The organism is Kitasatospora sp. DSM 101779 (assembly GCF_025655475.1).
Lineage (GTDB): Bacteria > Actinomycetota > Actinomycetes > Streptomycetales > Streptomycetaceae > Kitasatospora.
The window spans coordinates 5553978-5611171 of sequence record NZ_JAHTIK010000001.1 but is presented as its reverse complement, the minus strand read 5'-3'; the positions used below and the strand labels follow the sequence as shown (position 1 = coordinate 5611171).

Annotated in this window: 48 protein-coding genes and 1 tRNA gene (1 of these 49 only partly in view); 17 read left to right on the top strand and 32 right to left on the bottom strand. The window is 72.6% G+C overall.

Features of this window, described 5'->3' with window-relative positions:
- Positions 1–1267, bottom strand: partial view of a 2-isopropylmalate synthase gene (leuA, locus tag KSNIM_RS25520; protein ID WP_263105463.1) — the 5' portion only. The gene continues 515 nt to the left of window position 1, outside the view; only the first 1267 of its 1782 coding nucleotides appear in the window; its start codon is at positions 1265–1267; its stop codon lies off the left edge, out of view.
- Positions 1268–1575: 308 nt separating this feature from the next.
- Between leuA and KSNIM_RS25515 the strand changes: the two genes are divergently transcribed.
- Together KSNIM_RS25515 and KSNIM_RS25510 are read left to right on the top strand one after the other, a co-directional pair.
- Positions 1576–2607: a M4 family metallopeptidase gene (locus tag KSNIM_RS25515; RefSeq protein WP_263105462.1), complete on the top strand. Its 1032-nt coding sequence runs from the start codon at positions 1576–1578 to the stop codon at positions 2605–2607.
- A gap of 63 nt (positions 2608–2670) precedes the next feature.
- Complete coding sequence (locus KSNIM_RS25510) at positions 2671–2937, top strand: protealysin inhibitor emfourin (protein WP_263105461.1); 267 nt, start codon at positions 2671–2673, stop codon at positions 2935–2937.
- Between the two features lie 260 nt (positions 2938–3197).
- Here the strand turns inward: KSNIM_RS25510 and KSNIM_RS25505 are convergent, their stop codons facing one another.
- Both KSNIM_RS25505 and KSNIM_RS39465 read right to left on the bottom strand, forming a co-directional pair.
- A complete protein-coding gene (locus KSNIM_RS25505; protein WP_263105460.1) occupies positions 3198–3431 on the bottom strand; it encodes a hypothetical protein in 234 nt (77 codons plus the stop codon).
- A gap of 165 nt (positions 3432–3596) precedes the next feature.
- Positions 3597–4349: a hypothetical protein gene (locus tag KSNIM_RS39465; RefSeq protein ID WP_411543886.1), complete on the bottom strand. Its 753-nt coding sequence runs from the start codon at positions 4347–4349 to the stop codon at positions 3597–3599.
- Here KSNIM_RS39465 and KSNIM_RS39460 point away from each other — a divergent pair.
- Positions 4237–4527 (top strand): hypothetical protein, encoded by a 291-nt coding sequence (locus tag KSNIM_RS39460; RefSeq protein ID WP_411543773.1) that lies wholly within the window; start codon positions 4237–4239, stop codon positions 4525–4527. The two genes, KSNIM_RS39465 and KSNIM_RS39460, sit on opposite strands and share 113 nt — an antisense overlap.
- Positions 4528–4711: 184 nt before the next feature.
- Here KSNIM_RS39460 and era read toward each other — a convergent pair whose 3' ends face one another.
- From era to hrcA, 15 genes are all read right to left on the bottom strand, one after another.
- Positions 4712–5641, bottom strand: a complete 930-nt coding sequence (gene era, locus KSNIM_RS25490) for a GTPase Era (RefSeq protein WP_263105459.1) — start codon at positions 5639–5641, stop codon at positions 4712–4714.
- 57 nt (positions 5642–5698) lie between these two features.
- Positions 5699–5854 carry a hypothetical protein gene (locus KSNIM_RS25485; RefSeq protein WP_159400980.1) on the bottom strand — a complete coding sequence of 52 codons (156 nt, stop codon included), beginning with the start codon at positions 5852–5854 and terminating at the stop codon, positions 5699–5701.
- A 139-nt stretch (positions 5855–5993) separates the two neighbouring features.
- A complete protein-coding gene (locus KSNIM_RS25480; RefSeq protein WP_263105458.1) occupies positions 5994–6347 on the bottom strand; it encodes a cytidine deaminase in 354 nt (117 codons plus the stop codon).
- A gap of 66 nt (positions 6348–6413) precedes the next feature.
- Positions 6414–7412: an aldo/keto reductase gene (locus KSNIM_RS25475; RefSeq protein ID WP_263105457.1), complete on the bottom strand. Its 999-nt coding sequence runs from the start codon at positions 7410–7412 to the stop codon at positions 6414–6416.
- 143 nt (positions 7413–7555) lie between these two features.
- The gene (locus KSNIM_RS25470; protein ID WP_263105456.1) at positions 7556–8092 is read right to left on the bottom strand and encodes a DUF4383 domain-containing protein; all 537 of its coding nucleotides are present in this window, start codon (positions 8090–8092) and stop codon (positions 7556–7558) included.
- 19 nt (positions 8093–8111) lie between these two features.
- Positions 8112–8348: a hypothetical protein gene (locus KSNIM_RS25465; protein ID WP_263105455.1), complete on the bottom strand. Its 237-nt coding sequence runs from the start codon at positions 8346–8348 to the stop codon at positions 8112–8114.
- A 115-nt stretch (positions 8349–8463) separates the two neighbouring features.
- The gene (locus KSNIM_RS25460) at positions 8464–9798 is read right to left on the bottom strand and encodes a hemolysin family protein (protein WP_263105454.1); all 1335 of its coding nucleotides are present in this window, start codon (positions 9796–9798) and stop codon (positions 8464–8466) included.
- A 13-nt stretch (positions 9799–9811) separates the two neighbouring features.
- Positions 9812–10306, bottom strand: coding sequence for an rRNA maturation RNase YbeY (gene ybeY / locus KSNIM_RS25455; protein ID WP_263105453.1), 495 nt, complete (start codon positions 10304–10306; stop codon positions 9812–9814).
- A 14-nt stretch (positions 10307–10320) separates the two neighbouring features.
- Positions 10321–11436, bottom strand: coding sequence for a PhoH family protein (locus tag KSNIM_RS25450; protein WP_411543772.1), 1116 nt, complete (start codon positions 11434–11436; stop codon positions 10321–10323).
- Positions 11437–11823: 387 nt separating this feature from the next.
- Entirely contained in the window at positions 11824–12744 is a 921-nt protein-coding gene (locus KSNIM_RS25445) for a ribonuclease Z (RefSeq protein ID WP_263105452.1), read from the bottom strand.
- A 1-nt stretch (position 12745) separates the two neighbouring features.
- A complete protein-coding gene (locus tag KSNIM_RS25440; RefSeq protein WP_263105451.1) occupies positions 12746–13105 on the bottom strand; it encodes a histidine triad nucleotide-binding protein in 360 nt (119 codons plus the stop codon).
- A gap of 128 nt (positions 13106–13233) precedes the next feature.
- Positions 13234–16476: a S41 family peptidase gene (locus KSNIM_RS25435; protein ID WP_263105450.1), complete on the bottom strand. Its 3243-nt coding sequence runs from the start codon at positions 16474–16476 to the stop codon at positions 13234–13236.
- Between the two features lie 134 nt (positions 16477–16610).
- Positions 16611–17360, bottom strand: a complete 750-nt coding sequence (locus tag KSNIM_RS25430) for a 16S rRNA (uracil(1498)-N(3))-methyltransferase (RefSeq protein WP_263105449.1) — start codon at positions 17358–17360, stop codon at positions 16611–16613.
- Between the two features lie 178 nt (positions 17361–17538).
- Positions 17539–18681 carry a molecular chaperone DnaJ gene (gene dnaJ, locus KSNIM_RS25425; protein ID WP_263105448.1) on the bottom strand — a complete coding sequence of 381 codons (1143 nt, stop codon included), beginning with the start codon at positions 18679–18681 and terminating at the stop codon, positions 17539–17541.
- 72 nt (positions 18682–18753) lie between these two features.
- Positions 18754–19776: a heat-inducible transcriptional repressor HrcA gene (gene hrcA, locus KSNIM_RS25420; protein WP_263108109.1), complete on the bottom strand. Its 1023-nt coding sequence runs from the start codon at positions 19774–19776 to the stop codon at positions 18754–18756.
- Positions 19777–20048: 272 nt separating this feature from the next.
- Between hrcA and htpX the strand changes: the two genes are divergently transcribed.
- From htpX to KSNIM_RS25405, 3 genes are all read left to right on the top strand, one after another.
- Positions 20049–20969, top strand: coding sequence for a zinc metalloprotease HtpX (gene htpX, locus KSNIM_RS25415; protein ID WP_263105447.1), 921 nt, complete (start codon positions 20049–20051; stop codon positions 20967–20969).
- Between the two features lie 19 nt (positions 20970–20988).
- Positions 20989–21579, top strand: coding sequence for a PspA-associated protein PspAB (gene pspAB, locus KSNIM_RS25410; RefSeq protein ID WP_263105446.1), 591 nt, complete (start codon positions 20989–20991; stop codon positions 21577–21579).
- Between the two features lie 137 nt (positions 21580–21716).
- Positions 21717–22544, top strand: a complete 828-nt coding sequence (locus KSNIM_RS25405) for a DUF3097 domain-containing protein (protein ID WP_263105445.1) — start codon at positions 21717–21719, stop codon at positions 22542–22544.
- Between the two features lie 64 nt (positions 22545–22608).
- On the opposite strand, the gene hemW is transcribed toward KSNIM_RS25405, so the two are convergent.
- Both hemW and KSNIM_RS25395 read right to left on the bottom strand, forming a co-directional pair.
- A complete protein-coding gene (hemW, locus tag KSNIM_RS25400) occupies positions 22609–23838 on the bottom strand; it encodes a radical SAM family heme chaperone HemW (RefSeq protein WP_263105444.1) in 1230 nt (409 codons plus the stop codon).
- Between the two features lie 57 nt (positions 23839–23895).
- Positions 23896–25794, bottom strand: coding sequence for an AMP-dependent synthetase/ligase (locus tag KSNIM_RS25395; RefSeq protein WP_263105443.1), 1899 nt, complete (start codon positions 25792–25794; stop codon positions 23896–23898).
- A gap of 281 nt (positions 25795–26075) precedes the next feature.
- Between KSNIM_RS25395 and KSNIM_RS25390 the strand changes: the two genes are divergently transcribed.
- From KSNIM_RS25390 to KSNIM_RS25380, 3 genes are all read left to right on the top strand, one after another.
- A complete protein-coding gene (locus KSNIM_RS25390; RefSeq protein ID WP_263105442.1) occupies positions 26076–27809 on the top strand; it encodes an ABC transporter ATP-binding protein in 1734 nt (577 codons plus the stop codon).
- Positions 27810–27886: 77 nt separating this feature from the next.
- Entirely contained in the window at positions 27887–29785 is a 1899-nt protein-coding gene (locus KSNIM_RS25385) for an ABC transporter ATP-binding protein (RefSeq protein ID WP_263108108.1), read from the top strand.
- Between the two features lie 223 nt (positions 29786–30008).
- Positions 30009–30887, top strand: coding sequence for a sigma-70 family RNA polymerase sigma factor (locus KSNIM_RS25380; RefSeq protein WP_263105441.1), 879 nt, complete (start codon positions 30009–30011; stop codon positions 30885–30887).
- A gap of 102 nt (positions 30888–30989) precedes the next feature.
- On the opposite strand, the gene lepA is transcribed toward KSNIM_RS25380, so the two are convergent.
- Positions 30990–32858 carry a translation elongation factor 4 gene (lepA, locus tag KSNIM_RS25375; RefSeq protein WP_263105440.1) on the bottom strand — a complete coding sequence of 623 codons (1869 nt, stop codon included), beginning with the start codon at positions 32856–32858 and terminating at the stop codon, positions 30990–30992.
- A 291-nt stretch (positions 32859–33149) separates the two neighbouring features.
- Between lepA and KSNIM_RS25370 the strand changes: the two genes are divergently transcribed.
- The 3 genes from KSNIM_RS25370 (at position 33150) to KSNIM_RS25360 (ending at position 35399) form a co-directional block, all read left to right on the top strand.
- Positions 33150–33491, top strand: a complete 342-nt coding sequence (locus KSNIM_RS25370; RefSeq protein ID WP_263105439.1) for an antibiotic biosynthesis monooxygenase family protein — start codon at positions 33150–33152, stop codon at positions 33489–33491.
- Positions 33492–33832: 341 nt separating this feature from the next.
- Positions 33833–34093, top strand: a complete 261-nt coding sequence (gene rpsT, locus KSNIM_RS25365) for a 30S ribosomal protein S20 (protein WP_030270581.1) — start codon at positions 33833–33835, stop codon at positions 34091–34093.
- 754 nt (positions 34094–34847) lie between these two features.
- Positions 34848–35399 (top strand): hypothetical protein, encoded by a 552-nt coding sequence (locus tag KSNIM_RS25360; protein ID WP_263105438.1) that lies wholly within the window; start codon positions 34848–34850, stop codon positions 35397–35399.
- 191 nt (positions 35400–35590) lie between these two features.
- Here KSNIM_RS25360 and holA read toward each other — a convergent pair whose 3' ends face one another.
- On the bottom strand, positions 35591–36586 hold the full coding sequence (gene holA, locus KSNIM_RS25355; protein ID WP_263105437.1) for a DNA polymerase III subunit delta: 996 nt from the start codon (positions 36584–36586) through the stop codon (positions 35591–35593).
- Between the two features lie 73 nt (positions 36587–36659).
- On the opposite strand from holA, the gene KSNIM_RS25350 reads away from it, so the two are divergent.
- Both KSNIM_RS25350 and KSNIM_RS25345 read left to right on the top strand, forming a co-directional pair.
- Positions 36660–36920, top strand: a complete 261-nt coding sequence (locus tag KSNIM_RS25350) for a hypothetical protein (protein ID WP_263105436.1) — start codon at positions 36660–36662, stop codon at positions 36918–36920.
- A gap of 272 nt (positions 36921–37192) precedes the next feature.
- Positions 37193–38077 (top strand): helix-turn-helix transcriptional regulator, encoded by an 885-nt coding sequence (locus tag KSNIM_RS25345; RefSeq protein WP_263105435.1) that lies wholly within the window; start codon positions 37193–37195, stop codon positions 38075–38077.
- Between the two features lie 144 nt (positions 38078–38221).
- Here KSNIM_RS25345 and KSNIM_RS25340 read toward each other — a convergent pair whose 3' ends face one another.
- From KSNIM_RS25340 to KSNIM_RS25325, 4 genes are all read right to left on the bottom strand, one after another.
- Positions 38222–40279, bottom strand: a complete 2058-nt coding sequence (locus KSNIM_RS25340) for a ComEC/Rec2 family competence protein (RefSeq protein ID WP_263105434.1) — start codon at positions 40277–40279, stop codon at positions 38222–38224.
- Positions 40280–41133: 854 nt separating this feature from the next.
- Positions 41134–41736 (bottom strand): ComEA family DNA-binding protein, encoded by a 603-nt coding sequence (locus KSNIM_RS25335; RefSeq protein WP_263105433.1) that lies wholly within the window; start codon positions 41734–41736, stop codon positions 41134–41136.
- A gap of 862 nt (positions 41737–42598) precedes the next feature.
- On the bottom strand, positions 42599–43444 hold the full coding sequence (locus tag KSNIM_RS25330; RefSeq protein ID WP_263105432.1) for a DegV family protein: 846 nt from the start codon (positions 43442–43444) through the stop codon (positions 42599–42601).
- A gap of 122 nt (positions 43445–43566) precedes the next feature.
- Positions 43567–44391, bottom strand: a complete 825-nt coding sequence (locus tag KSNIM_RS25325; RefSeq protein ID WP_263105431.1) for a hypothetical protein — start codon at positions 44389–44391, stop codon at positions 43567–43569.
- A 236-nt stretch (positions 44392–44627) separates the two neighbouring features.
- On the opposite strand from KSNIM_RS25325, the gene KSNIM_RS25320 reads away from it, so the two are divergent.
- Positions 44628–45596 (top strand): helix-turn-helix transcriptional regulator, encoded by a 969-nt coding sequence (locus KSNIM_RS25320; protein WP_263105430.1) that lies wholly within the window; start codon positions 44628–44630, stop codon positions 45594–45596.
- Positions 45597–45889: 293 nt separating this feature from the next.
- On the opposite strand, the gene leuS is transcribed toward KSNIM_RS25320, so the two are convergent.
- The 5 genes from leuS to KSNIM_RS25295 all read right to left on the bottom strand — a co-directional run bounded on the left by leuS (position 45890) and on the right by KSNIM_RS25295 (position 53730).
- A complete protein-coding gene (gene leuS, locus KSNIM_RS25315) occupies positions 45890–48775 on the bottom strand; it encodes a leucine--tRNA ligase (protein ID WP_263105429.1) in 2886 nt (961 codons plus the stop codon).
- Positions 48776–49259: 484 nt separating this feature from the next.
- Positions 49260–50564 carry a hypothetical protein gene (locus KSNIM_RS25310; protein WP_263105428.1) on the bottom strand — a complete coding sequence of 435 codons (1305 nt, stop codon included), beginning with the start codon at positions 50562–50564 and terminating at the stop codon, positions 49260–49262.
- Between the two features lie 103 nt (positions 50565–50667).
- Positions 50668–50740, bottom strand: a tRNA-Ala gene (locus tag KSNIM_RS25305).
- 335 nt (positions 50741–51075) lie between these two features.
- Entirely contained in the window at positions 51076–52794 is a 1719-nt protein-coding gene (locus KSNIM_RS25300) for an insulinase family protein (RefSeq protein ID WP_263105427.1), read from the bottom strand.
- A 3-nt stretch (positions 52795–52797) separates the two neighbouring features.
- Entirely contained in the window at positions 52798–53730 is a 933-nt protein-coding gene (locus KSNIM_RS25295) for a hypothetical protein (protein ID WP_263105426.1), read from the bottom strand.
- A 191-nt stretch (positions 53731–53921) separates the two neighbouring features.
- On the opposite strand from KSNIM_RS25295, the gene KSNIM_RS25290 reads away from it, so the two are divergent.
- Positions 53922–54362 carry a hypothetical protein gene (locus tag KSNIM_RS25290; protein WP_263105425.1) on the top strand — a complete coding sequence of 147 codons (441 nt, stop codon included), beginning with the start codon at positions 53922–53924 and terminating at the stop codon, positions 54360–54362.
- A 167-nt stretch (positions 54363–54529) separates the two neighbouring features.
- Here KSNIM_RS25290 and KSNIM_RS25285 read toward each other — a convergent pair whose 3' ends face one another.
- Positions 54530–55993: an MFS transporter gene (locus KSNIM_RS25285; protein ID WP_411543885.1), complete on the bottom strand. Its 1464-nt coding sequence runs from the start codon at positions 55991–55993 to the stop codon at positions 54530–54532.
- 263 nt (positions 55994–56256) lie between these two features.
- On the opposite strand from KSNIM_RS25285, the gene KSNIM_RS25280 reads away from it, so the two are divergent.
- On the top strand, positions 56257–57189 hold the full coding sequence (locus KSNIM_RS25280; RefSeq protein ID WP_263105423.1) for a helix-turn-helix transcriptional regulator: 933 nt from the start codon (positions 56257–56259) through the stop codon (positions 57187–57189).
- Positions 57190–57194 lie beyond the last annotated feature (5 nt).

Here is a 57194-nt window from a genome sequence, read left to right as displayed (position 1 = left end):
CGCCCTTGCCGGACTGGCTGTTGACCCGGATCACGGCCTCGTAGGAGCGGCCGACGTCCTTCGGGTCGATCGGCAGGTACGGGACGCCCCAGGTGAAGTCGGCGACCGGGACGCCGGCGGCGGCCGCGTCGGCCTCCAGGGCGTCGAAGCCCTTCTTGATGGCGTCCTGGTGGGAGCCGGAGAAGGAGGTGTAGACCAGGTCGCCGGCGTAGGGGTGGCGCTCGGCGACGCCCATCTGGTTGCAGTACTCGGCGGTACGACGGATCTCGTCGATGTCCGAGAAGTCGATCATCGGGTCGACGCCCTGCGAGAACAGGTTCATGCCGACGTTGACCAGGTCCAGGTTGCCGGTGCGCTCACCCTGGCCGAACAGGCAGCCCTCGACGCGGTCGGCGCCGGCCATCACGGCCAGCTCCGCCGAGGCGACGCCGGTGCCGCGGTCGTTGTGCGGGTGGGTGGACAGGCAGACGAACTCGCGGCGGGACAGGTTCCGCGACATCCACTCGATCTTGTCGGCGTAGACGTTCGGGGTGGACCGCTCGACGGTGGTCGGCAGGTTCAGGATGATCTCGCGACCCTCGCCCGGCTGCCAGACGTCCATGACCGCCTCGCAGACCTCCAGGGCGAAGTCCAGCTCGGTGTCGATGAAGATCTCCGGCGAGTACTCGTAGCCCAGGACGGTCTCGTCGCCCAGGATCTTCTCGGCGTACTCCATCACCAGGCGGGTGCCGTCGACGGCGATCGCCTTGATGTCGTCCTTGCTGCCCTTGAAGACCACCCGGCGGAACAGCGGCGAGGTGGCGTTGTACAGGTGGACGGTGGCCCGGGGGGCGCCCTTCAGGGACTGCACGGTGCGCTCGATCAGGTCCTCACGGGCCTGGGTCAGCACCGAGATGGTGACGTCCTCGGGGATCGCGTTCTCCTCGATCAGGGAACGCACGAAGGCGAAGTCGGTGGCACCGGAGGACGGGAATCCGACCTCGATCTCCTTGTAGCCCATGCGCACCAGCAGGTCGAACATCTTGCGCTTGCGGGCCGGGGACATCGGGTCGATCAGGGCCTGGTTGCCGTCCCGCAGGTCGGTGGACAGCCAGCGCGGGGCCTGCGTGATCACCTTGCTCGGCCAGGTGCGGTCGGGCAGGTCGACGGTGCCGAAGGGTACGTACCGGTGGAACGGCATGCCCGAGGGCTTCTGCTGCACCGTGTGTGCCGTGATCGGGGTGGGGCGGTCGATGAACGCGCGGGCGACGGACGACTGCTCGGTCATGGGGTGACTCTCGGCTTCCATGTCGATTGCGGGCTGATCGGGGCTTGGACACCCGAACTCGGCCGACTGGTGTGCCGCATCCAGAAGGGCGCAACACGACTCCCCGCGGCGAGGGAGCCGGCCTCCGATGGACTAAAGGCCCTCGCCGCGGCAGCTAAGAAGAAGCAGCCCGTAACGCATGATGTTCCCCAGCGTAACCCAGCTCATCGGGCACACGAAGTGAAGCCCGCCACGATTCCACCCACTGAGACGGTTCGTTTTCCGCAAGGGTGGTGACAAGTCGTCATGGATGCGTCACCCTGGGCGACATGGCTGCGACTTCCGCGTACCCGTGCTGCGCCATCGTCCCGCCCCACGTCCTCGACCGACTGGCCGAACTGGGCCACGCCCCGGCCCGGCGCTCCGTGGCCATCGACACCGCGCTGCGCGCGCAGCGACTGCTCGCCGGCCCCTCCGCCGGCGCCGCGCCCGAGCGGTTGTCCCGCACCGTCGCCGATGCCGGCCACGGCGAGAGCCTGCCGGGCCGCACCGTCCGCGCCGAGGGCGACGGTCCCGTCCCCGACGAGTCCGCCAACCGCGCCTACGACGGCCTCGGCGCCACCTTCGCGCTCTACCGCGAGGTGTACGGGCGGGCCTCGATCGACGACGCCTGGCTGCCGCTGGACGCCACCGTCCACTACGGCGACCGCTACGACAACGCGTTCTGGAACGGCAGCCGGATGGTCTTCGGCGACGGGGACGGCGAGATCTTCGTCGACTTCACCGCCTGCCTGGACGTCATAGGCCACGAACTCACGCACGGCGTCACGCAGTTCACCGCCGACCTGGAGTACCGGGACCAGCCCGGGGCGCTCAACGAGTCGCTCTCGGACGTCTTCGGCTCGCTGGTCAAGCAGTACGCGCTCGGCCAGCGGGCCGAGGAGGCGGACTGGCTGATAGGCGCCGGACTGCTCGCCCCCGGGGTGCGCGGGGTCGCCCTGCGCTCCATGAAAGCGCCCGGCACCGCCTACGACGACGAGCGGCTCGGCACCGACCCGCAGCCCGGGCACATGGACGGCTACGTCCGCACCCGTCGCGACTCCGGCGGGGTGCACATCAACTCCGGCATCCCCAACCGCGCCTTCTACCTGGCCGCGGTCGCGATCGGCGGCCACGCCTGGGAGGGCGCCGGGCGGATCTGGTACGACACCCTCACCAGCGGCCGGCTCTCCCCCACCACCGGCTTCGCCGCCTTCGCCCGGGCCACCGTCGCCACCGCCGCCTCGCACTACCCGCGGGTGAGCGGTGTCGCGGACGCGGTGGCCCGTGCGTGGTCACAGGTGGGAATCAGCACAACCTGAGGTACGGGTGGACTCTGTGAAAGACCTCGGCAAAGCCCAGCCCTGCGTAGCACACTGACAACCATGCGTATCCAGGTCACCAGGACCGGCGGCTTCGCCGGCCACGCCAAGCACGCCGAGCTGGACACCGCCGCGCGCCACGACGCACCGCACGTGCACGCACTGGCCCGCGAGGCGATGGCCGGCGGGCTGCGCGCGCCCTCGTACGGCGTCCCGGACGGCTTCCACTACGAGATCACGGTGGACGGCCGCACCGTGTACTGCGCCGACCCCAAGCTGACCGACTCCCAGCGCGAACTGGTCGGCCTGGTCCTGCGCGAGGGCGCCTGACCGCCCGTGGCGCGTCCCCCGGGCACGTACGCCCCGGGGGGAGGTGCCTCGGCCGAAGCGGCCGTTGACGTAGTCCCCGCCATCAGGGTGGAGGCGGTGTAGATCAACGGCGGGTTGAGCGGGTCGTCCGGGTCTACGCCGTCCACCCTCAGCAGCGGGATCCAGCCGAGGTTGGCGGCCAGCCACCTGGCGGTGGGGGTGAGCTCGCACTGCAGCAGGACGAAGCCCCCACGCCGTAGACGACGCCGGGCGCGCGGCCATCAGGCCGACCAGGCCGACCAGGGTGCGGCGCAGTCGGCGGGGCGCGTACTCGCGATGTAGAGGGCACCGCCGAGGGCGAGGGGCAGTGCCGGGCCGACAGCGATGCCGCCGATGAACACGGTGCCGAGCAGCACGGCGGCGATGCCGAACTGGCCACGGCCGCCGTCGGGGTTCCAGTTCTCGACGGTGAGGATGCTGAGGCCGGCGGTGCGCAGCGCGTCGGTGGCGCGCACGGCGAGGTGGCCGCCGGCGGAGAGATCACCACCAGGACGAAGGCGCCGCTGCCGCGGGCGGCCCAGGCGGGAAGAGGCGGTCGGCGAGGCCGGCGTCGGCGTGCAGGGTCCGCGGGGCGTCCGGTGCGGGGGCGGCTGCCGACGCCGCGGCCGGGTCGGCGGCGCTCACGCGGTGCTGCGCGGGCGGAGGGCGGACGCGGTGTGGGCGAGCAGCGCGGGCTCGGCGCTGCTGGCGCCGGCGAGGAAGCGGGCCAGGCTGTCCTGGCACTCGCGCTGCCGCCGGTAGGCGCGGGTGGAGCAGGCGACGGTGCGGCCGTCGAGGTCGAGCCGCCAGCGCCAGAGCTGGCCGTGGTCGACGGGGGCGATCGAGGGGCGGCCGCGGTCGAGGCCGAGGCGCAGGCTGTCGATGGCGGTGAGGCAGCCGGGTACGTCGCGGAACGGCTCGCCGCCCTGCCCGAGGTGGCGGTTGTTCGCCCCGAGCAGCCGCCATACGGCGTCACCGCCGACGGTGCCTGGTCGGGCGGGTCTGCTGACGATCAGGAACCTCGGCTGTCCCATGCCGTTCTTCGCCTTCCGGAGCGCTGTTGCCGGAAGAGACCGTCTCGGTCCCCGAGGGACGAGCAGATTCGCCCACATGAAGGACGGACACCGGTCGCGTGAACGGACGGTGGGCGCAGCCTCCACGACTCGCACACCGTACGTGCGCATCCGATGGCTCGTCAGTCGGAGTCCGGCCCTGGAGGGCCCCGGTCGGCGGGCGGTCGGCGGCGCTGCGGCCGGCCTCCACGGTGTGACACCGGGCCGGGTGCACCACGCCCGGGCGGCGGCCTCCCAGGTCTGCACGGCGCACGGCGGGACGGTCACCCGGGCGGTCGCCACCTCGCCGGGCGCCGCCTCCACCACGGCGGATCCGGCCAGGTGGCGGTCGGGTCGGCTGCGGTCGGAGCCGTCCGGGGCGAGGTACAGCTGGACGGTCTCGCGGCCTGGCCGGGCGCCGGTGCTGCGGGCGCTGCAGGACGCCGGCTCGGACGTCCCCGGTGACGCCGCCCTGGTCGGCGCCGACGACCTGATGCCGGCCCGGCTGCTGCGCCCCTGACCGCGGTGCGGATGGGCCTGCTGCCCGGCGACGGTTCGCCGCGCCGGTCGTTCGCGGGTCCGCCTGGCCCTGCCGCACTGGTCTGCCGGGCGCGCGCCCGGCAGACCAGTGCGGCAGGGCCAGGAAACGGCGACGGCCCGCCGGCGCGGTGCCGGTGGGCCGTACGGGGCTGCGGGGCGGCGGCTCAGAAGCCCAGCTTGCGCAGCTGCTTCGGGTCGCGCTGCCAGTCCTTGGCGACCTTGACGTGCAGGTCGAGGTAGACGGGTGTGCCGAGCAGCGCCTCGATGTGCTTGCGGGCGGTGGTGCCGACGTGCTTCAGCCGGGAGCCCTTGGCGCCGATGACGATCGCCTTCTGGCTCTGCCGCTCGATGTACACGTTGGCGTGGATGTCGAGCAGCGGGCGGTCGGCCGGCCTGCCCTCGCGCGGGAGCATCTCCTCGACGACCACGGCGAGCGAGTGCGGGAGCTCGTCGCGGACGCCCTCCAGGGCGGCCTCGCGGATCAGCTCGGCGACCATGATCTGCTCGGGCTCGTCGGTCAGGTCGCCGTCCGGGTAGAGCGGCTGGCCCTCGGGGAGCAGCTTGGTGATCAGGTCGCCCACCAGTGCGACCTGCTGGTCGCCGACGGCGGAGACGGGAATGATCTCGGCCCACTCGATGCCGAGCTCGGCGCCGAGCTGGTGGATGGCGATCAGCTGCTCGGCCAGCCGCTTGGAGTCGACCAGGTCGGTCTTGGTGACGATCGCGACCTTGGGGGTCTTGCGGACCTCGGCGAGCTCCTTGGCGATGAACCGGTCGCCGGGGCCGAGCTTCTGGTCGGCGGGCAGGCAGAAGCCGATCACGTCGACCTCCGCCCAGGTGGAGCGGACGAGGTCGTTGAGCCGCTCGCCGAGCAGCGTGCGCGGCTTGTGCAGGCCCGGGGTGTCGACCAGGACGAGCTGTGCGTCCGGGCGGTGCACGATGCCGCGCACGGTGTGCCGGGTGGTCTGCGGTCGGTCGGAGGTGATCGCGACCTTCGTCCCGACCAGGGCGTTGGTCAGGGTCGACTTGCCCGCGTTGGGACGGCCGACGAAGCACGCGAACCCGGAGCGGTACGGGGAGGAAGGGGCATTCATGGGCACCATTCTCCCTGATCACCGACGGCCGGACGGACGCTGCGCCGGGGCCGCGGCTCAGCCGGTCTTCTTGCCACCGGTCAGCGCTCCGACCAGGACGAGAACGAGCAGCACGAGCGAGCCGATCAGCCAGTAGGGCGAGCCGGTCTCCCGCCAGCGGCCGAAGCCCATGACGGTGAGCAGCAGCCCCGCGAAGAACGCCAGTACGCCCATGTCCCCTCCCCCTGCCCCCGAACCACCCCGCCCGATCAGACTATCGGCCCCGGGGGGCGGTCCCTCAGGGGCGCGTGGGGGCACCCGACGGCCGAGGGGCCGGGCGGTGCCCCCACGCGCCCCTGCCTGGGCGACCGGGTCAGCGCGCCCCGGTACGGCTCCGCAGGGTGCCGTCGGGGCCGGCCAGCAGCAGCGGGGTGCCGGCGCCGCCGAGGTCGCGCACGGCGGCGAGGTCGGCCTCGGCCGGGGTGTCGGCCTCGGTGACCACCGCGGCGGCCTCCAGGCCCTTGGCCCCGCTGGCCACGGCCATGGCCACCGCGGTCTGCAGCGCGCTGAGGCGCAGCGACTCCAGGGCGACGCTGCCGGCCGTGTAGGTGCGGCCGGTCTCGTCGCGCACCGCGGCCCCCTCCGCCACGCCGTTGCGGGCGCGGACGGAGCGGGCCAGGGTGATGATCTTCTTGTCCTCGGGGTCCAGTTCGGTGATCTCACTCATGGGCCCTGAGCATAGGCGGGCGCCCCCGCGCCGTTCGCGCCGGACCGCGGGGCGGACGCCGCCCGTTCAGCCGTCGGCCTCCGCCAGCAGGGCGCCCCGGCCGGCCGGGGCGAACAGCGCGAGGGCCTCGTCGATGCGGCGCAGCACGGCGGCGTCCAGGGTCACCCCGGCCGCCGCGGTGTTCTCGGCGATGTGGGCGGGGGTGCGGCTGCCGGGGATCGGCACCACGTGTTCGTCCTGGTGCAGCAGCCAGGCCAGCGCCAGTTGCCCGGGGGTGAGGCCGAGGTCGGCGGCGATGCCGCGCAGCGGGGCGTAGCGGTCGTTGTTGGTCCGCAGGTTGGCCTCGTCGAAGCGGGGGATGTGCCGGCGGAAGTCGTCCTCGCCGAGCTGCTGGACGGTGCCGGTGAGGAAGCCGCCGCCGAGCGGGCTCCAGGCGACCAGGCCGGTGCCGAGTTCGCGGGCGGCGGCCAGCAGCTCCGGGTCGACCGGCTGCCACATCGACCACTGGGTCTGCACGGCGGCCACCGGGTGGACGGCGTGCGCGGCGCGCAGCTGTTCGGCGGTCACGTTGGAGAGGCCGAGGTGGCGCACCAGTCCGGCGGCGACGAGGTCGGCGACGGCGCCGACGGTGTCCTCGAGTGGCACCTGCGGGTCGGGGAAGTGCGGGTAGTACAGGTCGATGACGTCGGTGCCGAGGTTGCGCAGCGACTGCTCGGCGTAGCCGCGCACGTACTTCGGCTCGGCGTTGACGGCCAGCTCGCCGAAGGCGTAGCCGACCGGGAAGGCATGCGGTTCGGCGCCCTCGGGGATCCGGAAGCCGAACTTGGTGGCGATCACCACCTCGTCGCGGCGGCCGGCGACGGCCCGGCCGACGAGGGCCTCGTTGTGGCCGTCGGCGCCGTAGCCGTCGGCGGTGTCGATCATCGTGGCGCCGGCGTCCAGCGCGGCGTGCAGGGCGGCGACGCCCCGGTCGTCGTCGGTCCGCCCGTACATGCCGGGCGAGAGCACCATGGCTCCGAAGCCGACGGGTGCGGTCCTCAGCCCTCCGAGTGAGCGCTGGCTCATCCGTCCCCCTCCGTGGTGGTGTGCGGTCGGCGCCCACCCTCCCCCGGAATCCGACGGTCCGTCAAAGTCTTTGCCGGGCACGCCGAGAGGCCGGGACGGCTGGCATCCCGGCCTCCCGCTGCACTCGGTGGCCGACGGCCGGATCAGTGGCCGATCGGGTTGGGCGGCCCGGGCTTGAGCACCTTGACGAGGGTCTGCGGGCCGCTGGGCGCGGTCTCCGGGCCGCTGTGGCGCTCGCGCCAGTACGGGTTGTCATGCGGCAGGTGGCTGCTCACTCTGCCGTACATGCCGAAGGTGACCACCGCGAAGCCGAAGGCGAAGCTGAACACCACGTTGGGGATCTGGAAGGCCAGCCGGTTGGCGCTGCTGTCGAGCACCATGAGGCCGACGAAGCCGGCGAGGATGAACAGCACCCCGACGATCATGTTCAGGGTGGACGCGAAGTTGCCGCCGATCACCGCACCGATCATGAGGATGGCGCCGACCACGATCGACAGCACGCTGAGGGCGCCGTTGCTGGACAGGCCGAGGGTCTCCTTGCCGTCGGTGTCGAAGAACCCGACCTGGTCGACGAGGCCGAGGATGCCGAAGACCACCAGGAACACTCCGCCGAGGCCCGCCGTCCAGCGGTAGATCTGGGCGAGCCTGTGGTCCACGGGAAGTTCGTCTTGCAGTTTCATCTGCTGCCTCCGCCGTACGTCAGCCGTGGCCGTGGTAGTCGCGGTGGAAGGGAATCTCGTGGAGGTAGAGCGAACCGCACTGCTGGCAGGTCCGCAGCCCCGTCCCCCAGTCCGTCTCCGGCCTGGTCTCGGCATCGGGTTCGATCGTGGCGCCGCACATGCCCTCGGCGGGGTTGGCGGTCCGGACGATGTGCCACCTTCTCACTTCGCCGGACCGGCCCGCCGGGCCGTACTCCGCGCGCAGTTGGTGCGTCATACCCTCCATGGTGCAAACGCCCGGGCCCCGGCGGCAAACGCGGCGGGGTCCGTGGTCGCACGAACGGCCGGTCCCCCGGATGCGGGGGACCGGCCGTCGGCGCGGTGGGCTGGGGTCAGCTCTGCTGGTCGGCGAGCTCGTCCTCCGGGTCCTCGACGGCCCGGACGGGCGCGGCGACGACGGTGTCGATGCGGTTGCGGCGGCCGGCCGAGCTCTCGGCGCTCAGCCGGATCGCCACCAGGTCGGTGGCCGTCTCGTCCGGGACGGGGATGTCGCAGGAGGAGCCGGGGATCGGCACCCGCCCGAGGTGCTTGGCGAGCAGGCCGCCGACGGTCTCGACGTCCTCGTCCTCCAGCTCCAGCCCGAACAGCTCGCCGAGGTCCTCGACCAGCAGCCGCGCGGTGATCCGGTACGAGCCGTCGCCGAGGTCCTCGACCGGCGCGATCTCCCGGTCGTACTCGTCGGTGATCTCGCCGACGATCTCCTCCAGGATGTCCTCGATGGTGACCAGACCGGCCGTGCCGCCGTACTCGTCGATCACGATCGCCACGTGCGAGCGCATCTGCTGCATCTCGCGCAGCAGGTCGCCGGCCGGCTTGGAGTCCGGGACGAAGACGGCGGGCCGCATGACCGTGCCGACCTGCTCGGACTCGGCGTCCCGGTTGACGTGGGTGCGCCGGATCAGGTCCTTGAGGTAGACGATGCCGACCACGTCGTCCTCGTTGTCGCCGACCACCGGGATCCGCGAGAAGCCGGAGCGCAGCGCCAGGGTGAGCGCCTGCCGGATGCTCTTGTGGCGCTCGATCATCACCAGGTCGGTGCGCGGCACCATCACCTCGCGGACGATGGTGTCGCCGAGCTCGAAGACGGAGTGCACCATGCGGCGCTCCTCGTCCTCGATCAGGTCGTCCTTCTCGGCGAGGTCGACCAGGGCGCGCAGCTCGGCCTCGGAGGCGAACGGACCCTCCTTGTAGCCCTTGCCCGGGGTCAGTGCGTTGCCGACCAGGATCAGCAGCCGCGGGATCGGCCCGAGGATCCGGGCCAGCGGCAGCAGCACGAAGGAGGCGGCGGTCGACGTGGTCAGCGGGTGCTGGCGGCCGATGGTGCGCGGCGAGACACCGACCGCGACGAAGGACACCAGCACCATCACGGCGATCGCGGAGAGCACCGCCTGCCAGGTCTTGTCGACGTTCCGGACGAAGACCACCGTGACCAGGACGGCCGCCGCCATCTCGCAGGCCACCCGGATCAGGGTGGCCAGGTTGAGGTAGCGGATCGGGTCGGTGGCCACCGTCAGCAGCCGGGCCGAACCCTTGCGGCCCGCCCGGACGGCCTCCTCGGCGCGGAACCGGGAGACCCGGGAGATGCCGGCCTCGGCGCACGCGGCGAGCCAGCCGACCACGACCAGCAGCAGAGCCCCGACGAGGAAGCTCGTACTATCACCACTCACAAGCGGCCGGCCTTCAGTGGACGGTCGGCGCCGGGGAGATCCCGGACAGGCCGCGGCCGGAGCGCCAGTCGTCCAGGATGCGCTTCTGCAGCCCGAACATCTCCTTCTCCTCGTCCGGCTCCTCGTGGTCGTAGCCGAGCACGTGGAGCACCCCGTGGACGGTGAGCAGCTGCAGCTCCTCGTCCATCGAGTGCTGCGAGGGGGCGGCCTTGCCCTGCTGCTGGGCGACCTCGGGGCAGAGCACGATGTCGCCGAGGAGGCCCTGCGGCAGCTCCTGGCCCTCCTTGCCGGGACGCAGCTCGTCCATCGGGAAGGACATCACGTCGGTGGGCCCGGGCAGGTCCATCCACTGGACGTGCAGCTCCGCCATCGCGTCGCTGTCGACGAGGATCACGGAGAGCTCGGACTGCGGGTGGATCCGCATCTTGTCGAGGGCGAAGCGGGCGACGTCGAGGATGGCTTCCTCGTCGACGTCCCACCCGGACTCGTTGGCGATGTCGATCGACATGGAGGGCTTGTGACTCAGCTTTCGGTGCGGTGGGACTGGCGTTGGGACTGACGCGGGGCACGGGCGCCCCGGCGCTGGACGGGCTTGCGGTCGGTGCCGGTCTGGTCGGCCTCCTGCTGGGCGTCCCAGCGCTCGTAGGCGTCCACGATCCGGCCGACCAGCTTGTGCCGCACCACGTCGGTGCTGGTCAGCACCGAGAAGTGGATGTCCGGCACGTCGGCGAGGATCTCCTGGACGACCTTGAGGCCGCTGCGGGTGCCGCCGGGCAGGTCGATCTGGCTGGTGTCACCGGTGACCACCACGCGCGAGTTGAAGCCGAGCCGGGTCAGGAACATCTTCATCTGCTCGGGCGAGGTGTTCTGGGCCTCGTCGAGGATGATGAAGGCGTCGTTGAGGGTCCGGCCGCGCATGTAGGCGAGCGGGGCGACCTCGATGGTGCCCGCGGCCATCAGCCGGGGGATCGAGTCCGGGTCCATCATGTCGTGCAGCGCGTCGTAGAGCGGGCGCAGGTACGGGTCGATCTTCTCGTAGAGCGTGCCGGGCAGGAAGCCCAGCCGCTCCCCCGCCTCGACGGCGGGCCGGGTCAGGATGATCCGGTTGACCTCCTTGGCCTGCAGGGCCTGCACGGCCTTGGCCATCGCCAGGTAGGTCTTGCCGGTGCCGGCCGGGCCGAGGCCGAAGACGATCGTGTGCTTGTCGATCGCGTCGACATAACGCTGCTGGTTGAGCGTCTTGGGGCGGATCGTACGGCCCCGGTTGGACAGGATGTTCGCCGTGAACACCTCGGAGGGCGCCGGGTGGTTCGGGTCCTCGGCGGCGCTCCTGAGCATGGCGATGGAGCGCTCCACGGCGTCCTCCGTCAGGGGTTGGCCGGTGCGCAGCACCAGCATCATCTCGTTGAAGAGCTGCTCGACCAGCCTGACCTCGGAGCGGTCGCCGGTGGCCGTCACCTCGTTGCCGCGCACGTGGATGTCGGTCTGCGGGAACCCCTGCTCGATCACTCGCAGCAGCGAGTCGGCCGCACCCAGCAGCGTCACCATCGGGTGCTTCTCGGGGATCACGATCCGGGTGCTGGCCGGCGCCTCACGGCGCGGCTGTCCGTTGGTGTGGGTCTGCGGTGTGTCACTCATGGGTCGGCGCTGCGGCCTGCCTCATCCCAATCCGTCATCTCGGGGTGCAGCTCGGGGTGTCCGAGGTCACCAGGGTACGCCGCACGGGCCCTCTCCCGGAGGGCAGGGGCGGCACGTCTCCGCCCGCGGCGGCCGGTTTCGATGGTGGGCCACACGTCCGGACCGCGCGAATGGTTTTCCCGTCCCGGCCGTGCCCGCGGGCGGCCTCCGGGACGTCACCGGGGTCCGGCGCGTTTGGGTGGTCGCCTCAGGGGCGCGGGGACCTGCGCAATCCGGGGTGGGTGTCACGACAGCACGGGCCGAGCCGTGATCTGTACCGTGACCCGCATCCGCACCGCGCGGTTCCCCGCGCCCTTGTGGCGCACCCATGTCGTGTGAAGACACACCCTAGGCGCGGCGGCGGGGGACCGGGACGCGGGCCAGGTCCTCGGCGATCACGATCTCCCCGTCGAAGTGCTTGCGAGCCTCGGCGAGGTGCTGGTCGAGGACGGGGTAGCGCTGCGAGAAGTGCGTGAGGACAAGGGTGCGCACACCGGCCTCGGCCGCGACCCGGGCGGCCTGCGCCGCGGTGAGGTGGCCGTGCTCGGACGCCAGGTGCTCGTCGGCGTCCACGAAGGTCGCCTCGATCACCAGCATGTCGGCGCCCTCGGCGAGCTCGCCGACGCCGTCGCACAGACGGGTGTCCATCACGAAGGCGAAACGCTGGCCGGGCCGCGTCTCGCTGACCTCGTCCAGGGTGACGGTGCGGCCGTCCAGCTCGACCCGGCCGTGCTGCTGGAGCGCGCCGACCGCGGGCCCGCGCAGGCCGAGGGCGGCGAGCCGCTCGGGCAGCATCCGGCGGCTGTCCGGCTCGGTGAGCCGGTAGCCGAAGGACTCCACCGGGTGCGACAGCCGGGCCGCGGCCAGCTCGAACGGCGCGCCCGGGGCCTCCAGCGGCCCGGGGTCGAGGATCGGCCGCTGCCGCAGCTCCGCCGTCTCGTGGAAGGCCGAGGCGTACCGCAGCCGGTCGAAGAAGACCTGGCCGGAGGCCGGGTAGTAGGCGTCCACCGGATGCGGCACGCGGTCCAGGTTGATCCGCTGGACGACGCCGGCCAGGCCCAGGCAGTGGTCGCCGTGGAAGTGGGTGACGGCGATCCGGGTGATCTGGGTGGCGGATACGCCGGCGTGCAGCATCTGCCGCTGGGTGCCCTCGCCGGGGTCGAAGAGCAGGCCCTCGCCGTCCCACCGCAGCAGGTAGCCGTTGTGGTTGCGGTGTCGCGTGGGGACCTGGCTGGCGGTGCCGAGGACGACGAGTTCGCGCTGGGACACTTCAGACCAGGCCCTCGCGCAGCTGCACCCCGCCGAGCACGTGGAGGTGGGCGTGGAAGACCGTCTGGCCGGCGCCGGAGCCGGTGTTGAAGATCATCCGGTAGCCGTGGCCGTCGATCTCCTCGTCCTCGGCGACCCGGGCGGCCTCGGTGAGCAGCTGGGCGGTGATCTCCGGCTCGGCGGCGGCGAGCGCGGCCGCGTTCGGGTAGTGCACCTTCGGAATCACCAGGACGTGCGTCGGCGCCTGCGGGTTGATGTCCCGGAAGGCGACGGTGCGCTCGGTCTCCCGGACGACGGTCGCCGGGATCTCCCCCGCCACGATCTTGCAGAACAGGCAGTCGGGCTGGGCCTCGCCGGCCATGGCGGTCTCCTTGCGGGTGCACGTTCCTGACGGTCCGCAGCCTAGCCGAGCTGCGCACTCCGCCGCGGCGGCCGCGGGTCCGGCGCGGGGGCGGGCGGCCGGTGCCGCACTCCCCCGCGCCGTTCGCGCTACAGCTCGGGCAGCGGCGGCGGGGTCTTCGCCGGCCGCTCGGCGAGCGCCTCCAGCGCCAGCCGGACGCCCTCGGCGAGCTGGGGGTCGCGGCCGGCCGCCCAGTCCTGCGGGGCGCAGTCCACCACCACGTCCGGGTCGACGCCGTGGTTCTCCACGCCCCAGCCGTAGCCCTCCAGCCAGAAGGCGTACTTGGGCTGGGTGATCGAGGTGCCGTCGACCAGGGAGTACTTGCTGTCGATGCCGATCACGCCGCCCCAGGTGCGGGTGCCGACCACCGGGCCGATGCCGAGCGCCTGGATCGCGGCGTTGACGATGTCGCCGTCGGAGCCGGAGAACTCGTTGGCGAGCGCCACCACCGGGCCGCGCGGGGCGTCCCCGGGGTACGGCTCGGGGTTGGCCAGGTCGCGGCCGCGGTCCCACCCGACGATCCGCCGGTTCAGCTTCTCGACGATCAGCTGGGAGGTGTGGCCGCCGCGGTTCTCCCGCAGGTCGACGACCACGCCCTCGCGGGCGAGCTCGACCCGCAGGTCGCGGTGGAGCTGCGCCCAGCCGGAGCTGACCATGTCGGGCACGTGCAGGTAGCCGAGCCGGCCGCCGGAGCGCTCGCGGACCTCGGCGCGGCGGCCGGCCACCCAGTCGTGGTAGCGCAGCGCCTCGTCGTCGGCGAGCGGCACGACCACCGGGTGCCGCGGGACGCCGTCCTTGCCGGCCACGGTCAGCTCGACCGGCTGGCCGGCGGTGCCCGCCAGCAGCGGGGCCGGGCCGGCGACCGGGTCGACCGGGCGGCCGTCGACGGCGAGCACGGCGTCGCCGGGCCGGACGGCGACGCCGGGCGCGGCGAGCGGCGCACGGGCCCGCGGGTCGGAGGACTCGCCGGGCAGGATCCGCTCGACCCGCCAGACGTCGCCGTCGCGGACGAGGTCGGCGCCGAGCAGGCCCTGCCGGCGGGCGGCCTCGGTGCCGCGGCCGGGCGGGGTGACGTAGGCGTGCGAGGTGCCGAGCTCGCCGACCGTCTCCCACAGCAGGTCGACCAGGTCGTCGTGGCTGCCGAGGCGGTCCACCAGCGGGCGGTAGCGGTCGAGGACGCCCGCCCAGTCGACGCCGTTCATGTCCGCGCGCCAGAAGTTGTCGCGCATGACGCGGCCGTTCTCGTCGAACATCTGCCGCCACTCGGCGGACGGGTCGACGGTGACCCGCAGCCGGGCGAGGTCGACGTCCACCTCGTCGTCCTCGCCGGCCTTCTGGTCGGCGGGGACGATCCGCAGCCGGGCGTCGTCCAGCACGGCGAGCCTGCTGCCGTCGCCGCTGACCGCGAACGCGTCCAGGGCGTGCACGAGCTCCTCGGCGCGGCGCCGCTTGAAGTCGAAGCGCTCCAGCACGGGCCGCGGGTGGTCGTCCTCCAGCGAGGCGGCGGTGTCGCCGAGTTCGCCGAGCAGCGGCATCCGCGTCCAGACCACGCCCTCCTTGGTGGCCCGCAGGCTGCCGAAGGAGCCGCCCTCCACCGGGAAGGCGAGGATCCGGTCGGCGATCCCCTCCAGGTCGACCCGCGTCCGTACGGTCGTCTCCTCGCCGTCGGCGGCGTCCTTCGCGTCCTTCGCGGCCTTGCCGGCCCCGCTGTCGTCGTCCTCGGCACCGACCGGTCGGCCGGCCCGCTGCGGTCCGAACGGCGACGGGGTGTCGGCGGCCAGGGTGATCAGGTAGGGGCGGCAGCCGGTCGGGAAGGACAGGTCGAAGGAGTGCGAGTCGTACACCGGGTCGAAGTTGCGGACCGAGAGGAAGGCCAGGTGCTTGCCGTCCGCGGTGAACGCCGGCGCGTAGTCGACGAAGCGCTGCGGGGTGGCCTCACTGACCGTGCGGCTGGTCAGGTCGGCCAGCATGATCTGGCGCAGCGACCAGGCACCGAGCGCCGGGCTCGACCAGGCCAGCCAGCTGGAGTCCGGGCTGAACGCCAGGCCGGTGACCTCGCCGTTCTCGCTGCGGGCGAGCTCGTGCACGGTCCCGTCGGAGAGCGCGACCAGCAGCACCCGGCCGTCGTGCGAGGCGACCGCGAGCTGCTTGCCGTCGGGCGAGACGGCCAGGTCGAGGACGCGGCCGAGCCGGCCGGCCGCCAGCCGGCGGCGCTCGGCGCCGAGTACGACGGGCGCGAACTCGATCGCGTCGTCGCCCTCGGCGTCGGTCACCCAGACGACGCCCTGGCCGCCGTCGGCGCCGGGCACCACCCGGGCCAGCCGGGCGCGCACCCCGGGGGTGGCGTCCAGGACCCGGGCCGGGCCCTCACGGTGGGTCAGCCAGTGCACGGTGCCGCGGACGACGACCGCGCCGGCCCGGCCGGTGCGGTCCGGCGCGACCGACTCCAGCCGGCCCGCGGCGGAGACCGGGTGCGGCTGGCGGCGGGTGCGCGGGCCGGCCGGCCGGATCTCCAGTCGGCGGGGCTCGGCGCCGTCCAGGTCGTCGAGCAGCCAGAGGTCGCCGCCGCTGTGCCAGACGACCCGGGTGCCGTCGGTGGTGGCATTGCGGGCGTAGAACCCGCCGTCGGTGTGCCGCCGCAGGTCGGAGCCGTCGGGGAGGCTGGAGTACAGCTGCCCGGTGCCCTCGTGGTCCGACAGGAAGGCGATCCTGGAGTGCTGGGGCCCGCCCACCCACAGCGGCGAGTCGATGTTGCCGTCGAGACCGGTGTGCAGCCGCTCGAAGTCCCGCTCGCCGATCCACAGCTTGCCGGCGGTGCCGCCGCGGTAGCGCTTCCAGTGCGCGGGCTCCCGGCTGAACGCCGACAGCAGGAGCACGCGCTCGCCGCCCGGCTCGAACGCGAGCCCGCCGACCGGCCCGTACGGCAGGCGGGCCGGCTCGCCGCCGTCCAGCGGCAGCGCGAAGGCCCAGGTGCGGCGCAGGGTGGCCTGGCCGGCGGTGGTCACGGCGACCGGACGGCCGTCGGGCGTCCAGCCGCGCAGCGCGGTACGGGCGCTGCCCCAGTGGGTGAGGCGCCGGGACGGGCCGCCGTCGGTGGGTGCGACGTGGACCTCGGGCGCGCCGTCCCGGGTGGACGTCCAGGCGACGTGCCGGCCGTCCGGGGAGAAACGCGGGTGGCTGACCGGGGTCTGGTCCGCCGTCAGCCGCCAGGCCCGGCCGCCGTCCAGCGGTGCGAGCCAGACGTCGTCCTCGGCGACGAAGGCGACGAGGTCGCCGTGCAGGTGGGGGTGGCGCAGGTAGGCGCCCTCGAAGGTGCTCTGCGGTTCGGTCACACCAGCACCCTAGGCACCGCCCGCCGGCGCCGCAGGAGGTTTCTTCTTGAGCGTACGAGCCGGCCGGCCACCGGTGTCCGGACGGGCCCGCGGGCGGCCGTCCGCACCGGCCGGGGTCGGGGCAGGCCGGCGGGTCAGGACCAGCGGCCGGTGCGGCCCAGCAGCAGGGCGCCGGCCGCGACACCGGCCGTGGAGGTGCGCAGCACCGACGGACCGAGCCGGTACGGCGCCGCTCCGGCCGCGGCGAACGCGGCCAGCTCGTCCGGCGAGACGCCGCCCTCCGGGCCGACCACCAGCACGATGTCGCCCTCGTGCGGCAGCGCCGCGGTGGCCAGCGGCTCGGCGCCGTCCTCGTGCAGCACGGCGGCGAAGGCCGCGGCGGCCAGCACCGGGGCGAGCTGACGGGTGGTCATGAGCTCCCCCACCTCGGGGAAGCGGAGCCGGCGGGACTGCTTGCCGGCCTCCCGGGCGGTGGCCCGCCACTTGGCGAGCGCCTTGGCCCCCCGGTCGCCCTTCCACTGCGTGATGCAGCGGGAGGCCGCCCACGGGATCACCGCGTCGACGCCGACCTCGGTCATCGTCTCGACCGCCAGCTCCCCGCGGTCGCCCTTGGGCAGCGCCTGGACGACGACGATCCGCGGGCCGGGCGCGGGCTCGGTGCGGACGGCGTCGACGGTGAGGTCCAGCGCGTCCTTGCCGTGCACGGCGGCCACCGTGCCGTCGACCCCGAGACCGGCCCCGTCGGCCAGCGTGATCGCCTCGCCGACCTCCAGCCGCTTCACCGCGACGGCGTGCCGCCCCTCCGGCCCGTCCAACCGCACCACCGCACCCGGCACGGCCCCGGCCAGCGCCGCACTCTCGACGACGAACACCGGCGCGGTCATGAGGGGTCTTCCTTACGAGTGTGGAGTAGGACAGGGGCGCGGGGAACTGCGCAATTCGGATCGGGCTGCCGTACGAACCAGGGGTTGCCCCTGATCGTGCGGCGACCCGGCCCCGGACTGCGCAGTTCTCCCCCGGCCTTCGGCCGGGAGGTGCCCCGCCGCGCCCCCAGTGGTCGGCCTAGCGCCCGTTGAAGGCGTCCTTGAGGCGGGAGAAGAGGCCCTGCTGGCCCGGTGCGAACTGGCCGGACGGGCGCTCCTCGCCGCGCAGCATGGAGAGCCGCCGCAGCAGTTCCTCCTGCTCGGGGTCGAGCTTGGTCGGCGTCTGCACCTCGACATGCACTATCAGGTCGCCCCGGCCGCCGCCGCGCAGGTGCGTGATGCCGCGGCCGTGCAGCGGGATCGACTGCCCGGACTGGGTGCCGGGCCGGATGTCGACCTCCTCCAGCCCGTCGAGGGTCTGCAGCGGCACCTGGGTGCCGAGTGCGGCGGCCGTCATCGGGATGGTGACGGTGCAGTGCAGGTCGTCGCCGCGGCGCTGGAACACCGCGTGGCTGGTCTCGGCGATCTCGACGTAGAGGTCGCCGGCCGGGCCGCCGCCGGGGCCGACCTCGCCCTCGCCGGCCAGCTGGATCCGGGTGCCGTTGTCGACACCGGCGGGGATCTTGACGGTGAGGTTGCGGCGGGCGCGGACGCGGCCGTCGCCGGCGCACTCCGGGCAGGGGGTCGGCACGACGGTGCCGAAGCCCTGGCACTGCGGGCAGGGGCGGGAGGTCATGACCTGGCCGAGGAAGGACCGGGTGACCTGCGAGACCTCGCCCTTGCCGCGGCACATGTCGCAGGTCTGCGCGGAGGTGCCCGGCGCGGCGCCCTCGCCGGAGCAGGTGGTGCAGGTGACGGCGGTGTCGACCTGGAGTTCCTTGGTGGTGCCGAAGGCGGCCTCCTCCAGGGTGATCTCCAGGCGGATCATGGCGTCCTGGCCGCGGCGGGTCCGCGAGCGGGGGCCGCGCTGGCCGCCGGCGGCGCCGAAGAAGGCGTCCATGATGTCGGAGAAGCCGAAGCCCGCGGCGCCGAAGCCGCCCGCACCGGCGCCACCGCCGCCGTTCGGCGACAGTGGGTCGCCGCCGAGGTCGTAGACCTGCCGCTTGGCGGGGTCGGAGAGGACCTCGTACGCGGCGTTGATCTCCTTGAACCGCTCCTGGGTCTTCGGGTCCGGGTTGACGTCCGGGTGCAGTTCGCGCGCGAGGCGCCGGAACGCCTTCTTGATCTCGTCCTGCCCCGCATCCCGTCGGACGCCGAGTACCGCGTAGTAGTCCGTGGCCACCAAATGCTCCGCTTGTTCCGCTTCTGGAAGTGCTTGCGTCCGACCGGCTGCGCCGCTTGGCGCAGCACGCTGTTACGACTCGGCCAGGATCTGACCCACGTACCGTGCCACCGCTCGCACCGCCCCCATTGTGCCCGGGTAATCCATCCGGGTCGGACCGATCACACCCAGCTTTGCCACGCTCTGGTCGCCCGAACCGTAACCGACGGAGACCACGGACGTGGAATTCAGCCCCTCGTAGTCGATCTCGCGGCCGATCCGGACGGTCATCCCGGACTCCGCGGTCTCACCCAGCAGGCGCAGCAGCACCACCTGCTCCTCCAGCGCCTCCAGCACCGGCTGGATGGTCAGCGGGAAGTCGTGCCCGAAGCGGGTCAGGTTGGCCGTGCCGGCCAGCATGATGCGCTCCTCGTTCTGCTCGGCGAGGGTCTCGAAGAGCGTGGCGAGGACGGTGGAGACGACCGGCCGGTCGGCCTGTTCGAAGGCGTTCGGCAGGTCCTCCAGCGTCGCGGGGACGTCCGGCAGCCGGCGGCCGGCGGCGTTGGCGTTGAGCTTGGCCCGAAGGTCCGCGAGGACGGTCTCGCCGACCGTGCCGGGGCAGTCGACGATGCGCTGCTCCACCCGACCGGTGTTGGTGATCAGGACGAGCATCACCTTCGCGGGTGCCAGTGCGACCAGTTCGATGTGCCGCACGGTGGACCGGGTCAGCGACGGGTACTGCACCACGGCGACCTGCCGGGTGAGCTGGGCGAGCAGCCGGACGGTCCGGGCGACGACGTCGTCGAGGTCGACGGCGCCCTCGAGGAAGTGCCGGATCGCGCGCCGCTCGGGCGCGGTCATCGGCTTGACCTCGGCCAGCCGGTCGACGAACAGGCGGTAGCCCTTGTCGGTGGGGATACGGCCGGCGCTGGTGTGCGGCTGGTGGATGAAGCCGTCCTCCTCCAGCGCCGCCATGTCGTTGCGCACCGTCGCCGGCGAGACGCCGAGGTTGTGCCGCTCGACGAGTGCCTTGGACCCGACCGGCTCCTCGGTGCCCACGTAGTCCTGGACGATCGCCCGGAGCACGGCGAGCCTGCGCTCGTCGAGCGGGCGCACGCCAGCACGCGTGTCGATGAGACGCTCGTCCCTGCGCTCGTTGGCCACGGGGCACGCACCTCCGTCTTCGCCCGTTGGACCTGGTGACCGATCCGATCCCTGGCACTCCGGAAGGCAGAGTGCCAGATTCGTACCTGCCAGTGTAAGGCCCACCCCCGACGGCAGGAACGGGCCTCCCGCGTGATCCTCGACCGATTCCCCGGGCCGCGGGCAGTGCCCGGTGCGCCGGTGAGTGGCAGCATCGAAGGCAGCGAGCTACCGAAGGAGCAGCGATGTCGTCGACACGGCAGCACTCCCGCTTCGCGCCGGACCGCGGCCTGACCGGCCGGATGGTCACGACGATGTTCCTCATCGGCCTGGTCTACGTGGGGTTCACCGGGCTGCTGATCGTCATACTGCGCGGCGCCTGGCCGCTGATCCTGCTGCTGTCGGGCGGGCTGTTCGTCGTGCAGTTCTGGTTCAGCGACAAGATCACCGAGAAGGCCATGGGCGCCCACGAGGCGTCCCCCGAGGAGTACCCGCAGCTGCACGGCACGATCGACCGGCTGTGCGCGCTGGCCGACATGCCGAAGCCCCGGGTGGCGGTCGCCCGCAACGACATGCCGAACGCCTTCGCCACCGGCCGCAACCCGGAGAAGGCGGTGGTCTGCGTGACCACCGGCCTGCTGCGCCGGTTGGAGCCGGAGGAGCTGGAGGGCGTCCTCGCGCACGAGCTGTCGCACGTGGCGCACCGGGACGTGGCGGTGATGACGGTGGCCGGCTTCCTCGGCGTGCTGGCCGGCGTGACGACCCGGATCGCCCTGTACGGCGGGTTCCTGGGCAACAACCGCAACAGCAACGACCCCAACACGGCGATCGCGCTGGTGATCGTCCCGCTGGTGAGCATGGTGGTGTACGCGCTGAGCTTCCTGCTGACCCGGATGCTGTCGCGCTACCGGGAGCTGGCGGCCGACCGTTCGGCGGCCCAGCTGACCGGCCGGCCGAGTGCCCTGGCCTCGGCGCTGACGAAGGTGACCGGGCAGATCGCGGCCATCCCGACCGAGGACCTGCGCAAGGCCCAGCCGTACAACGCCTTCTACTTCGCCCCGGCGCTGAGCGCGCGGGACGCCGCGACCCAGCTCTTCTCCACCCACCCCTCGCTGGAGAAGCGGCTGGAGCAGCTGGCCCGGATCTCCGCCGAGCTCGGCCGCTGACGGCCGGAGAGGACCGCTCATGGGATTCCTGGACGCGCTGCTGGGCCGGAGCAAGCCGGTGAAGCCGGACCTGGACCAGCTGTTCGGCATTCCGTCGGCCGCGCTGACCCTGGAGGCTGCGGCCGGGTTCCGGCCCACCGGGCTGGGCTCGGTCTGCTTCGCGGCGGTCGAGGGCGGCGCCTTCGAGGAGGTGAAGCAGCAGGTGCGGGCCCTGCTTGACGCGGACACCGGCCGGGGCGGCGTCCCGGTGGAGGCCTCCAGGGACGACTACGGGTACTCCTGGCTGCTCGCCCGACACACGCCCGAGGAACTGCCGGACCTGGTGAACGACCTGCACGCGGTCAACAGCGAGCTGGAGGCGCACGGCTTCGGCCCGCAGCTGCTCTGTTCGCTGGTGGTCTTCCGGGACGCGGAGGGCCGCTCGCTGGCGCTGGTCTACCTCTACAAGCGCGGCACGTTCTACCCGTTCGCACCGATGCCGGGCGGCGGCGAGAAGCGGAACAGCCCGTTGGAGCTGCAGGTGAAGGCCATGCTCGGGAACGACCTGCGGCTGGAGTCGGACCTGTCCCGCTGGTTCCCGGTCTGGGGCGCCCCGGGCCTGGCCGACTGACCGCGCGGACGCCCCCGCACCGAGCGCCCGGACGCTCCGGCACCGCGTGCAGGGGCTGTCGGGGGCGCGGGCGCGGCCCGGCGCGCCGTACGCCGGACGGGGGATGAGCGGATGTCAGGGCTCGTAGACTCCCGTCCATGCGCAGCAGGCAGTACGGCCCCGATCTGACCCCGCCGTGGAAGCGGAAGCAACCGGCCCCGGAGGTGCCCGCCGAGCGGGACCTGGTGGTCGAGGAGGCGGCGACCGGCTTCTGCGGGGCGGTGGTGCGCTGCGAGAAGACGGCGGAGGGGCTGACGGTCACCCTGGAGGACCGCTTCGGCAAGCACCGGGTGTTCCCGATGGTGCCGCGCGGCTTCCTGCTGGAGGGGCGCGTGGTGACCCTGGTACGGCCCTCCGCGCCGGCTCCGGCCGCCGGGCCGCGGCTGACCGCCTCCGGGTCGATCGCGGTTCCGGGGGCGCGCGCCAGGGTCGCCCGGGAGTCGCGGATCTACGTGGAGGGGCGGCACGACGCGGAGCTGGTGGAGCGGGTCTGGGGCGACGACCTGCGGATCGAGGGCGTCGTCGTGGAGTACCTGCAGGGCGTGGACGACCTCCCGGCGATCGTGGCGGAGTTCGCGCCCGGCCCGGGCCGCCGGCTCGGCGTACTGGTCGACCACCTGCTGCCGGGCACCAAGGAGCACCGGATCGCCGAACGGGTCTCCGGCGACTCGGTGCTGGTGGTGGGCCACCCGTACGTCGACGTCTGGCAGGCCGTGAAGCCCGCCGCGGTCGGTGTCGAGGCATGGCCGCAGGTGCCGCGCGGCGAGGTGTGGAAGGAGGGCGTCTGCCGCCGGCTGGGCTGGCCGGTGGACCCGCCCGCGGCCTGGCGCCGCATCCTCGCCTCGGTGCACTCCTATCGGGACCTCGACCCGGCCCTCCTCGGCCGCGTCGAAGAACTGATCGACTTCGTGACCGCGACGGACTGAGACCGGCCCTCAGGGACGACCACTCAGGGCGCGTGGGGGCCGGCCCCTTCTGGTCCACGAGGTTCTAGTCCACGAGGTCGCGGACGACGCCGTCGGCCAGCAGGCGGCCGCGCAGGGTGAGGGCGGCCCGGCCCGCGGTGTGGGCGTCGGCGTCGAGCAGTCCCTCCTCCAGGGCGCGCCGGGCGGCCTTGCGGCCGTCCTCGGTGAGCAGGTCGAGCGGGCAGCCGTCGACCAGGCGCAGTTCCAGCAGGATGCGCTCGACCCGGCGGTCCTCCTCGGCGAGCACCTCCCGGCCGAGGGCGGGGGTGCGCCCCTCGGCGAGGGCCTGGGCGTAGGCGGCGGGGTGCTTGGCGTTCCACCAGCGGACGCCGCCGACGTGGCTGTGCGCGCCGGGGCCGGCGCCCCACCAGTCGGCGCCGGTCCAGTAGAGCTCGTTGTGCCGGCAGCGGCCCTCGGGGGTGGTGGCCCAGTTGGAGACCTCGTACCAGGAGTAGCCGGCGCGGCTGAGGGCGTCCTCGGCGATGAGGTAGCGGTCGGCGTGCACGTCGTCGTCGATCATCGGGAGTTCGCCGCGCCGGACGCGGGCGGCGAGGCGGGTGCCCTCCTCGACGATCAGGGAGTAGGCGGAGACGTGGTCGGGGCCGGCGCCGATCGCGGCGTCCAGGGAGGCCCGCCAGTCGTCGTCGGACTCGCCGGGGGTGCCGTAGATCAGGTCGAGGTTGACGTGGTCGAAGCCGGCCTCCCGGGCCTCGGCGACGCAGGCCTCGGGGCGGCCCGGGGTGTGGTGGCGGTCGAGGACCTGCAGCACGTGCCGGCGGGCGCTCTGCATGCCGAAGGAGATCCGGTTGTAGCCGCCCTCGCGGAGCTCGGCCAGGTACGCGGGGCCGACGGACTCCGGGTTGGCCTCGGTGGTGACCTCGGCGTCCGGGGCGAGCCCGAACTCCTCGCGCAGCGCGGCGAGCATCCGCACCAGGTCGCGGGCGGGCAGCAGGGTGGGGGTGCCGCCGCCGAGGAAGACGGTCCGCACGGGCAGGTCGGTGTCGCCGAGGACCTTCCGGGCGAGCCGGATCTCGGCGATCACGTTGTCGGCGTACGTCTCCTGCGAGGCGACCGCGCCCGAGGAGCGCAGTTCGGTGGCGGTGTAGGTGTTGAAGTCGCAGTAGCCGCAGCGGCTGGCGCAGTACGGCACGTGCAGGTAGAAGCCGAACGGCCGGGTGCCGAGCCCGGTGAGGGCGTGTGCGGGCAGCGAACCGTCGGACGGCACCGGTTCGCCGTCGGGGAGTGCGGAGGGCATACCCCCCATTGTCCCGTACGGCTCGGGTTGCCCCGGAGCCGTACGGGACGGCGGGCGTCAGGCCTCGTTGGACCCGGCGTACATGTCGGTGATGGCGTCGGCGTACTCGCGCTCGACCACCGGCCGCTTGATCTTGAGGCTCGGGGTCAGCTCGCCGTGCTCGATGTCGAGGTCGCGCGGCAGCAGGGTGAACTTCTTGATCGTCTGCCAGCGCTGCAGCTCGCCGTTGAGGCGCTTCACGAAGCCCTCGATGAGCTCCTTGGTCTCCGGAGCGGCGACCACCTCGGCGTAGCTCTTGCCGGCCAGGCCGTGCTCGGCGGCCCACGGCATGAGCACGGTCTCGTCCAGGCCGATCAGCGCGGTGCAGAAGTTCCGCTGGTTGCCGATGACCAGGATGTTGCTCACGAACGGACAGATGGCCTTGAACTTGCCCTCGACCTCGCTGGGTGCGACGTACTTGCCGCCCGAGGTCTTGAACATGTCCTTCTTGCGGTCGGTGATCCGCAGGTAGCCGTCCTTGTCGAGCTCGCCGATGTCGCCGGTGTGGAACCAGCCGTCCGGCTCCAGCACCTCGGCGGTCTGCTCGGGCAGCTGGTGGTAGCCGCGCATGACGCCGGGGCCGCGGAGCAGGATCTCGCCGTCCTCGGCGATCCGGACCTCGGTGCCGGGCAGCGGCAGGCCGACCGTGCCGACGCGCGTCGCGCCGTCGCGGTTGACGGTGGAGCCGGCCGAGGTCTCCGTCAGGCCGTAGCCCTCCAGGATCGGCACGCCGGCGCCCATGAAGAAGAAGCCGATCTCGGGGGCGAGCGCGGCGCTGCCGGAGACCGAGCCGCGCATCCGGCCGCCGAACGCGGCGCGGATCTTGGCGTACACCAGCTTGTCGGCGAGCTTGTGCTGCAGGCTCAGCGCGAACGGCGCGGAGGCCGTGCCGGTGGCGATCTGGTTGGCCTGGGTGGTGCGGGCGTAGTCACGGGCGACCTTGGCCGCCCACAGGAAGATCTTGTACTTGGCGCCGCCCTCGGCCCGGGCCTTGCCCGCGATGCCGTTGTAGACCTTCTCGAAGATGCGCGGGGCGGAGGCCATCAGGGTCGGCCGGATCGCCGGCAGGTTGTGGATGATCCGGTCCACCCGACCGTCCACCGCCATCACGTGGCCGGTGGCGATCTGGCCGGAGATCAGCGTCTTGCCGAAGACGTGCGACAGCGGCAGCCACATGAACTGCACGTCGTCGGCGCGCAGCAGCCCGCTCTGCTCCTGCGCCAGTCCCTCGTAGGACCAGCAGTCGTGCACCAGGCGCACGCCCTTGGGGCGGCCGGTGGTGCCGGAGGTGTAGATGAGGGTGGCGAGCTGCTCGGGCTCCAGTGCGTCGACGGCCTTGTCGACCGCGTCGGGGTGGTCGACGAGGTAGGCGGCGCCGCGTTCCTCCAGCTCCGCCAGGGTGAGAACGGTCAGGCCGGCCGTCTCCGGCTGCCCGGCGGGGGCGTCGAAGAGGATCACCGTTTCGAGGGCGGGCAGCTCGGCCTTCCGGTCGACCGCCTTGGCCAGCTGCTTCTCGTTCTCGGCGAACATCGCCCGACTGGCCGAGTTGGCGAGGATGAACGCCGTTTCGTCCGCATTGGTACTGGGGTACACGGTGGTGGTGGCAGCGCCGGCGCACATGTTCCCGAGGTCCGCGATGATCCACTCGACCCGGGTGGTCGAGGAGACCGCCACGCGGTCCTCGGCCTCGATACCGAGCGACATCAGGCCGGCCGCGACCGCTCTGACCCGCTCCGCGGTCTGCGCCCAGGTCAGCGAGCGCCACTGCTCGGCACCGGGCGCGCCGTCGGCGGCATGCTCGTCGACCGGCACGGGGTACCGGTAGGCCTCACCGTCGGGCGTGGCCTTTACCCTGCTGAGGAAGAGATGGGCCACGGAGGGCGGACGCCGCTCGATCATGGACTGCACGGAACTCAACGAGGACCTCCGGGGGGCGGGTGGCCGAGGGTGAGGGACGGGCGGCCGTGGGGGCGACCGGGCCCGGCCCGCCTTGTTAACCAGCAAGTAACAAGAACCAGGCAGCAGCCTAGGGCGTGATCGGCCGTTCCGTAAGGGGGTCCGGACAGCTGGCACACCGCCGGAGCTGCAGTGCAGGAGGATCCGCCCCGGCGACTGAGGCGGTCCTAGCACGAAATACCCAGTCGCGAGTAGACCTAAATGAGGATGCGCGCATCCGCGTCGAGGACGAGAGTGTCACGGTGCTGATCAGACTGTTGCGGGCCCATCTGGGGCCCTACCGCCAACCGATCCTGCTGCTGGTCCTGCTCCAGCTCGTCTCCACCATCGGTGCCCTGTACCTGCCCACGCTGAACGCCGACATCATCGACAACGGCGTGATCAAGGGCGACACCGGCTACATCCTGCAGATCGGCGGCGTGATGATCGCCGTCTCGCTCGCCCAGGCCGTCTGCTCGATCTGCGCCGTCTACTTCGGCGCCCGGACGGCGATGGGCATCGGGCGGGACCTCCGTGCCACCGTCTTCGACCGGGTCCAGGGCTTCTCCAGCCGCGAGCTCGGCCAGTTCGGCGCCCCCTCGCTGATCACCCGCACCACCAACGACGTCCAGCAGATCCAGATGCTGGTGCTGATGGCGTTCACCCTGATGGTGGCCGCACCCATCATGTGCGTCGGCGGCATCGTCATGGCGCTCAACCAGGACGTCCCGCTCTCCGCACTGCTGCTCGCCGTCGTCCCGCTGCTCGGCATCGTCGTCGTCCTGCTGGTCCGCAAGCTGCGCCCGCAGTTCCGCGGCATGCAGCAGCGCATCGACGGCGTCAACCGCATCCTGCGCGAGCAGATCACCGGCATCCGGGTGATCCGGGCCTTCGTGAAGGACGGTCACGAGCAGGAGCGGTTCGGCGGCGCCAACCAGGACCTCGCCGAAGTGTCGCTCCGCGTCGGCCGCCTGATGGCGTTCATGTTCCCCGCCGTGATGTCCGTGGTGAACATCTCCAGCGTCGCCGTGCTCTGGTTCGGCGCCCACCGGATCGACAGCGGCGGCATGCAGATCGGCGCGCTGACGGCCTTCCTCTCCTACCTCATGCAGATCCTCATGAGCGTCATGATGGCCACCTTCATGTTCATGATGGTGCCGCGCGCCGAGGTCTGCGCCGAGCGCATCCAGGAGGTCCTCACCACCGAGTCGAGCATCGCGGCCCCCACCGCCCCGGTGACCGAGCTCGACGGCCGCGGCCGGCTGGAACTGCGCGACGTGGAGTTCCGCTACCCCGGCGCCGAGGCCCCCGTGCTACGCGGCATCGACATCCTCGCCCGCCCCGGCGAGACCACCGCGATCATCGGCTCCACCGGCTCCGGCAAGTCCACCCTGCTCGGCCTCGTCCCCCGGCTCTTCGACGCCACCGGCGGCCAGGTGCTGGTCAACGGCGTGGACGTCCGGGAGATCGACCCGACCCGGCTGTCCGAGGTCATCGGCGTCGTCCCGCAGAAGCCCTACCTCTTCTCCGGCACCGTCGCCTCCAACCTCCGCTACGGCCGGCCCGAGGCCACCGACGAGGAACTCTGGGAGGCGCTGGCCACCGCCCAGGCCAAGGAGTTCGTCGAGAAGTTCCCGGAGGGCCTGGACGCCCCGATCTCCCAGGGCGGCTCCAACGTCTCCGGCGGCCAGCGCCAGCGCCTGGCGATCGCCCGCGCGCTCGTCCGCAAGCCGGAGATCTACCTCTTCGACGACTCCTTCTCGGCCCTCGACTACGCCACCGACGCCAAGCTGCGCCGGGCCCTGGCCACCGAGACCTCCGACGCCACGGTCGTCATCGTCGCCCAGCGGGTCTCCACCATCCGCGACGCCCACCGGATCATCGTCCTCGACGAGGGCGCCGTGGTCGGTATCGGCACCCACCACCAGCTGATGGCCGAAAACCCGACCTACCGGGAGATCGTCCTCTCCCAGCTCACCGAACAGGAGGCGGCGTGACCACCCCCGGTCAGAAGCCCCGCAGCGCCTCGCAGGAGGCCGCCGCCCGGCGCGGCCCGGCCGGCCCCGGCCGCTTCATGGGCGGCCAGGGCGCCGAGAAGTCCATGGACTTCAAGGGCTCCGGCCGGCGGCTGCTCGGCACGCTCCGCCCCGAACGCCGGCTGCTGGGCGGCGTGCTCGCGCTCGGCGCCGTCAGCATCGGCTGCGCGGTCGCCGGCCCGTACGTCCTCGGCCGCGCCACCGACCTGATCTTCGCCGGCGTGGTCGGTTCCCGCTTCCCGGCCGGCATGTCCGAGCAGCAGGCACTGGCGGAGCTCCGGCACGACGGCCAGGGCGGCATCGCCGACGTGCTCTCCACCGTGCCGTTCACGCCCGGCCAGGGCATGGACTTCGACGCCATCGGCACCGTGCTGCTCTGGGTACTGGCCATCTACGTGGTCTCCGCCGTCTTCGGCATCCTCCAGGGACGGCTCGCCACCACCGCCATCCAGCGGGCGGTCTTCCGACTGCGCGCCGACGTCGAGGCGAAGATCGCCCGGTTGCCGCTCAGCTACTTCGACCGGCAGCCCCGCGGCGAGGTGCTCAGCCGGGTCACCAACGACATCGACAACATCGGCCAGTCCATGCAGCAGACCACCGGCCAGGTGGTGAACTCCCTGCTCACCATCGTCGGCGTCCTGGGGATGATGTTCTGGATCTCCCCGCTGCTGGCCGTGATCGCGCTGATCTCGGTGCCGCTGTCGGTCGTGGTCGCCGCCCGGGTCGGCAAGCGGGCGCAGCCGCAGTTCGTCGCCCAGTGGAAGACGACCGGCGCCCTCAACGCGCACATCGAGGAGATGTACACCGGGCACACCCTGGTGAAGACCTTCGGCCGCCAGAAGGAGGCCGCGGAGATCTTCCGCCGCGAGAACGAGGCACTCTGCAACTCCAGCTTCCGGGCCCAGTTCATCTCCGGAATAATCCAGCCGGCCATGATGCTGATCGGCAACCTCAACTACGTGCTGGTCGCGGTGGTCGGCGGTCTGCGGGTGGCGAGCGGTGCGCTCTCCATCGGCGACGTGCAGGCCTTCATCCAGTACTCCCGGCAGTTCAGCCAGCCGCTCACCCAGGTCGCCTCGATGGCGAACCTGGTGCAGTCCGGCGTGGCCTCCGCGGAGCGGGTCTTCGAACTGCTCGACGCCCCCGAGCAGACCCCGGAGCCGGCCATGCCGGAGCGCCCCGCCGAGCTGGCCGGACGGGTCGCCTTCGAGGACGTCGCCTTCAGCTACGAGCCCGAGAAGCCGCTCATCGAGAGCCTGTCGCTGAAGGTCGAGCCCGGCCAGACCGTCGCCATCGTCGGCCCGACCGGCGCGGGCAAGACCACGCTGGTCAACCTGCTGATGCGGTTCTACGAGGTCAGCGGCGGCCGGATCACCCTCGACGGGGTCGACATCGCCGCGATGTCCCGCGAGGAGCTGCGCTCCGGCATCGGCATGGTGCTCCAGGACACCTGGCTGTTCGGCGGCACCATCGCCGACAACATCGCGTACGGCGCCGCGGGCGCCACCCGCGAGCAGGTGGTGGAGGCCGCGAAGGCCGCACACGTCGACCGCTTCGTGCGGACCCTGCCGGACGGCTACGACACCGTGATCGACGACGAGGGCACCGGCGTCAGCACGGGCGAGAAGCAGCTGATCACGATCGCCCGGGCGTTCCTCGCCCAGCCGTCCATCCTGGTGCTGGACGAGGCGACCAGCTCGGTCGACACCCGCACCGAGGTGCTCATCCAGAAGGCCATGGCACGGCTGCGCACCGGCCGCACCAGCTTCGTGATCGCGCACCGGCTCTCCACCATCCGGGACGCCGACGTGATCCTGGTGATGGAGAACGGCTCGATCGTCGAGCAGGGCTCGCACGACGAACTGATCGAGGCGGAGGGCGCGTACGCCCGGCTCTACCAGGCGCAGTTCGCCGAGGCGGTGGCCGAGGTCGACTGAGCCCTCGCCGCCGCGGCGGGCGTCTTGATCGTCGGGGGAGATCCGGGGTCGCCGGACCTCCCCCGACGTGTGTCCGGGGCCCGGTGCTGCGGGGCTGCTGCTGCCGTGGGGCGCTGTTGCAGCGGGTGCTGCCGCCATGGGCTCTGCCGTTGTGGGGCAGGTCATGGCCGCAGGTGCGGCGGACGTCCGACCTGCTCGGGGAAGATCGCGCTAGCGTGGCGGGGTGACCGACACCGATGCGGCGCTCGCCGACCCGTTCGAGACCCACCGGCGCTACCTGGGCGCCGTCGCCTACCGGCTGCTCGGCTCGGTGGCCGACGCCGAGGACGTGCTGCAGGAGGCGTGGCTGCGCTGGCAGTCCGCCGACCGGGCCGCGGTGGCCGAGCCCCGCGCGTTCCTCTCCACCGTGGTCACCCGGCTCTGCTACGACCAGCTCGGTTCGGCCCGGGTGCGCCGCGAGGAGTACTACGGCGAGTGGCTGCCCGAACCGCTGGTCGCCGACGAGTCCTCCCCCGCCGACCTCGCGGAGCTCGGCGAATCGGTGTCGATGGCGGTGCTCACCCTGATGGAGCAGCTCAGCCCGGCCGAGCGCGCCGCCTTCGTCCTGCACGACATCTTCTCGGTCGGCTTCGACGAGATCGCCGCCACCCTGGAGCGCAGCCCGGAGGCGGCCCGCCAGCTCGCCTCCCGGGCCCGGCGGCGGGTCAAGGACGGCAGCCGCCGGAGCACCGTCGATCCGGCCGAGCACCGGCAGGCGGTGAGCGCCTTCGCCGCGGCCACGGCTGGCGGCGACCTCCAGGCGCTGCTGGCGGTGCTCGACCCGGACGTCGTCTGGCACTCGGACGGCGGTGGCGTGGTCAGCGCGGGCGTGCGGCCGATCGTCGGCGCGGACCGGGTCTCCCGGCTGGTGGCTGGCCTGGTGGCGAAGTTCATGACCGCCGAGGCCACGGTCGCCTTCGCCCAGGTCAACGGCGAGCTCGGCCTGGTGATCCACTCCTCGCCGGGCGTGGTGGCCGGCGTGATCGCCTTCACCGTCACGGACGGCCGGATCGCCGAGGCGTACGTGGTGGTGAACCCGGAGAAGCTCACGCACGTGAAGTGAGCGTGCCCTCCCGTGCGGGGAGAGGCCCTTTGTGCGGAAACGGCGGAGGCCGCCGCCCGGTCGACCCGGGCGGCGGCCTCCGCCGTTTGCAGTCTGCTGCCGCTACTTCTTCTCCTTGGGGGCTTCCGCGTCGGTGGACAGCGCGGCGATGAAGGCCTCCTGCGGGACCTCCACCCGGCCAACCATCTTCATGCGCTTCTTGCCCTCCTTCTGCTTCTCCAGCAGCTTCCGCTTGCGGGAGATGTCACCGCCGTAGCACTTGGCGAGGACGTCCTTGCGGATCGCACGGACGGTCTCGCGGGCGATGACCCGGGAGCCGATGGCGGCCTGGATCGGCACCTCGAACTGCTGACGGGGGATCAGCTTCTGCAGCTTGCCCGCCATCATGACGCCGTAGTTGTAGGCCTTGTCCTTGTGAACGATCGCGGAGAACGCGTCCACCGCGTCACCGTGCAGCAGGATGTCGACCTTCACCAGGTTGGCGGACTGCTCGCCGATGGGCTCGTAGTCCAGCGAGGCGTAGCCGCGGGTCTTGGACTTCAGCTGGTCGAAGAAGTCGAAGACGATCTCCGCGAGCGGCAGGGTGTACCGCAGCTCGACACGGTCCTCGGAGAGGTAGTCCATGCCCTGCAGGCTGCCGCGGCGGGACTGGCAGAGCTCCATGATCGCGCCGACGAACTCGTTCGGCGCCAGGATGGTGCCGCGCACCACCGGCTCGAACACCTCGGCGATCTTGCCGGTGGGGAACTCGCTCGGGTTGGTGACGGTGTGCTCGGTGCCGTCCTCCATGACCACCCGGTAGATCACGTTCGGGGCGGTGGAGATCAGGTCGAGGTTGAACTCGCGCTCCAGGCGCTCCCGGATGATCTCCAGGTGCAGCAGGCCGAGGAAGCCGCAGCGGTAGCCGAAGCCGAGGGCGACCGAGGTCTCCGGCTCGTAGACCAGCGCGGCGTCGTTCAGGCGCAGCTTGTCGAGGGCGTCGCGCAGCAGCGGGTAGTCCGAGCCGTCCAGCGGGTAGAGGCCGGAGAACACCATCGGGCGCGGGTCCTTGTAGCCGCCCAGCGCCTCGGTGGCGCCCTTGTGCATGGAGGTGATCGTGTCACCGACCTTGGACTGCCGGACGTCCTTCACACCGGTGATGATGTAGCCCACCTCGCCGACGCCCAGGCCGTCCGCGACCTTCGGCTCCGGCGAGATGACGCCGATCTCCAGCAGCTCGTGGGTGGCGCCGGTGGACATCATCGCGATGCGCTCGCGCTTGGTGAGCTGGCCGTCGACGACACGGACGTAGGTGACCACGCCGCGGTAGGAGTCGTAGACCGAGTCGAAGATCATCGCGCGGGCCGGGGCGTCCTTGACGCCGACCGGAGCGGGGATGTTGTCGACGATGTGGTCCAGCAGGTCCTCGACGCCGAGACCGGTCTTGGCGCTGACCTTGAGCACGTCCTCCGGGTCGCAGCCGATGATGTGCGCGATCTCCGCCGCGTACTTCTCGGGCTGGGCGGCCGGCAGGTCGATCTTGTTGAGGACCGGGATGATCGTGAGGTCGTTCTCCAGCGCCAGGTAGAGGTTGGCGAGGGTCTGCGCCTCGATGCCCTGGGCCGCGTCGACCACCAGGATGGTGCCCTCGCAGGCCGCCAGGGAGCGGGACACCTCGTACGTGAAGTCCACGTGGCCCGGGGTGTCGATCATATTGAGGATGTGCGTGGTACCCGCGTTCGCGCCGGTCTTCGGCGCCCACGGGAGGCGGACGGCCTGCGACTTGATGGTGATGCCGCGCTCGCGCTCGATGTCCATGCGGTCGAGGTACTGGGCGCGCATCTGCCGCGGGTCGACAACACCGGTGATCTGCAGCATCCGGTCGGCGAGCGTCGACTTGCCGTGGTCGATGTGGGCGATGATGCAGAAGTTGCGGATCACCGCCGGGTCGGTCCGGCTGGGCTCTGGCACATTGCTGGGGGTCGCGGGCACCTTGGTCCGATTCTCCGTGTGGTCCGGGGGCCGGGGTGTCCGGGTCATCGCTGACCGGCTTCCCGGGGACCGGACGGTCTCGTCCGATCGATAATGGCTCTCCCTATCCTCCCACGAGCCCGAGGCGCTGTGGCGGCGAGCCGGGTGGGGGCCGCTCGGGGACCGCGTGGGGCCGCTCGGGGCCCGGGGTGAACGCCCGAGTGGAACCCTTGGGGTGAGCGCCTGCGTGTGGCCGGGGTGGGCCTGAACGGGCCTTCCGGACGGTGCGCGGATCCGGAAGGATGGCCGTCCATGATCCTCGAAAGTGCGCTGCTGGACGTCCGCCCCGGCGAGGAGGAGGCCTTCCTCGCCGCCTTCGCCGAGGCCCGGCCGCTGATCGCCGTCCAACGCGGTTTCCGCTCGCTGGAGCTGCGACGCTGCCTGGACGAGGGGGCCACTTCCCGCTTCCTGCTGCAGGTGGAGTGGGAGACGCTGGCCGACCACACCGAGGGTTTCCGCGGATCCGCCGAGTACCGGCGGTGGGGGGAACTACTGCACCACTTCTACGAGCCGTTCCCGGTGGTGGAGCACTACGGGGACCCTGTGCTCACGGCACAGCCGGTCCGGCCGTCGGACCGGCTATCAGACGGGTGACAAGGGCGGGATCTGGGACTCGCAGGGGTAGGGGGCAGGAGCCGGGACGGGGACGGCGGGCGCGTTCGTCCTGGCCCCGGCAGGCTGTCCGCCGCGACGGGGGCCGTCCGCCCTGGAGTGACCGTCCGCCCGGTGCGACTGCCCGCACGGTGTGGCCGCCCGGCCGGTGTGACCGTCCGCCCGGTGTGACCGTCCGTCGCGGCGGGGCGTCCGGTTTGGGGACGGTCGACCGCCCCTGGTAGCGTGGGGCGCTGCACCTGGTTTCGGCATGCCCTCTCAGCTGGTCCGGAGCCGCTTCGGTGCAACCGTCGAGACCGTTCCACACAGACTGAGGCTCATTCGTGGCGAACATCAAGTCCCAGATCAAGCGCAACAAGACCAACGAGAAGGCGCGCCTGCGCAACAAGGCCGTCAAGTCCTCGCTGAAGACCGCGATCCGCAAGGCCCGCGAGGCTGCTGCCGCCGGCGAGAACGAGAAGGCCACCGTGCTGGCCCGCGAGGCCGCCAAGGCCCTCGACAAGGCCGCCAGCAAGGGCGTCATCCACAAGAACCAGGCCGCCAACAAGAAGTCGGCGATCACCAAGCTGGTCAACGCCGCCTGATTTTCGCGGACGCCGTGCCGCCCCTGGCGGTGACGGCACCCCGGGCACGACCCGGAGGTCGGCGCGATCGCGGCCCTCTACCCGCTCCCGCCGACCACCCACCTCTCGGACCGCACCGGCCCTCTACCCGGAGCTCCGAGATGCACGACTCCGTACCGCACGCGGCCTGCGTTCGCCACGCGGGTGCGGTACACACAGCTCCACCGAGGAGCCGGCCCGCCGGCACCTCCCCGATTGCCCGTCCGGTCCCCACCGGGCGGGCAATCGGCGTTTCAGCCCTCGACCCGATCGGTCTCGACGAGAAGGTCGGCCTCGGACGGGAGGATCTGGCGGCGGAGCTGGTACGCGGTGCGGCCGAATGGCGACTCTCTGTCACGACCCACTGACCGGTATGGTTCGGTCCTACCATCTCGCCGGACGGCCACTGGGGGCTCCGATGTCGACACCACCGCCGCCACCGCACGCCGGGGCCTCCCGCGCCACCGGACCCGGCCCGTACGGGCCCGGCCCCTACAGCGGATTCGGCGGCGCGGTCAGCACGGCCGGACCCGGTGGGGTTGCCGGACCGGGTGGGATCTCCGGCCCCGGCGGGGTGACCGTACCCGGCGGGGCGACCGGGGCCGGTGTGGCTGCTCCCGGCGGCGGGGGTCCCGGGGCAGGACGTCCGAACGGGGGCGGTGCTCGAAGAGGGCTGTTGTGGGGGGTGGGTGGCGTCCTGGTCGCGTCCGCCGTGTGGGCCGCCGCAGTGCTCACCGTGCCATCGCTGGTGGCCACCGGCCGCAAGGCACCGGGCACGGGCCCGTACCACCTGGTCAGCGACATCTGCACGACGGCCAAGCTGGCCTCCTTCGAGCAGCTCTACCCCTCGCAGTACGGCAAGCCGTACCACTACGCGACCCGGCACCCCGCCCTCGACGACATGTACTGCAGCCAGTACCTCAAGAAGACCGGGGCGGACACCGACTACGTGTCCCTGTACGTCGAGGCGCAGCTGCACAAGGCCGTCGACCCCGAGCCCGAGTTCGAGGCGCAGCGGTCCGGGCTGCAGCAGCGGAAGTACCAGATCACCTCGGTACCCGACCTCGGGCAGGAGGCGTACCTCGGCTACCTGGACGATCCGAGCAGCTCGGACTCCAGCTGGCACTACCTCACCCATGTGCTGTACGTGCGGGACCGTGGCCTGACGTACTACCTGAGCTGGTCGGGGTCGTTCCAGGAGGGCAAGACGACGGCACCCGACCGGGAGCAGATCCGGCAGGCACTGGTGGTCGACAGCCGGGCGGTGCTGCGGGCGCTCGGCGGCTGATTCGGCGGCAGGGCCAGCGGCGGCGCCTGATCGTTCGCGTGAGCGGGACGCCACCCGGCTACCGCAGGCCGCGGGCACGGACGAGGGTCAGCATGGGGCCGTCGCCAGTACTTGCCGGTACTGCCGGTCCTGGCAGTACCGGCGGTACCGCCGGTCTCCGGTACTGTCGGGCGCCCCGGAAGGGGCCGGTGTCAGTACTGGCGGGCGCCTGAGCGGGCCGCGCGGGCGACGGCGACCACGGCACGTTCCAGGGCGTAGGCCGGATCGTCGGAACCGCCCTTGACGGCGGCGTCCGCCTCTGCGACAGCGGTCAGGGCGGCGGCCACACCGTCGCCCGTCCACCCGCGCATCTGCTGGCGGACGCGCTCGACCTTCCACGGCGGCATGCCGAGCTCGCGGGCCAGGTCGGCCGGGCGCATCGATCGGCCGGCGGTGGCCAGTCGGCCGATGCTCCGGACGCCGGAGGCCAGCGCATAGGTGATGCCGGTGGGCGGCTGGCCCACCGCCAGTGCCCAACGAAGCCGTTCCAGCGCCTCCGCCGCGCGGCCGGTCACCGCGAGGTCGGCCACCTCGAAGCCGGTGGCCTCGGCCCGGCCGCTGTAGTACCGGGCGACCGCTGCTTCGTCGATCGTTCCCTCGATGTCGGCCGTCAGCTGACTGCATGCGGCTGCCAGCTCGCGAAGGTCGCTGCCGAGTGCATCCAGCAGTGCCTGGCAGGCCTCCGGCCCCGCCGAGCGGCCGAGCTGGCGGAACTCGTTGCGGACAAAGGCGAGTTTGTCGCTGCTTTTGGTCAGCTTGGGGCACTGGACCTCGCGGGCGCCGGCCTTCTTCGCCGCGTCCAGCAAACCCTTGCCCTTGGCGCCGCCGGCATGGACGAGGATCATGATCACCTCGTCGGCGGGCGATTCGATGTACGCCTTGACCTCCTTCACCGAGTCGGCGGAGAGGTCCTGGGCGGCCCGGACGACGATCACCTTCCGCTCGGCGAAGAGCGAGGGCGTGGTCAGCTCGGCGAGACTGCCCGGCTGCAGAGCACCGGGCGCGAGGTCCCGGACGTCGGTGTCGGCGTCCGCGGCTTTGGCGGCGGCCACCACCTCGGCCACTGCGCGGTCGAGCAGCAGCTCTTCCTGGCCGACCGCGAGGGTCAGCGGGGCGAGCAGGTCGTGGGGTGCACTCTTCCTGGCCATCGCGTACCAGGATCGCACGGGGCGGTGACACCCCCGGACCGTACGGCCCCGGGGCCGGTTGCAGAATGGTGCGGTGATCAAGAACCATGCCCGCCAGCTACTCGTCCTGCCCGACCGCGACGCCGCCGAGGAGGCCCGCGAGGACCTCGTCGCCCGCTGCCCGGACCTCGATGACCCTGAGCTCGTCCGGGATGCGCTTGCCGGTGAGGACGATGCCGAGGACGCCCAGTGGCTGCTGGTGTTCGAGGCCCCCGAAGACGGCTGGACCCCTGCCCAGCTTGCAGAACTCGACACCGTGGCGGATGCCCAGGACGGCTGGCGCGAGGAGGACTGAGGGGTGAACCGTGTACTGGTGGGTGGGCGGCTTGAGGGCGGGCAGGCGGGTGGGCCAGGGGTGGATCCAGGGGCGAGGGCTGGCCGAGACGACTGACGGTGCCGGCTGATGGTGGGAGCTGGCACAGTGCGCTGACGGGGCCGGCCGAGGGAGTCCGGGGCCGGCTTGGGCCGGCGTCGCCCGCATGCTCCGTGGCGGTCATGTCCGGCAGGGGAAGGGTGGTATCGGCAGACCCTGGCTACCCGCGGTCCTGTCGCCCCATCATGGGGATCATGGAGATGGACCGCCGTGAGCTTGCAGACTTCCTTCGCCGCTCCCGCGAGCGGCTGAGCCCTCAGGACGTCGGGCTGCCGGGCGGCTTGCGTCGCCGTACCCCTGGCCTCCGCCGCGAGGAGGTCGTGCAGCTCGCCGGTATGTCGGCCGACTACTACACGCGCCTGGAGCAGGCTCGCGGCCCGCAGCCGTCCGTCCAGATGCTCACCGCGCTCGCCCGGGCGCTGCGTCTCTCGGAGGACGAGCGGGACCACATGCACCTGCTGGCGGGCCACCGGCCGCCGGCCGGGCGGCAGGCCGGGGAGCACGTCCGCCCGGCTCTGCTCCATCTGCTGGACCAGTTGAAGGAGACGCCGGCTCAGATCGTCAGCGATCTCGGCGATCTGCTCGCCCAGAACGCCATGGCCACCGCGCTCTTCGGCAGTGTCTGCTCGCTGCGCGAGGACGAGCGCAACGTGGTCTGGCGCTGGTTCACCGACCCGACGGTCCGCCAGGCGTACCCGGAGGAGGAGCGCGACCACTGGAGCCGGGTGCATGTCGCCGACCTGCGGGCCGCGGTGGCCCGGCGGTCCCGGGATGCCGTGGCCGAGGCGCTGGTGACTCGGATCGCCGGCGCGAGCGACGAGTTCGCCCGGCTGTGGGAGCTGCACGAGGTGGCTGTGCGCCGGACCAGCCGGATGTGCGTGGTGCACCCGACGATCGGCCCGATCAGTCTGGACTGCGAGACGCTGCTGACGCCGACCGAGGACCAAAGGCTGCTGCTGTTCACGCCGGCACCTGGTACCACTGCGGCCGGATGCCTGGAGTTGCTCCGAGTGGTCGGCACCGAGCGCTTCGACGCCACCGCGCGCGGGTCGGCCACGGAGCACGACGAGGTCCGGTGACGCCCGGGGCGTGATCCTGTCGGAGCCACCCGGTGCTGACGGGTGGGGTGAGGCCGTGCGGGGGACGGTCACCCAGGGCACGGTCATTCGGGGCACCGTCATCCGGTACACGATGCTGTCGGCGGCGCAGTTGGTCATGGCAGGTCAGCTCCGGTGGAGGTGGGGGTGGGTGGCCACCTGCAGGTGACGGTGGCCTCCGAGGACGGCCACGTCTCCGGCCCGGTCGGTTCGCAGCACGGTGGCGCCGAGTGCGGTCAGCCGGTCGACGGTGTGCGGGGCCGGGTGCCCGTACGGGTTGTCTTGGCCGCAGGAGATCAGTGCCAGTGACGGGCGCAGCGCACTGGTGAGGTCCCAGTCCTGGTTGGCCGAACCGTGGTGGGCCACCTTGAGGACGTCGACCCGACCCGGCGGGCCTCGCTGCAGGAGTGCCGCTTGGGCGGGTGGTTCGAGGTCGCCGAGCAGGGCGAGCCGTAGCCGGTCCCCCGGCGGACCCACGGTGGCGAGCAGTGCGACGCTGGCGTTGTTGGCTCCCGGGGTGGCCGGTCCGAGGGTGTCGTCAGGCCAGAGGACGTCCCAGGCGAGGTACTCTCCGGCGGTGCGGTGCTCCCCGCGGCGGGCCTGCAGTACCGGGATGCCTGCGGCCGAGGCCCATCGCAGCACACGGGCCTGCTCGCCGGGTGGCGTGCCCAGCAGGGTCACCTGGAGCGCAGCGACCGTGCGCCCGCGCAGCACACCGGGCAGACCCTCGACGTGATCGGCGTGGAAGTGAGTGAGGATCAGCAGCGGGATCCTGGTGATGCCGAGTTCGCGCAGGCAGTTGTCGGCGGCTGTCGGGTCCGGACCGGTGTCCACGACCACGGCGGTGTCGGCGCCGGTCGGGAGCACGGCCATGTCGCCCTGACCGACGTCGCACAGGGCCAGGCGCCAACCGGCAGGCGGCCAACCGGTGGCGATCCGGGTGACAGCGGGCGGACGCAGGAGGACGGCGGCGAGGGCCAGCACGATGCAGACTGCCAAGGCGGTTCGGATCCGGCGAGGGGCAGCGCGCCGCACTGCCAGCAACGGGGGTACGCCCCAGCACAGGGCCACGATGGTGGCGGCCAGCAGGAGTACCCCCATCAGGCCGTCGGGCCAGTCCAGCAGCGCCCCGGGCACCGCGGCACCGTGTCGGGCAACCGCCGCCAGCCATCCGGTGGGAACGGCTGCGAGGTCCGCGAGCAGGCGGGCTAGGCCCGGGGCGAACGGTGCCACTGTCAGCGCCGCGAAGCCGAGCAGGGTGGAGGGGGCGACGGCTGCCTCGGCGAGCAGGTTGCAGGGGACGGCCACCAGGCTCACCCGCGGCGCGAGCAGGACGGTGACCGGGGCACAGAAGGCCTGGGCGGCCGCGGTGGCGCCGGCTGCGGTGGCGAGGGTCGTCGGCCAGCCTCTGCGGCACAGTGCCTCCGTCCAACGCGGGCCGAGGGTGAGAAGTCCCGCGGTGGCGAGGGTGGAGAGCAGGAAGCCGTAGGAGCGGGCGAGGTAAGGGTCGAGCAGCATCAGGAGCAGGACCGCTCCGGCGAGGGCCGGTACGCCTTGGCGGGGACGTCCGGTGGCCAGGGCGAGCAGTCCGAGGAGGCCGGTGGCGGCCGCTCTGAGGACGCTGGGCTCGGGACGGCAGACGGTCACGAAGGCGAGTGTCAGGCCGGTGCCGACGAGCGCAGTCGTCCGAATGGACAGGCCGAGCAGCCCGGCCAGGCCGCCGCGGCCCTCTTCGTCCTCCCTGCGTGGTGCGCCGAGCAGGACGGTGAGGAGAATCGCGAGATTCCCTCCGCTGACAGCGGTCAGATGGCCGAGGTCGGTGGCTCGGAAGGCTTCGCGAAGGTCGTCGGGGAGACGCGAGGTGTCACCCACCACCAGACCCGGCAGGAGGCCCCTGATGTCCGGCGACAGGTGGTCGGAGGCCTCACGGAGGCCTGTTCGCAGCCGCGCCGCGAGCTGCTGCGACCGGCCGGGCGGAGCCAGCACGTGCGGCGGGCCCAGGGCCACGAGTCGAGCTGCCGAGTCGTGGTCGCGCTCGCCGGGGGCGGTGGCGCGGACGTCTGCCGACACCCTGGTCGAGGGGACGAGTCCGCGCCAGGCGGCGATGTCCTGGGCCCGGACGAGCACGGTGACCGGTGTGTGCACTGCGACGGCTGAGCGGTCGGGATCGGTGGGGAATCGCACCCGGTCCACCACTGCGTCGAAGGTCAGTACGGCCTGCCCCGGCGCGGTGCCGTGGACTCGCCCGGTCCGTGCTGTCGGATCGCCGGCGACAGTGAGGTCCACCGACAAGTAGACCGGGGAAGGCTCCTCGACATCACGGGCTTCGGTGCTGGCACCCGGTGAAACAGGGGCGGTCGGCGAGCCCGGGACCGTCGCTGTGGCGGTGGCGGTGGCGGTGGCTGTGGCAGTGGCGGTGGCAGTCGGCGCCGTCTCCGTGTCCGGTGCGGCTGTGCCGTTCGGCAGCGCCGCGTCGCTCGTTGACGCTGTGATACGCGGTGGGTCTGCCGCCCGCGACGGGGTGGCGGCTTGCACGGTGAGGGACGGTCGGACGAGATCGGGGATCGGGCCGCGGTGGAGATCTGCGGTGTGCAGGACGGTGGTCAGCGTGGCCGCCGCCGCTGAGAGCAGGACAGCGGCGGCCATCGGAGCGATTCCTCGTGCGCCGCCGACCGCACGTTTCCGGAGCAGGAACAGGGCTGCCACAGCAGCGACAACGGCTGCGACGACAAGGGGCTGGTGAAAGGTCGGCGCCACCGCGAGCACGGCGGAGGTCACTGCCCAGGCGGTGAGCGCAGGCAGAAGCAACCGCAGATCCGTCGTCCGTCCGCTCGGCCCGACCGAGTCACAGGGACCGGAGGACTGGGCGCCTGCCCGGGCCGACGGGTCGACAGCCGGGGCGAGGGTGGCAGCGACCACGGCACCTCCTTTCAATGCGGGCGGTGTTCTCGGTGGGGCGGTGGCTCGTGCAGGGGCCCGGTGTGGTCGGCTGCTGAAAGAACACGTAGCTGACCTGCTCTGATCGGGAAATGTTGCTGTCAGAGCGTCAGCAGGCCCTTGATGTCGTCGAACTTGCGCTGGCCGATGCCGGGCACCTGGCGGAGCTGGTCGACGGAGCGGAACGGGCCGTGCGCCTGGCGGTACTGCAGGATCCGTTGGGCGAGCGTCGGACCGACCCCTGGCAGGGTGTCGAGCTGCTCGGCGGTCGCCCGGTTGAGGCTCACCAGGCCGCCCGTGGTGGTGCCCGGTGCTCCCTGGCCGACCGGCAGGCCGACCAGGATCTGCTCGCCGTCGCTGAGCACCCGGGCGAGGTTGAGGGAGTCGGTGTCGGTGCCGGGGAGGGCTCCCCCGGCGGCCCGCAAGGCGTCGGCGACACGCGAGCCGGTCGGCAGGGTGCGCAGGCCCGGGTGCTGGACCTTGCCCGCCACGTCCACCACCACGGTGGGCGCCGGCGCACCGTGCGGGGCCGTTGTCCCGGCCACCGTGGAAGACGGCGGGCCACCCGTGGCGGACGCAGCACTGCCACTCACAGTGGGGACAGCCACCGGCTCCGGGCGGCTCAGCCAGAAGTGCTGGACGGCGTAGCCGACCGCAAGTAGGAGCAGTGCCGCCAGACCCAGCGCGGCTCTTCTGTCCAGCATCAGCCCGGCCGGCAGGGAGAAGGCGAGCCGACGGGCCGAGGGCGACTTCGGGAGGTCGGGCGGGACGGTGAACGGGTCGGCCGCAGCACCGAAGGGCGAGGAGGTCTCCGGCGGCGGCAGCCCTGCACCTGGAGCGGGGACGTACGGTCCGTCCCGTACTGCTCGGCGGCGGGGCGAGCGTCCTGTGCCCGGAGACGCGTCGGAGCCGAACCTGCGGGCGGCGAACCGGTGCCCGCTCGACGGACGGTCGCCCCGGGCACCGGGCGCCACGGCCACGGGCGCAGCCACGGTGTTCGCAGCGCCCGCGGCACCCGCCGCGCCGGGTGCGGCCGACCTTGCCTGTGTTGCCGGGCCGGTCGGCGGCCCGGAGGCCATGGTGTCGGCGCCACCCCCGGAGGCACCTACCCGCGTTTCTCCGGAGGTGCCGGTGGGTGTGCCGGCCGCAACGCGCGAGGGACCACTGCGCAGCGCTGCGGAGAACAGCGCGGCCAGTCGCCGGCGGACGGTCTCGGTCGTCTCTCGGCGCCGTGCTGCGCCGCGGGTGGTGTGCTTCATGCGAGGAAGGTACGGACGCCCGGGCTCCCCCGTGCACACCATGCCGCCGGCCTGTGGATAACTCCAGGGTGTGGACAACTCCCTTCCCTCACAAGGGTGAAAAGGAAGAGGCCGGGAACCTGCCGGGCGGCGCCGTTCGTCAGCCGGGTCGGAGCCGTTGCGAGGCGGAACCACGATGGGGCAGAGCCGCGCCGCAATCTGGTGCAGCGGCGACGGAGGGCGCGGTCACGGCAGCGAGCACGGGACGGCAACGAGGACGGGACGGCAGCGAGGGCCGACTCCTCTTCGAGCCGGAGCTGCCGCTTCGTCAGCGCGGCGACACCACAACGGCCAACAGACCGGGCCCGACGTGGGCACCGATGACGGCGCCGACCTCGCCCACGTAGAGGTCGCGCAGGCCTGGCACCCGCTCCCGGAGGCGCTCTGCGAGCGGCTCCGCACGGTCCTCGGCCGCAAGGTGGTGGACAGCGATGTCGACCTCGGATTCGCCGGCGCGTTCCACGGCGATCTCCTCCAGCCTGGCGATCGCTCGTGACGCCGTTCGGACCTTCTCCAGCGGTTCGATCCGGCCGCCGGCGAGGTGGAGCAGCGGCTTCACCGCGAGGGCCGAGCCGAGCAGTGCACGGGCGGCGCCGATGCGGCCGCCGCGGCGCAGGTGCTCAAGCGTGTCGACGTAGAAGAAGCCGCTGGTCAGCGAGGACCGGCGGACGGCTTCGGCGGCGGCCTCCGCGGGCCCGAGGCCGGCTTCGGCGGCCTGCGCGGCCGTCAGCACGCAGTGACCGAGGGCCATGCCGACCAGTCGGCTGTCGACCACCTCGACCGGGATGTCCGCCCCGGCCGCGGCGAGCTTGGCGGCCTCGTACGTACCCGAGAGTTCGGAGGAGATGTGGACAGAGACGACACCTGTGGCGCCCGCTTCGGCGGCCGCCCGGTAGGCCGTGGCGAAGGTCTCCGGGTTGGGGCGCGAGGTGGTGACCCTGCGCTTGGCACGCAGCGCCTCGGCAACGTCCTTGGGCGAGATCTCGACACCTTCGGTGAGGACCTCGTCGCCCACCACGACCGAGAGCGGGACCACCTCGATCCGATGGCGGTCGACGACGTCCTGGGGCAGGTAGGCCGTGGAATCGGTGACAAGGGCGAGGTGGCCGGGCATGAGCCGGAGGTTACTCCGCGACCGGCGCAGATGACAGCGCAGGACGCCGACAGCGTCGCCCCGCACCGGCGCCGGCCCGGCCACGAAGGTACCGGACCGATGGCCCCGGACCGGCAGGAGTCTTATGCCCCACCGGTGTTCGGCTTGCGCAGTCGGTCGGCGAGCCGGTTGAGGGGCTCCCCCAGGCCGAGCACGTCCTCGGCCCGCAGGCGGTTCCCTGCGGTGAGACCCTTGCGCTGGGTCTCCTCGGACCGGGCAGCCGCGGTCCCGCCGGCAGCTGCGGAGACACCGTCCGACTGCGCACCGGTGCCGCGGGCGCCGGACCCCGCCCCGGTGCCGGCGCCAGCCGCCGAGGCTGCTGCACCGGCGCCATCCGGATCGCCGGAGCCGTCCACCCGGTCCCAGTGCCGCAGCGCCCCTGCTTCGTTCTCGCACTCGCGGCCGAGCCGGGCCAGGTCGTCGTCGGCGAAGCGGCGCATGCGGTCCTGCGCCGCCCACCGCATGGTCTCCGCGGCATGGGTGATCCGGCCGGCGCGCTCACGAAGCTCGGGCAGTTTGGTGGCCAGCCGGGCGCTGTCGGGCTCGCGCTCGAGGATGCGCATCTCGCGGTCGAGCTCAGCGGCGTGGGCGTCGAGCCGGTTGAGCAGCTGGAGGGACTCGGCGAGCTGGCTGTCCTCGGCGAGGCCGGACTCCAGTACCTGCCGAGTGGCGTCGAGGGATGTGCGCAGCGACAGGCGGACGGCGGCGAGCTGGCCCTGGGAGCCGGGCTTGGTGAAGGTCTTCGCACGCAGGGCCGCGTTCTCCACGGCGCGCCGTGCATGGGCCTCGTGCCGCTCCACCTTGGCGGCGACGGCCTTGGCCGCCTTGACCGTGCCGACGACGGCCATGACTGCGGCGGCCACCAGGAACAGCATCACCAGGGCGATCACCACGCCGATCGCGTCCATCCCTACCCCACCTTCCGCGGTGCCCACCGGCCCCGCTCGCCGGACGCGGCCCGCGCGGCCGCCCTGGAATATCCACGGTAGCCGCCGAACGGGTCAAGCCGGACCTTGGATGCTGCGCCCGCCCAAGAGATCAGGGAGAGCTCAGGGGCCGGGTCCGGGGAGTTCCGGGGCCGTTCCCGATGGCGGATGCCTCACCGAGGACAGCAGTTGTCCTCATCGGCTGCCAGGATGGCCCCATGCTGGAGACCTCCGCTCGTCTGCTCCGTCTGCTGTCCCTGCTCCAGGTCCGCCGCGACTGGTCAGGGGCGGACTTGGCCGACCGGCTCGGTGTCGACGTCAGAACGGTTCGACGGGACGTCGACAAGCTGCGAGGGCTGGGCTATCCCGTGGACTCGACGCCGGGCACCGCGGGAGGCTACCGACTCGGTGCGGGGGCAGAGATGCCGCCACTGCTCCTGGACGACGACGAGGCCGTCGCGGTGGCCGTGGGGCTGCGGACGGCGGCGGGCGGCACGGTCTCCGGTATCGAGGAGTCCTCGGTGCGGGCCTTGGCGAAGCTGCTGCAGGTCATGCCCTCCAGGCTGCGGCACCGGGTGGATGCGTTGGCCGATGCAACGGTGGCCATGCCGGGGTACGGGCCGGTGGTGCAGGCCGAAGTACTCACCGCGATCGCCGCCGCCTGCCGGGCGCACGAGCGGCTGCGTTTCGACTACCGCACGCACGACGGCGACGAGAGCCGCCGGGATGCCGAACCGCACCGGCTGGTGCACTCCGGCACCCGCTGGTACCTGGTGGCCTGGGACACCGCGCGGGCGGACTGGCGGAACTTCCGCGTCGACCGGATCACGCTGCGCCCGCCGCACGGGCCCCGGTTCGTTCCGCGGGATCCCCCGGAGGAGGACATCCGCCGCTGGGCGTCCTGGGAGGTCGCTGTAGGCCAGTACCGCTACCAGGCCCGTTGCACGGTGCAGGCACCGGCCGAGGAGGTCGTCGCGAAGACCACGCCGACCTCGGCGATGGTCGAGCCCATCGACGAACGGAGCTGCACCCTGCGCGCGGGCTCCAACTCCCTGGACGGACTGGCACTCCACCTTGCCCTGCTGGGGTACCGGTTCACCGTCCACGAGCCACCGGAGCTCGTGGCGCACATGGCCGCCCTGGCCGACCGCCTGCACCACGCTGTCCCGCCGACCGCCGAGGAGTGAGCCGAAGGCGTACTTATTGCACACCCCGTCCCCTGCCCCGGCTGTCGCTCAGCCCGCTCCTCGCCCCGGTCTCCACCCCCGCATGCATCCCTGTCTCCGTCCCTGTACGCATCCCGACACACATGCCAACGCGGATCCCTACCTGCATCTCTACGTGCATTGCTATGTGCACCCCTACGTACATGACGACACGTGGCCCGATGCCCATCCCGACATCGCCCGCGCATCGACCGGGAAACACCCGGGCCGGGCGCCCCTGGTGGGGAGCCCGGCCCGGGAAAGGTCGGTCGGCGTCAGCCGGTGACGATGTTCACCAGCTTCGGTGCGCGCGCGATGACCTTGCGGACCTGGGCGTCGCCCAGCGCGGCCACCACGGCCGGGTCGGCCAGCGCCAGCGCCTCCAGCTCGGCGTCGGTGATGCTCGGCGCGACCTCCAGACGGGCCTTGACCTTGCCCTTGATCTGGACGACGCAGGTCACCGTCTCGTCGACGACGTAGGCCGGGTCGGCGACCGGGTAGTCGGCGAAGGCCAGCGACTCGTGGTGGCCCAGGCGCTGCCACAGCTCCTCGGCGATGTGCGGCGCCAGCGGGGCGACCATCAGCACGATCTGCTCGGCCACGCTGCGCGGGGTGGAGCCGCGCTTCACCAGGAAGTTGTTCAGCTCGATCGCCTTGGCCACGGCCGTGTTGAAGCGCAGCCCGGCCATGTCCGCACGGATGCCGTCGATCGCCTTGTGCAGGGCGCGCAGGGTGGCCTCGTCCGGCTCCTCCTCCGTGACGACCAGCTCGCCGGTGGTCTCGGAGACGACGTTGCGCCACAGCCGCTGCAGGAAGCGGTACGAGCCGACGACGGCGCGGGTGTCCCACGGGCGGGAGACGTCCAGCGGGCCCATCGACATCTCGTACAGCCGCAGGGTGTCCGCGCCGTACTCGTCGGCGATCTCGTCGGGGGCGACGGCGTTCTTCAGGGACTTGCCCATCTTGCCGGCCTCGCGCTTGACCGGCTCGCCCTGCCAGAAGTACGAGCCGTCGCGCTCCTCGACCTCGGCGGCGGGCACCGGGAAGCCACGCGCGTCGCGGTAGACGTCTGCGGTGATCATGCCCTGGTTGAACAGCTTGTGGAACGGCTCGACGGAGGACACGTGGCCCAGGTCGAACAGCACCTTGTGCCAGAAGCGGGCGTACAGCAGGTGCAGCACCGCGTGCTCGGCACCGCCGACGTACAGGTCCACGCCGCCGGCCGGCTTGTCGGCGGTGGGGCCCATCCAGTAGGCCTCGTTCGCCGGGTCGACGACCTTCTCGGAGTTGGCCGGGTCGATGTAGCGCAGCTCGTACCAGCAGGAGCCCGCCCAGTTGGGCATGGTGTTGGTCTCGCGGCGGTACTTCTTCGGGCCGTCGCCCAGGTCCAGCTCGACCTCGACCCAGGCCTCGTTGCGGGACAGCGGGGTCTTCGGGGTGGAGGCGGCGTCGTCCGGGTCGTAGGTGTGCGGCGAGTAGTCCTCGACCTCGGGCACCTCGACCGGCAGCATCGACTCGGGCAGCGCATGCATGGCGCCGTCCTCGTCGTAGACGATCGGGAAGGGCTCTCCCCAGTACCGCTGGCGGCTGAACAGCCAGTCGCGCAGGCGGTAGTTGACGGTGCCCTCGCCGATGCCGCGGTCGGCCAGCCAGCGGGTGACGGCGGCCTTGGCGTCCACGACGCTCAGGCCGTTCAGCGACAGGTCGTCGTGGACCGAGTTGACGATCACCGAGTCGTAGGTGTCGAAGGCGTCGTCCCAGGTGTGCGGGTCCTCGCCGCGTCCGTCGGTGGGCTCGACCACGCAGCGCATCGGCAGACCGAACGCGCGGGCGAAGGCGAAGTCGCGGTGGTCGTGGGCCGGGACGGCCATGATCGCGCCGGTGCCGTAGCCCATCAGCACGTAGTCGGCGATGAAGACCGGGACCTGCTCGCCGCTGACCGGGTTGGTCGCGTAGGCGCCGGTGAAGACACCGGTCTTGATCTTGGCGTCGACCTGGCGCTCGACGTCCGACTTGGCGGCGGCCTCGGCGCGGTAGGCCGCGACGGCCTCGGCCGGGGTTGCGGCGCCACCGGTCCAGTCGGCAGGCACGTCCTCGGGCCAGGCCGCCGGAACGATCGCGTCGACCAGGCCGTGCTCAGGTGCCAGCACCATGTAGGTGGCACCGAACAGGGTGTCCGGGCGGGTGGTGAACACGGTGATCGCCTCACCGCCGGGCGCTGCGAAGTCGACCCGGGCGCCCTCGGAGCGGCCGATCCAGTTGCGCTGCTGCAGCTTGATCGCCTCGGGCCAGTCCAGCTTGTCCAGGTCGGCGATCAGACGGTCGGAGTACGCGGTGATCCGCATCATCCACTGGCGCAGCTTGGACTTGAAGACCGGGAAGTTGCCGCGCTCGGAGCGGCCGTCCGCGGTGACCTCCTCGTTCGCCAGCACGGTACCCAGCCCGGGGCACCAGTTGACCGGCACCTCCTTGGCGTAGGCCAGCCGGTACTCGCCCAGCACCTCGTCGCGCTCGACGACCGACAGTTCGGACCAGGCGCGGCCGCCCGGCACCTCGCGCTCACCGGACTCGAACTGCGTGACCAGCTCCGCGATCGGGCGCGCCTTGCCGGCCGCCTCGTCGTACCAGGAGTTGAAGATCTGCAGGAAGATCCACTGCGTCCAGCGGTAGTAGTCCGGGTCGATCGTGGCGATGGAGCGCCGCGAGTCGTGGCCCAGGCCCAGCCGGCGCAGCTGGCGCCGCATGTTGGCGATGGCCGCCTCGGTGGTCACCCGGGGGTGCTGGCCGGTGGCGACGGCGTGCTGCTCGGCGGGCAGGCCGAAGGCGTCGTAGCCCAGGGTGTGCAGCACGTTGTGGCCGGTCATCCGCTGGTAGCGGGCGTACACGTCGGTGGCGATGTAGCCCAGCGGGTGGCCCACGTGCAGACCGGCACCGGACGGGTACGGGAACATGTCCATGATGAAGCTGTGCGGCTTCGCGGCGACGTCGCCGCCCGCTCCCTCGGCCAGCGGACCGACCGGGTTGGGGGCGTTGAACGTCCCCTCCTTCTCCCACAGGTCCTGCCAGCGGGACTCGATCTCGGCCGCCAGCGCGGCACCGTAGCGGAAGGGCTCGGAAGCGGCCTCGGCCGCGCCGGAAGCAGGGGTCGTCGTCTCGCTCATGGTCCTTCGGGCTCCGTCGTCATCAGTGGCGAACCAGCGGCACACACTCGGAACAGCACGTACTCGGAAAGCAAAAAACCCCTCGCAGGAGGGGTCGCCACGCCGACTCCGGCCTCGGGCCGGTCCTGGTCAGCGCGGCCGGCTAAGGAGCAGGCGCACGGTTCGCATGGGGTCAGGGTACCGCAACGGCCCGTACGCCCTGCCGGACATTCCACCCGTGGGCCGCCGGCAGGCAGCCGCGGGCCCGGGCACACCGTGCGCAGGTCGGTCCGTTCACAGGGCCCACCACCGGCCGGGACACACACCAGGCAGGGGCACACCGCACGCCAGGTCGCACCGCACGCCAGGTCGCACCGCAGGCAGGGTCAACACCGCGGGCATGGTCGCACCGCAGGCAGGGCGCGGCCCTCACCCAGAAGCGCATCCTCACCCCCGCAAGCGCAACCTCACCTCGCAAGCGGCCGCTCTCGCTGCGCGCAGCGCCTCACCCCGCGAGCGGTACCTCCTCCCGCACGGCCGCATCGAAGGCACGCAGCGCCCGCGCCACCCGGGCGGACTGCATGCCGGCGGCGAGCAGCCGCGCCTCGTCGGCGATACGGGCAGCCTCCTCGCGCTCTCCGGTCCGCCGGTACGCCTCCGCAAGCCGGACCATCAGCAGGGCCCTGGTCCGGGCACGCTCGGCCGGCAGTGCGGCGACCGCCTCGCCGAGCATCCGCTGGGCGCGTTCGAAGTCCCCGAGGAAGAGGTGCATCTCCCCCACCATGCCGGCGAGGTCGGCGCGCTCGTGGGCGTGGTCGTCGGCACCCTCGAGCGCCTGGAAGGCCCGCTCGGCAACGGCCTCGGCGCTGATCTGTTCGCCCTTGCGACCGTGGGCGCGGGCGATCCGGCCGAGTTGCAGCGCCCGTTCACGGGGGGTCAGCACCTCGTCGGCGGCGCGCAGCGCGGTGGAGAGCATGGCAACGGCGTCCAGACCGCGCCCGCCGGAGTTGTACGTCGCCTGCACCGCGAGGCAGCCGACCACGCCGACTCCGAGCCGCGGATCGCCGGAGACGTGTGCGGCGCGCAGCGCGGCGACGAAGGCGCGCTGCGCCGCGGCGTCGTTGCCCATGTCGTAGTTGGCCCAACCGACCAGCCGGGCGAGCCGTCCGGCGGCGCCGTAGAGTTCGCGGCCGAGTTTCTCGTCGTAGGCGCCGAGTTCCAGGAGCTTGCCGACCATGGCGAGTTCGGCCTTGGCGAGGTCGAGGATGAGGCCACCGCCGTAGGCGCGTTCCAGTCTCCGTTTGCTCTCGTAGGAGAGCCGGAGGTCGGCGAGCTGTTCGGGGGCGATGCGCAGGGCGCCGGCGCCGCCGGTGACCTCGGGCGGCGGGGAGGCCCAGTGCCTGGCCGCCTGTTCGAGTTCGTCGCCGCGGAAGAGGTCGGTCAGCCGGACGGGGGCGGCGTCGGCTCCGGCCTCCCGGAGGGCGGTCTGCGCGGTGTCGGCCGTCCAGGCGTCGGTGAGCAGCCGCGGCGAGAGGATCTTGGCACCGCGGCCGCTGCCCATGCGGCCCCACAGTTGCTCGTAGGTGACGGCGATGCCGACGGCTCGGCCGAGTACCTCGCAGACGGTCTGGTCGTGCGGGGCGCGCGGCACCATGCCGCGGTCTCGCCACTTGTAGGGCGCGGTGGCGCTGATCGCCAGGCCGGCGGGCAGAACGGCGTTCACCTCGCGGGCGAGCCGCTCGGGGCTCCACCCGAGCTGGTGGAGTATCCGGGCGAGCTCTTCGTTCCGTTTGCGCACCAGGTCGGCCATGTCTCGACCGTAGCGGGCCGGGAGGTCCCACGGGTGAAGACGGCCGCACCTACCGGGGAACGGCGAAGGGCCGCTCCCGGAGGGAACGGCCCTTCACTTACTGTGGAGCTATGGGGAATTGAACCCCAGACCTCTTGCATGCCATGCAAGCGCTCTACCAACTGAGCTATAGCCCCTTGCTGCGGCCCCCGGCGATCTCCCCCGGCGACACGCACCACTTTACACGGTTACCGGGGTGCTTCCCTAATCCGTTTCGGGCCCACCCGGCGAGGCCCGCCCGAAACCCCGCACCCCAGCCCGCGCCCGCGAGCACCCGCCGCCCAAGGCCCGCCACCCGCCGCCGCTGCCCCCGCGACCGCACGCTCTGCGGCCCACGCCCCGCCGCCGAATGCTCCGCAGCCAACGCCCCAGCGGCCCAGCGGCCCAGCGGCCCAGCGGCCGAACGCCCGCGACCGGAAGCGTGAGCCCGCCCGCGGCGCGGGCGACCGGCAGGCGCGGGCGACCGGCAGGCTCAGCCGCGCCGCGGCCGGCTCCGCCGCCACACACTCCGCAGCAGCGCCGCGGCGATGCCCGCGGCCACCACCAGCACACCCCAGTACACCGGGTCGGCCCGGGACTCGTCGTCCGCCCCGAGGGCCCCGCCGAGAGCGAACAGCAGGAACAGACCGGCAACGAGCGTGAGCACCATGTTCACGGCGAGCTGCACCGGCGACGAGCGGACGGCGGTGCCCGCGGCCCCGGCGGGGCCGGACGTGGACGACCTGGTCGACCGGGACGGCCGGGCGGGCGTCGGCCGCGACGGTATCGGCCGCGGCGGCATCCGGACGTACGCGGGGTGCGGCACCGAGGCGTCGATCGAGGCGAGTGTGTGGGCGTCGACGGCGAAGCATCCGGGTTCGATCTCGATGCAGATGCCGTCGGTGCCGATGAGTCGCCGCCCGCCGTCCGGCCAGGCGAGGTAGGCGGCGCAGGCGTCGTACCGGACGGTCGCGGCCTCACCCTCCCGGAGGAGGCTGACACCGGCCCGGCCGACCACCAGGTCGGGTCCGCCGGACTCGTGGGAGCGGTGGCGGCTGCCCTCGACCGCGTCGGCGGAGTGGAGCGGCGCCTCCGCGTAACCGGCCCAGTCCGCGCGACGTCCGGCGGGCACCCGCAACAGACCGTTCCCGAGCGCCTGCTGAGCGACCGTCCGGACGTCCTCGGCGGTGACGGCGGCGAGTTCGGCGCGGATCTCGTCGGGGGTGCGCAGGGGCAGGTCGAGCAGCAGGTCGGCGGCGCAGCCGGGCAGGCGGGCGGGGTCCGCGTCGGGGGCGGCGTGCGCGGCGTCGGCGCGGCGGCGCAGGGCGTCGAGGGTGTCCGGGTCGACGCCGGCGACGGCGAGCCTGGCCAGCACGTCGACGAAGCCGCCGAGCACGGCGTCCTGCTGCTCGGGCAGGGCGTCGGCGAGGGCGGTGACGGTGAGGATGCCGTCGCCGCGGTCCGCGTGGTCGGCGCCGGCGGTGTAGGAGAGGCCGCCGTCCTGCCGGAGGTCCTGGAACAACTCCCGGTCCAGGCAGGCGGTGTAGAGGTCGGCGGCGGCGGTCCTGGGCAGCAGGGTCTCGAACAGGACCTGTCGCTGTCCGGCGGCGAAGTAGGCCGGGGTCACGGGCAGGGCGGACGTCGGCTGCGGCGCGGGCATCCGGCGGCCGGGGCGCAGCGGCAGCCGCAGGTCGTCCGGGATGCGTTCGCCGGCGATCCACAGGGCTGCGTTCTCGCGGGTGAACCAGGTGTCGGCCCAGTGCTGGACGGTCTGCGGGTCGAGGCCGGGCACGCCCCACTCGGGGTAGCTGACCAGACCGTGGCCCTGGGCGCCGTACCGCCACAGGCCGGTCGCCTCGGCGGCGCCGGTGCCGCGGCCGGCCTCCTCGGTGCGCAGGATCGTCTTCTCGGTCTCCAGGCGGTCCATCGGCAGGGCGGTCAGCGACTCGCAGACGCATCGCAGGAAGGCCCGGATCTCGTGGTCGTCGCCCTCCAGCAGGAAGTGGGTGTGCAACTGCCCGGTGGCGCCGTTGAAGCGGTGCACCTGGACGCCGCTGCGGTGCAGGGCGAGGTGTTCGACGAGGTGGGTGATGCCGGTGCGGGCGAGGGTCTCGTCGGCGCGGCCGACCCGGAAGACCAGGCCTGCGGCGGTGCGGCCGGGTCGCGGGGCGTGCAGGGCCGGTACGCCGTCGACCTCGAAGCGGTGGATCACGGCTCAGCCTCCCAGGGCGCGGTCGCGGTGTTCCCGGAAGGTGCGTTCCGGGGTGTTGTCGAACCACTCCCACGGTTCGGTGCTGCCGTACGGGCCCATGGCCTGGAAGTGGGTCCGGGCCGCGGCCCGGTCGCCGCCGAGGGAGGCGAGCAGGGCGAAGGAGCTGTGGGCGGTGAGCCTGCCGAACCGGATCCGGCAGTCGGGGTGCAGGACGGAGCCGTGGGCGGCCTCGGCGAGCTCGTGGCGGACGTCGGCGCGGGCGGCGTACGCGTTCCGCTCGGCCCGCTCGAAGGAGGCGGCCCGCTCCGCGTGGTACATGGCCAGCAGGGCGCCGTTGAGGCTGCCGGGCGGTGCGGCGCGGAAGCTGTCGCGGGCGAAGGCGTGGGCCTCCTCCCAGCTGCCGCCCCACTTGGGCAGCAGTTGCTGGAGCAGGCTGCGCTGCCCCGCGTAGTGGTGCGGCGAGACACGGGCCAGGGCTCGGTACCGGCGGCGGGTCTCGCTGATGCCCAGGGAGATCCCGCGGGAGATCGTCATCCGCAGCATCCAGGCGAGCGCGTCGCCTCGGTCGCGGGCGACGGCGGCGATGAGCAGTTGCTCGGCCTCGTTGAGCCGGGCACGGAACTCGCGCCAGCCCTCGGGGGTGACGTCCTGCGCGCGCCGGGTGGTACGGGCCTGCCAGCCGACGTGGATCAGCCGGTCGGCGAGCAGCGCGGTGGCCAGCGGATCGCCGGGACGGTGGCCGAGCGCCTGACGCAGCAGGTGCTCGGCGCCGGGCACTCCGGCGACCTGACCCGAGAGCAGGAGCAGCCCGTACTCCTCCCGGCATTCGGCGAACACGGCGCAGACGGCGGGCCAGTCGCCCCGCTCTGCGGCGTTTCGGACGGTGCCGGCCTCGGGGAGCGCGGCGGCCGGGTCGAAGAGCGGTTCGGTGCTCATGGGCGGCGATCGTAAGCGGCTGTCGGAGGAGCTGGCTGCGGGACCGATGGGTGCGAACCCTTACGAATCCGGGCAAGTCGTCGGCCGCTTGACGAAGAATTTACGGAACATATGACTCCGCTTGTGCTGGAACATCCATAGGCTGCCCGGCGATGACCGGCCATCAGGCCGGTCGCGCACCGAGGAGTACCATGAACAACCGCCGCAGGAACCAACTGCTCAAGGCCGCCGCACCGCTGCTGATCGCCGACGAGCAGGTCGAGTTCGCCACCCTCACCAAGGTGGGGACGGTCTCCGCGGCCCGCCGCCTGGCCACCACCGCCGTCGTGGGTGTACTGACGGCCGGTACGGTGACCGCGATCGCCACCCCTCGTCCGGTGTACCTGGCGCTGACCGACCGGCGACTGCTCTTCTTCGGCGTCGACCAGCTCGGCGGCAAGCCCGACAAGCTGGTCATGGCGCTCCCCCGTGAGGCGGTCACCGCCTCCCCGGCCGCCAAGGCTGCCTTCGGACTTCTGCTCACCACGCACCTCTCGGTCGCGGGCGAGGAGCGGGAGCTGAAGCTGACCTTCGCCACCGCCCTCCGTGCGGACGGCCGGGAGCTGCTGAGCCGCCTCCCCGTCACCGCCTGACCGCTCCCGGACAGCGGACCGCCGCGCGCGATCCGTCGCGCCCGGTGCGTCACGCCCGGTCCGTCGCGCCGGGTCCGTCACCCCCCGGCCCCGTGCCCGGTCCGTCGTACCCGCAATCGGCCGCCCCAGGGCCGCCGCCGGGGGGTACGACGGGCCGGGCACCGGTCTCACCCCGCGCGCCCCGCCCCTCCGCTCGGTCCGGCCGACGCCGTCCGCCCTGCCGATGCCGTCCGCCCTGCCGAGGTTGTCCGCTTGGTCGGTGACGTCCGCCCTGCCGATGGCGTCCGCCCGGCCAGGGCGGCGAGACCGGCCGCCCCGGCCAGCGCGCCGCCGATCACCGCCGTGGTGACCAGCAGGGCATGCCCGGAGTCGCGGGCGGGCGCCGGGTACGAGACCGCGCCGAGGAAGACCGTGCCGAGCAGCGTCACCCCGATCACCTGGCCGAGCTGCAGCACCGTCACCATCACACCGCTGGCGTCGGCGGCGTCCGCAGGGTCCACTCTCCCGAGCGCCCGGGCGAACAGCGGACTGTACGCGCAGCCCGCGGCCACCCCGGTCACGGCGAGCACCGCCTGCACGACCGGGCCGACCGGTCCTCCCCCGCCCAGCAGCAGCCCGACCAGCATGTATCCCGGGGCGACCACGGCCAGGCCGAGCACCGGAAGCACCTGGTGGAGGCGCAGCGGCATCCGCTGCCACAGCAGGCTCGCCGCCCCGAATCCCACCGAGACCGGCACCGAGAGCAGTCCCGCGCGCAGCGCGCTGTGGCCGAGGCCGGCCTGCTGGTGCATCGCGAACGCGAACATGAAGCCGGCGAACCCGGCCATGATCAGGAAGATCGACCCGGCCGCGGGCAGCAGCCCGGGCGCCCGCAGCACCCGCCCCGCGATGAGCGGCTGCCCGCCGCGCACCGCCACCCGCCGTTCCACCGCCGCGAAGACGGCGAACAGCACGGCGCTGCCGGCGAGCATCGCCCAGCCCCAGGCGGGCCAGCCGAGTTCGTGCCCGAGCACCAGCGGCACCACCAGCAGGCCGAGGGCGGCCGCCAGGGTCAGCAGCCCGGGCAGGTCGAAGCCGCGGCCGGCATCGCCGGGGAGCGGCGGCAGCAGCCGGCCGGAGGCCGCGAAGAGCACCAGGCCGAGCGGGACGTTGACCAGGAAGACCGGCCGCCAGCCGGTGCCGAACAGGTCGGCGCTGACCAGCAGCCCGCCCACCACCTGTCCGATCGCGAGGCCGCCGGCCAGCACCGCGGAGTAGAGGCCGAGCGCCCGCACCCGGGCGGTTCCGGTGAACAGCCGCTGGATCACGCTCATCACCTGCGGCACCATCAGGGCCGCGCCGACGCCCTGCGCGACCCGGAAGCCGATCAGCCAGCCGGTGGCGGGGGCGAGTCCGCAGGCCAGCGAGGCCGCGGTGAAGCCCGCCAGTCCGTACCGGAACATCCGGCTGTAGCCGAAGCGGGCGCCGAGCCGGGCGCCGGTGATCAGCAGGACCGCGTACGCGACGGTGTAGCCGGCGATGACCAGTTGCAGGGCGGCGCCGGAGGCGTGCAGGTCGGTGCGGACGCTCGGCGCGGCCACGTTGACCACCGAGACGTCGAGCAGGGCCATGAACTGGCCGGAGAGCAGCAGGCCGAGCACCGCCCCCGGCCGACCGGCACCCCGCGGGGCAACCGGAGCGACCGGAGGCACGGGGGCAACCGGGGGCACAGGCGCAGGAGCCGTGGGGGAAACGGGGGAAGCAGGGGAAGCAGGGCCGGGAGTCGCGGGGTCGGGAGTCCGTACGTCCGTCATACCGGGATCGTCGTCGGCCGCCGGTACCGGTGGTTAGAGCCTGCCGATCCTGGTACCGGCAGCACCTGTCGGCGGCGGCCGCGGTCGGCGACGATGGGGGCATGACCGTGCCGGAACCGGACACCCTCGCCGAGCCCCGCAGGGACCTGCGGCGCGAAGAGCTCGCCAAGTTCCTCCGCGCCTGCCGTGCCCGGGTGCGGCCCGAGGACGTCGGCCTCCCGCCCGGCCTGCGGCGCCGCACACCGGGCCTGCGCCGGGAGGAGGTGGCGCAGCTGGCCGGCCTCGGGGTGACCTGGTACACGTGGCTGGAGCAGGGCCGCCCGATCAACGCTTCCGAGCAGGTGCTGGCTGCGGTGGCCCGCACGCTGCGGCTGGACGCCGCCGAACGCGACCATCTGTTCCGGCTCGCCGGGGTGCGGCCGCCGTCGCCGGCCGAGCCGGACCACCCGGAGTTCGACGGCGCCACCCAGGCCGTCCTCGACCAGCTGAACCCGCTGCCCGCGGCGCTCTGCAACACCCGGTTCGACGTGCTGCGGCACAACGCCGCGTACGAGGCGCTCTTCCCTCGGGCCACCCGGCCGGCCCGGCCGGGCGAGCCGCGCAACAACATGTGGTGTGCGTTCACCGTGCCGGACTGCTGCAACCCGTTCCTCAACCGGGACGAGGAGCTGCCCCGGATGGTCGGGGTGCTGCGCGCGGCGTACGGGCGGCACCTGGGCGAGCCCGCCTGGGAGGCCTACGTGCGGGACCTGTCGGCGGCCAGCGGCCGTTTCCGGGAGCTGTGGGCGCGGCAGGAGGTGGCACCGCCGCGGACCACCCTCAAGGTCTTCCGGCACGCCGGGGTCGGTGTGCTGCACGTCCGGGCCTCGTACCTGACCGTCCCGGACCGGCCGGAGGTGTACCTGGTCGTCTACACCCCGGAGGGGCCGGAGGACCGGCTCCGGCTGGAGCGGATGGCGGCCGAGCCGGCCGGCGTCCGGCCGGAGTGCCCGCACGGCGCGCCCGGGTCGGAGCGCACGCGGGGCGCCGCCTGAGCGCG

What these genes read in the sequence shown, in the direction of transcription:
- KSNIM_RS25515 (WP_263105462.1), top strand. Translation starts at nt 1,576, where the DNA reads ATGGCTGCGACTTCCGCGTACCCGTGCTGCGCCATCGTCCCGCCCCAC.
- KSNIM_RS25510 (WP_263105461.1), top strand. Translation starts at nt 2,671, where the DNA reads ATGCGTATCCAGGTCACCAGGACCGGCGGCTTCGCCGGCCACGCCAAG.
- era (WP_263105459.1), bottom strand. Translation starts at nt 5,641, where the DNA reads ATGAATGCCCCTTCCTCCCCGTACCGCTCCGGGTTCGCGTGCTTCGTC.
- KSNIM_RS25485 (WP_159400980.1), bottom strand. Translation starts at nt 5,854, where the DNA reads ATGGGCGTACTGGCGTTCTTCGCGGGGCTGCTGCTCACCGTCATGGGC.
- KSNIM_RS25480 (WP_263105458.1), bottom strand. Translation starts at nt 6,347, where the DNA reads ATGAGTGAGATCACCGAACTGGACCCCGAGGACAAGAAGATCATCACC.
- KSNIM_RS25475 (WP_263105457.1), bottom strand. Translation starts at nt 7,412, where the DNA reads ATGAGCCAGCGCTCACTCGGAGGGCTGAGGACCGCACCCGTCGGCTTC.
- KSNIM_RS25470 (WP_263105456.1), bottom strand. Translation starts at nt 8,092, where the DNA reads ATGAAACTGCAAGACGAACTTCCCGTGGACCACAGGCTCGCCCAGATC.
- KSNIM_RS25465 (WP_263105455.1), bottom strand. Translation starts at nt 8,348, where the DNA reads ATGACGCACCAACTGCGCGCGGAGTACGGCCCGGCGGGCCGGTCCGGC.
- ybeY (WP_263105453.1), bottom strand. Translation starts at nt 10,306, where the DNA reads ATGTCGATCGACATCGCCAACGAGTCCGGGTGGGACGTCGACGAGGAA.
- KSNIM_RS25450 (WP_411543772.1), bottom strand. Translation starts at nt 11,436, where the DNA reads ATGAGTGACACACCGCAGACCCACACCAACGGACAGCCGCGCCGTGAG.
- KSNIM_RS25440 (WP_263105451.1), bottom strand. Translation starts at nt 13,105, where the DNA reads ATGGCCGGCGAGGCCCAGCCCGACTGCCTGTTCTGCAAGATCGTGGCG.
- KSNIM_RS25430 (WP_263105449.1), bottom strand. Translation starts at nt 17,360, where the DNA reads ATGACCGCGCCGGTGTTCGTCGTCGAGAGTGCGGCGCTGGCCGGGGCC.
- htpX (WP_263105447.1), top strand. Translation starts at nt 20,049, where the DNA reads ATGTCGTCGACACGGCAGCACTCCCGCTTCGCGCCGGACCGCGGCCTG.
- pspAB (WP_263105446.1), top strand. Translation starts at nt 20,989, where the DNA reads ATGGGATTCCTGGACGCGCTGCTGGGCCGGAGCAAGCCGGTGAAGCCG.
- KSNIM_RS25405 (WP_263105445.1), top strand. Translation starts at nt 21,717, where the DNA reads ATGCGCAGCAGGCAGTACGGCCCCGATCTGACCCCGCCGTGGAAGCGG.
- hemW (WP_263105444.1), bottom strand. Translation starts at nt 23,838, where the DNA reads ATGCCCTCCGCACTCCCCGACGGCGAACCGGTGCCGTCCGACGGTTCG.
- KSNIM_RS25385 (WP_263108108.1), top strand. Translation starts at nt 27,887, where the DNA reads ATGGGCGGCCAGGGCGCCGAGAAGTCCATGGACTTCAAGGGCTCCGGC.
- KSNIM_RS25370 (WP_263105439.1), top strand. Translation starts at nt 33,150, where the DNA reads ATGATCCTCGAAAGTGCGCTGCTGGACGTCCGCCCCGGCGAGGAGGAG.
- holA (WP_263105437.1), bottom strand. Translation starts at nt 36,586, where the DNA reads ATGGCCAGGAAGAGTGCACCCCACGACCTGCTCGCCCCGCTGACCCTC.
- KSNIM_RS25345 (WP_263105435.1), top strand. Translation starts at nt 37,193, where the DNA reads ATGGAGATGGACCGCCGTGAGCTTGCAGACTTCCTTCGCCGCTCCCGC.
- KSNIM_RS25335 (WP_263105433.1), bottom strand. Translation starts at nt 41,736, where the DNA reads ATGCTGGACAGAAGAGCCGCGCTGGGTCTGGCGGCACTGCTCCTACTT.
- KSNIM_RS25330 (WP_263105432.1), bottom strand. Translation starts at nt 43,444, where the DNA reads ATGCCCGGCCACCTCGCCCTTGTCACCGATTCCACGGCCTACCTGCCC.
- KSNIM_RS25325 (WP_263105431.1), bottom strand. Translation starts at nt 44,391, where the DNA reads ATGGACGCGATCGGCGTGGTGATCGCCCTGGTGATGCTGTTCCTGGTG.
- KSNIM_RS25320 (WP_263105430.1), top strand. Translation starts at nt 44,628, where the DNA reads ATGCTGGAGACCTCCGCTCGTCTGCTCCGTCTGCTGTCCCTGCTCCAG.
- leuS (WP_263105429.1), bottom strand. Translation starts at nt 48,775, where the DNA reads ATGAGCGAGACGACGACCCCTGCTTCCGGCGCGGCCGAGGCCGCTTCC.
- KSNIM_RS25310 (WP_263105428.1), bottom strand. Translation starts at nt 50,564, where the DNA reads ATGGCCGACCTGGTGCGCAAACGGAACGAAGAGCTCGCCCGGATACTC.
- KSNIM_RS25295 (WP_263105426.1), bottom strand. Translation starts at nt 53,730, where the DNA reads ATGAGCACCGAACCGCTCTTCGACCCGGCCGCCGCGCTCCCCGAGGCC.
- KSNIM_RS25290 (WP_263105425.1), top strand. Translation starts at nt 53,922, where the DNA reads ATGAACAACCGCCGCAGGAACCAACTGCTCAAGGCCGCCGCACCGCTG.
- KSNIM_RS25280 (WP_263105423.1), top strand. Translation starts at nt 56,257, where the DNA reads ATGACCGTGCCGGAACCGGACACCCTCGCCGAGCCCCGCAGGGACCTG.